This is a genomic window from Agrobacterium sp. LR_9, assembly GCF_041954855.1.
Classification (GTDB): Bacteria; Pseudomonadota; Alphaproteobacteria; order Rhizobiales; family Rhizobiaceae; genus Agrobacterium; species Agrobacterium leguminum.
Genome location: NZ_JAVAYA010000004.1, coordinates 166727 through 220989 on the forward strand (window position 1 = coordinate 166727; position 54263 = coordinate 220989).

61 protein-coding genes (1 of these 61 cut by a window edge) are annotated in these 54263 nt (G+C 60.9%); 30 read left to right on the forward strand and 31 right to left on the reverse strand.

From position 1 onward, the window contains the following. Positions 1-223: 223 nt before the first annotated feature. From RAC79_RS07165 to coxB, 12 genes are all read right to left on the reverse strand, one after another. Positions 224-532, reverse strand: a complete 309-nt coding sequence (locus tag RAC79_RS07165) for a Dabb family protein (RefSeq protein WP_065654307.1) — start codon at positions 530-532, stop codon at positions 224-226. Positions 533-667: 135 nt separating this feature from the next. Further along, positions 668-1108, reverse strand: coding sequence for a ribonuclease HI (gene rnhA / locus RAC79_RS07170; RefSeq protein ID WP_065654308.1), 441 nt, complete (start codon positions 1106-1108; stop codon positions 668-670). Further along, positions 1105-2073, reverse strand: a complete 969-nt coding sequence (locus RAC79_RS07175; protein WP_125144717.1) for a homoserine kinase — start codon at positions 2071-2073, stop codon at positions 1105-1107. Before RAC79_RS07175 ends, rnhA begins: the two co-directional genes overlap by 4 nt. 92 nt (positions 2074-2165) lie before the next feature. Beyond that, on the reverse strand, positions 2166-3212 hold the full coding sequence (gene ispH / locus RAC79_RS07180; protein ID WP_003521111.1) for a 4-hydroxy-3-methylbut-2-enyl diphosphate reductase: 1047 nt from the start codon (positions 3210-3212) through the stop codon (positions 2166-2168). A 77-nt stretch (positions 3213-3289) separates the two neighbouring features. Further along, positions 3290-4024, reverse strand: a complete 735-nt coding sequence (locus RAC79_RS07185) for an SURF1 family protein (RefSeq protein WP_065654834.1) — start codon at positions 4022-4024, stop codon at positions 3290-3292. 10 nt (positions 4025-4034) lie between these two features. Further along, the gene (locus tag RAC79_RS07190; RefSeq protein WP_003521108.1) at positions 4035-4421 is read right to left on the reverse strand and encodes a DUF983 domain-containing protein; all 387 of its coding nucleotides are present in this window, start codon (positions 4419-4421) and stop codon (positions 4035-4037) included. A gap of 291 nt (positions 4422-4712) precedes the next feature. Then, positions 4713-5588, reverse strand: coding sequence for a cytochrome c oxidase subunit 3 (locus tag RAC79_RS07195; protein ID WP_003521107.1), 876 nt, complete (start codon positions 5586-5588; stop codon positions 4713-4715). A 61-nt stretch (positions 5589-5649) separates the two neighbouring features. Continuing rightward, positions 5650-6267, reverse strand: coding sequence for a cytochrome c oxidase assembly protein (locus RAC79_RS07200; protein WP_065654310.1), 618 nt, complete (start codon positions 6265-6267; stop codon positions 5650-5652). A gap of 29 nt (positions 6268-6296) precedes the next feature. Further along, the gene (locus RAC79_RS07205; protein ID WP_003521105.1) at positions 6297-6428 is read right to left on the reverse strand and encodes a hypothetical protein; all 132 of its coding nucleotides are present in this window, start codon (positions 6426-6428) and stop codon (positions 6297-6299) included. Continuing rightward, positions 6428-7381 carry a heme o synthase gene (gene cyoE / locus RAC79_RS07210; protein ID WP_174038879.1) on the reverse strand — a complete coding sequence of 318 codons (954 nt, stop codon included), beginning with the start codon at positions 7379-7381 and terminating at the stop codon, positions 6428-6430. Before cyoE ends, RAC79_RS07205 begins: the two co-directional genes overlap by 1 nt. Before the next feature lie 386 nt (positions 7382-7767). After that, the gene (gene ctaD, locus RAC79_RS07215; RefSeq protein WP_174038878.1) at positions 7768-9468 is read right to left on the reverse strand and encodes a cytochrome c oxidase subunit I; all 1701 of its coding nucleotides are present in this window, start codon (positions 9466-9468) and stop codon (positions 7768-7770) included. A 16-nt stretch (positions 9469-9484) separates the two neighbouring features. Next, entirely contained in the window at positions 9485-10348 is an 864-nt protein-coding gene (gene coxB, locus RAC79_RS07220; protein ID WP_003521102.1) for a cytochrome c oxidase subunit II, read from the reverse strand. Positions 10349-10791: 443 nt separating this feature from the next. On the opposite strand from coxB, the gene RAC79_RS07225 reads away from it, so the two are divergent. The 4 genes from RAC79_RS07225 to RAC79_RS07240 all read left to right on the forward strand — a co-directional run bounded on the left by RAC79_RS07225 (position 10792) and on the right by RAC79_RS07240 (position 14507). Continuing rightward, the gene (locus tag RAC79_RS07225) at positions 10792-11316 is read left to right on the forward strand and encodes an invasion associated locus B family protein (protein ID WP_003521101.1); all 525 of its coding nucleotides are present in this window, start codon (positions 10792-10794) and stop codon (positions 11314-11316) included. A gap of 457 nt (positions 11317-11773) precedes the next feature. After that, positions 11774-13189 carry a metalloprotease TldD gene (tldD, locus tag RAC79_RS07230; RefSeq protein ID WP_142843956.1) on the forward strand — a complete coding sequence of 472 codons (1416 nt, stop codon included), beginning with the start codon at positions 11774-11776 and terminating at the stop codon, positions 13187-13189. Between the two features lie 202 nt (positions 13190-13391). Next, positions 13392-13829 (forward strand): VOC family protein, encoded by a 438-nt coding sequence (locus tag RAC79_RS07235; protein ID WP_003521098.1) that lies wholly within the window; start codon positions 13392-13394, stop codon positions 13827-13829. Positions 13830-13832: 3 nt separating this feature from the next. Further along, a complete protein-coding gene (locus tag RAC79_RS07240) occupies positions 13833-14507 on the forward strand; it encodes an HAD family phosphatase (protein WP_065654312.1) in 675 nt (224 codons plus the stop codon). On the opposite strand, the gene RAC79_RS07245 is transcribed toward RAC79_RS07240, so the two are convergent. After that, on the reverse strand, positions 14496-14804 hold the full coding sequence (locus RAC79_RS07245; protein ID WP_065654313.1) for a MazG nucleotide pyrophosphohydrolase domain-containing protein: 309 nt from the start codon (positions 14802-14804) through the stop codon (positions 14496-14498). The genes RAC79_RS07240 and RAC79_RS07245 overlap by 12 nt on opposite strands. Positions 14805-14958: 154 nt before the next feature. Here RAC79_RS07245 and RAC79_RS07250 point away from each other — a divergent pair, with 154 nt between their 5' ends. Further along, a complete protein-coding gene (locus tag RAC79_RS07250) occupies positions 14959-15738 on the forward strand; it encodes a sulfite exporter TauE/SafE family protein (RefSeq protein WP_035263541.1) in 780 nt (259 codons plus the stop codon). Between the two features lie 31 nt (positions 15739-15769). Here the strand turns inward: RAC79_RS07250 and pdxH are convergent, their stop codons facing one another. Beyond that, entirely contained in the window at positions 15770-16390 is a 621-nt protein-coding gene (pdxH, locus tag RAC79_RS07255) for a pyridoxamine 5'-phosphate oxidase (protein WP_003521093.1), read from the reverse strand. A 56-nt stretch (positions 16391-16446) separates the two neighbouring features. Between pdxH and RAC79_RS07260 the strand changes: the two genes are divergently transcribed. From RAC79_RS07260 to RAC79_RS07275, 4 genes are all read left to right on the forward strand, one after another. After that, positions 16447-16896 (forward strand): RT0821/Lpp0805 family surface protein, encoded by a 450-nt coding sequence (locus RAC79_RS07260; protein ID WP_174038877.1) that lies wholly within the window; start codon positions 16447-16449, stop codon positions 16894-16896. A 210-nt stretch (positions 16897-17106) separates the two neighbouring features. Continuing rightward, positions 17107-18222 (forward strand): DnaJ C-terminal domain-containing protein, encoded by a 1116-nt coding sequence (locus tag RAC79_RS07265; protein WP_174038876.1) that lies wholly within the window; start codon positions 17107-17109, stop codon positions 18220-18222. A gap of 131 nt (positions 18223-18353) precedes the next feature. After that, complete coding sequence (fabI, locus tag RAC79_RS07270) at positions 18354-19172, forward strand: enoyl-ACP reductase FabI (protein WP_003521090.1); 819 nt, start codon at positions 18354-18356, stop codon at positions 19170-19172. Positions 19173-19203: 31 nt separating this feature from the next. Then, entirely contained in the window at positions 19204-19797 is a 594-nt protein-coding gene (locus RAC79_RS07275) for a histidine phosphatase family protein (protein WP_065654316.1), read from the forward strand. Positions 19798-20046: 249 nt separating this feature from the next. Here the strand turns inward: RAC79_RS07275 and RAC79_RS07280 are convergent, their stop codons facing one another. Continuing rightward, positions 20047-20307, reverse strand: a complete 261-nt coding sequence (locus tag RAC79_RS07280) for a DUF1344 domain-containing protein (protein WP_003521088.1) — start codon at positions 20305-20307, stop codon at positions 20047-20049. An 83-nt stretch (positions 20308-20390) separates the two neighbouring features. Between RAC79_RS07280 and RAC79_RS07285 the strand changes: the two genes are divergently transcribed. From RAC79_RS07285 to ribB, 3 genes are read left to right on the forward strand one after another with little or no spacing between them, the layout of a single operon-like run. Then, a complete protein-coding gene (locus RAC79_RS07285; protein ID WP_174038875.1) occupies positions 20391-20714 on the forward strand; it encodes a hypothetical protein in 324 nt (107 codons plus the stop codon). Positions 20715-20756: 42 nt separating this feature from the next. Then, entirely contained in the window at positions 20757-21854 is a 1098-nt protein-coding gene (aroC, locus tag RAC79_RS07290; RefSeq protein ID WP_174038874.1) for a chorismate synthase, read from the forward strand. 12 nt (positions 21855-21866) lie between these two features. Further along, the gene (ribB, locus tag RAC79_RS07295; protein WP_174038873.1) at positions 21867-22967 is read left to right on the forward strand and encodes a 3,4-dihydroxy-2-butanone-4-phosphate synthase; all 1101 of its coding nucleotides are present in this window, start codon (positions 21867-21869) and stop codon (positions 22965-22967) included. Between the two features lie 263 nt (positions 22968-23230). Here ribB and RAC79_RS07300 read toward each other — a convergent pair whose 3' ends face one another. Continuing rightward, positions 23231-24427: a winged helix-turn-helix domain-containing protein gene (locus RAC79_RS07300; RefSeq protein ID WP_174039003.1), complete on the reverse strand. Its 1197-nt coding sequence runs from the start codon at positions 24425-24427 to the stop codon at positions 23231-23233. 113 nt (positions 24428-24540) lie between these two features. On the opposite strand from RAC79_RS07300, the gene RAC79_RS07305 reads away from it, so the two are divergent. From RAC79_RS07305 to dxs, 7 genes are all read left to right on the forward strand, one after another. Beyond that, positions 24541-25221 carry an energy-coupling factor ABC transporter ATP-binding protein gene (locus RAC79_RS07305; protein ID WP_174038872.1) on the forward strand — a complete coding sequence of 227 codons (681 nt, stop codon included), beginning with the start codon at positions 24541-24543 and terminating at the stop codon, positions 25219-25221. Beyond that, the gene (locus RAC79_RS07310) at positions 25218-25823 is read left to right on the forward strand and encodes an energy-coupling factor transporter transmembrane protein EcfT (protein ID WP_174038871.1); all 606 of its coding nucleotides are present in this window, start codon (positions 25218-25220) and stop codon (positions 25821-25823) included. The genes RAC79_RS07305 and RAC79_RS07310 overlap by 4 nt, the downstream gene beginning before the upstream one ends. A 31-nt stretch (positions 25824-25854) precedes the next feature. Beyond that, the gene (locus RAC79_RS07315; RefSeq protein ID WP_078051168.1) at positions 25855-26418 is read left to right on the forward strand and encodes a biotin transporter BioY; all 564 of its coding nucleotides are present in this window, start codon (positions 25855-25857) and stop codon (positions 26416-26418) included. A 25-nt stretch (positions 26419-26443) separates the two neighbouring features. Continuing rightward, the gene (locus RAC79_RS07320) at positions 26444-27379 is read left to right on the forward strand and encodes a histone deacetylase family protein (protein ID WP_142778809.1); all 936 of its coding nucleotides are present in this window, start codon (positions 26444-26446) and stop codon (positions 27377-27379) included. A 2-nt stretch (positions 27380-27381) separates the two neighbouring features. Then, complete coding sequence (locus RAC79_RS07325; protein ID WP_003503059.1) at positions 27382-27636, forward strand: exodeoxyribonuclease VII small subunit; 255 nt, start codon at positions 27382-27384, stop codon at positions 27634-27636. A gap of 302 nt (positions 27637-27938) precedes the next feature. Continuing rightward, entirely contained in the window at positions 27939-28862 is a 924-nt protein-coding gene (locus RAC79_RS07330) for a pirin family protein (protein ID WP_065654322.1), read from the forward strand. Positions 28863-28961: 99 nt separating this feature from the next. After that, positions 28962-30881, forward strand: coding sequence for a 1-deoxy-D-xylulose-5-phosphate synthase (gene dxs / locus RAC79_RS07335; RefSeq protein ID WP_174038869.1), 1920 nt, complete (start codon positions 28962-28964; stop codon positions 30879-30881). Positions 30882-30922: 41 nt separating this feature from the next. On the opposite strand, the gene RAC79_RS07340 is transcribed toward dxs, so the two are convergent. Further along, positions 30923-31285 carry a nuclear transport factor 2 family protein gene (locus RAC79_RS07340; RefSeq protein WP_174044019.1) on the reverse strand — a complete coding sequence of 121 codons (363 nt, stop codon included), beginning with the start codon at positions 31283-31285 and terminating at the stop codon, positions 30923-30925. A gap of 107 nt (positions 31286-31392) precedes the next feature. Here RAC79_RS07340 and RAC79_RS07345 point away from each other — a divergent pair, with 107 nt between their 5' ends. Next, a complete protein-coding gene (locus RAC79_RS07345; RefSeq protein WP_174044016.1) occupies positions 31393-32187 on the forward strand; it encodes a helix-turn-helix transcriptional regulator in 795 nt (264 codons plus the stop codon). A gap of 5 nt (positions 32188-32192) precedes the next feature. Then, entirely contained in the window at positions 32193-32501 is a 309-nt protein-coding gene (locus RAC79_RS07350) for a putative quinol monooxygenase (RefSeq protein ID WP_080856023.1), read from the forward strand. 43 nt (positions 32502-32544) lie between these two features. Here RAC79_RS07350 and RAC79_RS07355 read toward each other — a convergent pair whose 3' ends face one another. From RAC79_RS07355 to RAC79_RS07365, 3 genes are read right to left on the reverse strand one after another with little or no spacing between them, the layout of a single operon-like run. After that, a complete protein-coding gene (locus RAC79_RS07355) occupies positions 32545-32916 on the reverse strand; it encodes a nuclear transport factor 2 family protein (protein ID WP_174044014.1) in 372 nt (123 codons plus the stop codon). A gap of 39 nt (positions 32917-32955) precedes the next feature. After that, on the reverse strand, positions 32956-33339 hold the full coding sequence (locus RAC79_RS07360; protein WP_174044012.1) for an ACT domain-containing protein: 384 nt from the start codon (positions 33337-33339) through the stop codon (positions 32956-32958). A gap of 39 nt (positions 33340-33378) precedes the next feature. Continuing rightward, positions 33379-33831, reverse strand: a complete 453-nt coding sequence (locus RAC79_RS07365; RefSeq protein ID WP_065654329.1) for an Lrp/AsnC family transcriptional regulator — start codon at positions 33829-33831, stop codon at positions 33379-33381. Between the two features lie 119 nt (positions 33832-33950). On the opposite strand from RAC79_RS07365, the gene RAC79_RS07370 reads away from it, so the two are divergent. After that, positions 33951-34913: a nucleoside recognition domain-containing protein gene (locus tag RAC79_RS07370; protein WP_174044010.1), complete on the forward strand. Its 963-nt coding sequence runs from the start codon at positions 33951-33953 to the stop codon at positions 34911-34913. A 182-nt stretch (positions 34914-35095) separates the two neighbouring features. Here RAC79_RS07370 and RAC79_RS07375 read toward each other — a convergent pair whose 3' ends face one another. Further along, positions 35096-37117 (reverse strand): methyl-accepting chemotaxis protein, encoded by a 2022-nt coding sequence (locus RAC79_RS07375; protein ID WP_174044008.1) that lies wholly within the window; start codon positions 37115-37117, stop codon positions 35096-35098. A gap of 268 nt (positions 37118-37385) precedes the next feature. Between RAC79_RS07375 and RAC79_RS07380 the strand changes: the two genes are divergently transcribed. Next, complete coding sequence (locus RAC79_RS07380; protein WP_174035689.1) at positions 37386-38138, forward strand: TlyA family RNA methyltransferase; 753 nt, start codon at positions 37386-37388, stop codon at positions 38136-38138. Further along, complete coding sequence (locus tag RAC79_RS07385) at positions 38135-39385, forward strand: class I SAM-dependent RNA methyltransferase (RefSeq protein WP_174035688.1); 1251 nt, start codon at positions 38135-38137, stop codon at positions 39383-39385. Before RAC79_RS07380 ends, RAC79_RS07385 begins: the two co-directional genes overlap by 4 nt. Here RAC79_RS07385 and RAC79_RS07390 read toward each other — a convergent pair whose 3' ends face one another. From RAC79_RS07390 to RAC79_RS07400, 3 genes are all read right to left on the reverse strand, one after another. After that, positions 39386-39709, reverse strand: coding sequence for a hypothetical protein (locus tag RAC79_RS07390; RefSeq protein WP_059760797.1), 324 nt, complete (start codon positions 39707-39709; stop codon positions 39386-39388). Positions 39710-39798: 89 nt separating this feature from the next. After that, the gene (locus RAC79_RS07395; RefSeq protein ID WP_003521065.1) at positions 39799-40557 is read right to left on the reverse strand and encodes a crotonase/enoyl-CoA hydratase family protein; all 759 of its coding nucleotides are present in this window, start codon (positions 40555-40557) and stop codon (positions 39799-39801) included. Between the two features lie 10 nt (positions 40558-40567). After that, positions 40568-42352, reverse strand: a complete 1785-nt coding sequence (locus RAC79_RS07400) for an acyl-CoA dehydrogenase (RefSeq protein WP_174038862.1) — start codon at positions 42350-42352, stop codon at positions 40568-40570. A gap of 220 nt (positions 42353-42572) precedes the next feature. On the opposite strand from RAC79_RS07400, the gene RAC79_RS07405 reads away from it, so the two are divergent. Beyond that, positions 42573-43568, forward strand: coding sequence for a transporter (locus tag RAC79_RS07405; RefSeq protein ID WP_174038860.1), 996 nt, complete (start codon positions 42573-42575; stop codon positions 43566-43568). Between the two features lie 57 nt (positions 43569-43625). Here RAC79_RS07405 and RAC79_RS07410 read toward each other — a convergent pair whose 3' ends face one another. The 4 genes from RAC79_RS07410 to RAC79_RS07425 form a co-directional block, all read right to left on the reverse strand. Then, positions 43626-44141 (reverse strand): BA14K family protein, encoded by a 516-nt coding sequence (locus RAC79_RS07410; protein ID WP_142843970.1) that lies wholly within the window; start codon positions 44139-44141, stop codon positions 43626-43628. Positions 44142-44358: 217 nt separating this feature from the next. Further along, a complete protein-coding gene (locus RAC79_RS07415) occupies positions 44359-44820 on the reverse strand; it encodes a BA14K family protein (protein ID WP_065654339.1) in 462 nt (153 codons plus the stop codon). A gap of 176 nt (positions 44821-44996) precedes the next feature. Further along, on the reverse strand, positions 44997-46079 hold the full coding sequence (locus RAC79_RS07420; RefSeq protein ID WP_174038859.1) for a hybrid-cluster NAD(P)-dependent oxidoreductase: 1083 nt from the start codon (positions 46077-46079) through the stop codon (positions 44997-44999). Positions 46080-46086: 7 nt separating this feature from the next. Beyond that, positions 46087-47331: an aromatic ring-hydroxylating dioxygenase subunit alpha gene (locus tag RAC79_RS07425; protein WP_065654836.1), complete on the reverse strand. Its 1245-nt coding sequence runs from the start codon at positions 47329-47331 to the stop codon at positions 46087-46089. 332 nt (positions 47332-47663) lie between these two features. On the opposite strand from RAC79_RS07425, the gene RAC79_RS07430 reads away from it, so the two are divergent. From RAC79_RS07430 to RAC79_RS07440, 3 genes are read left to right on the forward strand one after another with little or no spacing between them, the layout of a single operon-like run. After that, positions 47664-48272, forward strand: a complete 609-nt coding sequence (locus RAC79_RS07430) for a DUF6656 family protein (RefSeq protein WP_065654341.1) — start codon at positions 47664-47666, stop codon at positions 48270-48272. Between the two features lie 53 nt (positions 48273-48325). Further along, on the forward strand, positions 48326-49303 hold the full coding sequence (locus RAC79_RS07435) for an L-threonylcarbamoyladenylate synthase (RefSeq protein ID WP_174044123.1): 978 nt from the start codon (positions 48326-48328) through the stop codon (positions 49301-49303). Positions 49304-49353: 50 nt separating this feature from the next. Then, a complete protein-coding gene (locus tag RAC79_RS07440; RefSeq protein ID WP_020810754.1) occupies positions 49354-50787 on the forward strand; it encodes an FAD-binding oxidoreductase in 1434 nt (477 codons plus the stop codon). A 13-nt stretch (positions 50788-50800) separates the two neighbouring features. Here RAC79_RS07440 and RAC79_RS07445 read toward each other — a convergent pair whose 3' ends face one another. Next, complete coding sequence (locus tag RAC79_RS07445) at positions 50801-51319, reverse strand: hypothetical protein (protein ID WP_003521054.1); 519 nt, start codon at positions 51317-51319, stop codon at positions 50801-50803. A gap of 289 nt (positions 51320-51608) precedes the next feature. Between RAC79_RS07445 and RAC79_RS07450 the strand changes: the two genes are divergently transcribed. Both RAC79_RS07450 and RAC79_RS07455 read left to right on the forward strand, forming a co-directional pair. After that, a complete protein-coding gene (locus RAC79_RS07450) occupies positions 51609-52766 on the forward strand; it encodes a PA0069 family radical SAM protein (protein ID WP_174044006.1) in 1158 nt (385 codons plus the stop codon). Between the two features lie 336 nt (positions 52767-53102). Continuing rightward, on the forward strand, positions 53103-53756 hold the full coding sequence (locus tag RAC79_RS07455) for a ribonuclease HII (RefSeq protein ID WP_174039002.1): 654 nt from the start codon (positions 53103-53105) through the stop codon (positions 53754-53756). Between the two features lie 32 nt (positions 53757-53788). On the opposite strand, the gene RAC79_RS07460 is transcribed toward RAC79_RS07455, so the two are convergent. Together RAC79_RS07460 and RAC79_RS07465 are read right to left on the reverse strand one after the other, a co-directional pair. Beyond that, positions 53789-54256 carry a pyridoxamine 5'-phosphate oxidase family protein gene (locus tag RAC79_RS07460; protein ID WP_174038858.1) on the reverse strand — a complete coding sequence of 156 codons (468 nt, stop codon included), beginning with the start codon at positions 54254-54256 and terminating at the stop codon, positions 53789-53791. Next, positions 54256-54263, reverse strand: partial view of a hypothetical protein gene (locus RAC79_RS07465; protein WP_174038857.1) — the final stretch only. Its footprint extends 445 nt past the window's final position; the window shows 8 of its 453 coding nt (coding positions 446-453); the start codon falls outside the window, past its right edge — the gene reads right to left on this strand; the stop codon is at positions 54256-54258. Before RAC79_RS07465 ends, RAC79_RS07460 begins: the two co-directional genes overlap by 1 nt.

Genomic DNA, 54263 nt, shown 5'->3' on the forward strand with positions numbered 1-54263 from the left:
AGCCTGGTCCCTCGTTGCATGTAAAGGCTCCTGCTTCCCGTCATGCCGGACTTGATCCGGCATCCAGCCACGGCGCGTCTGCGCCGTAGGAAGAGTCTTTCGCGATCAAAGACTTGATCGCACTGGACCCCGGATCAAGTCCGGGGTGACGGCGCCTTTCGTGATACGATTCTGCTATAGGCATTCACATTGCAGAATAAAGGGCGGCCCCGCCGCCCTCCACTCAAACATTCATATCGAACACCAGAAGCCCGGCCAGACCGCCATCGGTGAGCGACACGAGACGTTCCCCCACTTCCATGTGCTTGGGATGGGCGAGATAGTCGTCGCGGGCCTCGGGGCTCTCCAGCGTCACAATGAAACCGTCGACAAAACCGCCATTCAGCCCCTCGGGTGAGACATTCTGGCCGTATTTCACATCGATGATGCCGGGTATCACATCCTTCAGGGCGGCAATCGCCTCGAATATTGCGTGTTTTTCAGAAGCGGCCGTTGCAGCCTTGAAGCGTAGAAATACACAATGCAGGATCATCCGGATTTCTCTCCTCCGTTGAGCGCTACCGGAGCGCCCCTTGACGACAAGATAGGTCGGGTTTCGGTTTTCACAACCCCCGATAACGGGGTCGCCGGCTCGGATTTGCCCGGCCCGAAATAGAGCAGGCTTCCATTACCGCCGTTTGAAGGGCTCCATGCCCTTTCGCGCCAATTCGTCGGCGCGTTCGTTTTCCGGGTGGCCGGCATGGCCCTTGACCCAGTGCAAGGTAACCTTATGGCGTTGTTGCGCCGCTTCCAGCGCCTGCCATAGTTCAACATTCTTGACCGGCTTGTTATCGGCGGTTTTCCAGCCCTTCTTTTTCCAGCCGAAAATCCACTTGGTGATGCCGTCCTTCACATAGGCGCTGTCGGTATAAAGATCGACCTCGCAGGGGCTTTTCAGCGCATTGAGCGCCGAAATCGCCGCCATCAATTCCATGCGGTTATTGGTGGTCTCGGCCTCGCCGCCCAAGAGTTCCTTCTCCACCTCACCGTAACGCAGCACGGCGCCCCAGCCGCCGGGACCGGGATTGCCGGAGCAGGCGCCATCGGTGAAAATATCGACATGTTTCATTCGCCCGCCAGCCCATATTCGGCAACAGTGGCGATGGAACGGTGGAACCGCAGCTTGCGCAGATATTCCAGCGGGTCCTTCTTGACCACCAGCGCGCCTTCCGGCGTCGTCAGCCAGTCATAAAGGCGGGTGAGGAAGAAACGCAGCGCCGAACCGCGCGCCAGAAGCGGCAGGGCCTCGAGCTCCGCTGCGCTCAGCGGGCGCACCGACTGGTAACCTTCCAGCAGCGCCTTGCCCTTGGTGACGTTGTAAGCGCCATCCTTTTCGAAGCACCAGGCATTGAGGCAGATCGACACGTCATAAGCGAGCAGGTCATTGCAGGCGAAATAAAAATCGATCAGGCCGGACAGTTCATCGCCAAGGAAGAACACATTGTCCTGGAACAGATCCGCATGGATGACGCCGGCCGGCAGATCTTTCGGCCAATGGGCGGCGAGATAATCGATTTCCGGGCGAATCTCGTCTTTCAGGCCCTTCTCCACCTCGTCGGCTCGCGCTTCGGACTTGTCCCAAAGTACCTTCCAGCCTTCGACGGAAAGCGCGTTCGGCCGCTTGATCTCGAACCCCTCGCCGGCCAGATGCATGGCGGCCAGCGCCTTGCCGACTTCGCGGCAATGTTTCGCTTCCGGCTTTCTCAGCCACATGCCCTCGAGAAAGGAGATGAGCGCCGCCGGCCGGCCCGATAGCTCTCCAAGCAACTCGCCATCCTTGCGCGGCAGCGGCAGGGGGCAGGACAGGCCCTTGGCGGCCAGATGCTGCATGAGGCCGAGGAAGAAGGGCAGATCGGATTTCTCCACGCGCTTTTCATAAAGCGTGAGAATCAGCGGGTCCTTGGTGGTATGCAGCAGGAAATTGGAGTTTTCGACGCCTTCGGCAATGCCCTTGTAGGAGGTGAGGCTGCCGACGTCATATTGCGTGAGGAAATTCCTCAGATCATCTTCGGTGATGTCCGTATAAACTGCCAATTTCAAATCTCTTGATGAAGGATGGAGTGGAAATCTCGGGTGGAGATGACGCAGGTGGGACGGAAACCGCCCGCATTCAGCGCCATCCCGCTTCAGATGCCGGCGGCGGTTTTCGGCGGCAGCGCATCATTGGCGTTGCCGTTCACGAAAGCCATGTCGTCCGTCGTCAGCTCGATGCTGCGCAGCTCGCGATTGACGAGGAAATGTTCCGTTTCCTCCACCGTCACGGCGAGATCGAGCGTCGTATCGAAACGCGCCTTGAAGGCTTCGATGATCTCATCGACGATGACCTCCGGTGCGGATGCGCCCGCCGAAAGGCCGACGGTGCGGATATCGCCGATTTCATTCCAGTCGATTTCCGAGGCCCGCTGCACCAGCACGGAGCGCTGTGCACCGGCCCGCAGCGCCACTTCCACAAGCCGCTTGGAATTGGAGGAATTGGGGGCGCCAACGACGATGAAGAGGTCGCAGCCGGGGGCCGCCTGCTTCACCGCATCCTGACGGTTGGTGGTTGCGTAACAGATGCTGTCGGCGGCGGGCGCCTGAATAGCCGGGAAACGTTCCTGCAGCCTTGCGATGACGCCGGCCGTGTCATCGACCGAAAGTGTCGTCTGGGTGACGAAGCCAAGATTTTCCCGGTCCGCCGGTTCGTAACGGCCGGCGTCTTCCACCGTTTCGATCAGCGAGACCGTTCCTTCCGGAAGCTGGCCCATGGTGCCGATGACCTCGGGGTGGCCGGCATGGCCGATCAGCACCACATGGCGGCCAAGGCGCTGGTGGCGCATGGCCTGCTTGTGGACCTTGGAGACCAGCGGGCAAGTGGCATCGAGATAGAACAGATTACGCGCCTGCGCATCTTCCGGCACGGATTTCGGCACGCCGTGGGCCGAGAAAACCACCGGCTGCTCGCGGTGCTCGGCCGGAATTTCATGCAGTTCCTCGACGAAAACCGCGCCCTTGGCTTCCAGCCCTTCCACCACATAGCGGTTATGCACGATTTCGTGGCGGACATAGACGGGTGCGCCATAGGCCTTCAGCGCCAGCACGACGATCTGGATCGCCCGGTCCACGCCCGCGCAAAAGCCGCGCGGTCCGCACAGCCTTATCGTCAAAGGGGGTTTGGAAACGGCGATGTTCATTCCAGCTCCTTGGCCTGCTCCTTGGGCCGTGCTTCATGGCCTTGCCCGACAAGCTGCCTTACCGGACGGGCTGCGCTTTATTCACCCTGCGCCTTACCGTTCCGGAAATAGGCAAAACCGGCGACGATGACAAGGGCCGCCGCCAACCCATACCACGTTATCGCATATTGCAGGTGATTGTTGGGCAAATCTATCAGCGTCACACCCCCCTGCGGCCAGCCGCCCGGGTTAGGCGCGGTGTCAGCATCCACGAAGAGGTGGACCAGCCGGTCGGGCGGGATATCGGCGCTGGAGGCCATGGCCGCCAGATCCTTCCAGTAGAAGATGTTCTTGGCGATATCGTTATCAGGCAGCAGCGACGACGGTTTGGCAACCAGCGGCGCGCGCGAAAGCCCGGTGATCGTCACCTCACCGGCAACCTGCCCGTTGGGCCGTTTGGCCGGTTCTTTCATCTCGAAGGGCACGAATCCGCGATTGACGAAGAGAATGCGGCCATCGGCGAGTGTCAGCGGCGTATAGATGTAATAGCCCGTTTGCCCCTGATGGGTGGCGAAGAAATGCCGCTCGCGGGCATGATCGAAGGTGCCGGAAAGACTGACCGTGCGGTATTCGATATCGCCGCCGCTTTTCGCGATCGCCTCTATATCGGAGAGGGGCACCGGGCTCGCGCTCCGCCGCTCCTCGATATCGGCAATCAGCGCTTCTTTCCAGTAGAGACGCTTCACCTGCCAGGTGCCGAGCCCGAGAAGAATGGCAAGCGCCAGCAGCACCAGCGGCGCGGCGAACCAGACCCGCCTTTCCGCCGCCTTCATGTGGGAAACGTCATTCACGATCAAGCCTGCCTTCGCTTGCATTGTTGCGGTATTGCAGCGCAATCATGATCCCTTTCAGCTTGCGCAGCAGCACAAGGGAGACAATCACCGTAAACGGCAACCACAGCATGACATGCACCCAGACCGGCGGCGCAAAACGCTGATCGAACCACAGCGCCAGCCCGACGACCAGAAAACCGACGATCAGCATGACGAAAACCGCCGGGCCATCGCCCGCATCGGCAAAACCGTAATCCAGTCCGCAGGCGCTGCAGGCGGGTTTTATGGTCAGAAAGCCGTCGAACAGCCGTCCGTTGCCGCAACGCGGGCAGCAGCCTTTCAAGCCCACCTTGATGGGATCGACCGGCGCGAAATTGCCGTTTGATGGTTCAGACATGACGACCTCCCGCGAAGTTGCCCAAAGCCCGAGGACGACAGCGAGCCTGTTGGAAGCGTGCTTCTAAACCAAGGCAGTCATCTGTCGCTCGGCTTTGCTGCTTGTTTCTTCTCCCCGCCGGGGAGAAGGTGGCCCGAAGGGTCGGATGAGGGGGCTAGCTCTCCGAATATCTCTACCGTAGCCCCCTCATCCCGCTGCCGCGGACTTCTCCCCGGCGGGGAGAAGAAACACGTGGCACCTGCTCGCTCCACAGGATGCCTTGCTGCGGACCCAGTCCTCTATCCGACGCAATCAGCCGTGCAGCGGCGCGCCCCAGCCACCCCAGATATAGATGGCGAAGAACAGGAACAGCCAGACGACGTCCACGAAGTGCCAGTACCAGGCAGCCGCCTCGAAACCGAAATGCTGCTTGGGCGTGAAACCGCCGCCAACGGCGCGGAACAGGCAGACCAGCAGGAAGACCGTGCCGACGAATACGTGGAAACCGTGGAAACCGGTGGCCATGAAGAAAGTCGCGCCGTAGATCGAATTCTTGAAGTCGAACGGCGCGTGCATGTATTCGTAAACCTGCACGGTGGAGAACAGGACGCCGAGCGCGACGGTGAGCAACAGACCGGTGATCAGGCCCTTGCGGTCATTATGCAGAAGGGCATGGTGCGCCCAGGTGACGCAGGTGCCCGACAGAAGCAGGATGACGGTGTTGTAGAGCGGCAGGTGCCAGGGATCGATCACCTCGATGCCCTTGGGCGGCCATTGCCCGCCGGTATATTCGAGGCGCGACGCCTGAATGGCTTCGTGCGGGAAGAGGCTGGCATCGAAATAGGCCCAGAACCACGCCACGAAGAACATCACCTCCGAGGCGATGAACATGATCATGCCGTAACGCAGGTGAAGCGAGACGACGCGGGTGTGGTTGCCCTCATGGGCTTCCTTGATCGTGTCGGACCACCATGCGTACATGGTGTAAAGCACGATGACGAGGCCGATATAGAACAGCCAGGGATTGGCCAGTTCCGCGCCGAACAGCTTGAAGGAGCCGCCCGACAGGTAACGCATGTAACAGACGCCACCGAAGGTCAGGATGAAGGCGCCGATCGAGGCCAGAAGCGGCCAGGGGCTTGGATCGATAATGTGGTAGTCGTGGTTCTTCTGATGCGTATCTGCCATTGCGACAATCCCCGAATGTCTCTTCCCTGATCCGGCCTTCGATAAAAGGCCAGATCTCCTCTCACAATTTGCTTTCGCCAGATGAAGTCTTTACCGGCAAGGACGCAACCGGTTTTTCGGTTTTGGCCGGATAAAACGTATAGGACAGCGTTAAAGTATGAATGCTCTTGGTCTCGCGCGCCGTGGCGATGTCAGGATCGACGAAGAACACCACCGGCATCTCCAGCGTTTCACCCGGCTGCAGCGTCGTTTCGGTGAAGCAGAAGCACTCCACCTTGTTGAAATAGGCGCCGGCTTCCATCGGCGTGACGTTGAAGACCGCCGTGCCCGTGGTCGCCACGGGTGAACGGTTCGTCGCCTTGAACGTCACCTGCACCGTTTCGCCGATCTTCGGCATGACCTTTTTGTCGACCGGCTGGAAATCCCAGTTGAGGCCGTTCGACGTATTGGCGTCGAAGGTGACGTTGATGGTCTTGTCGAGGATGACGTCGGAATATTGCTCGACGCGCTGGGTGGTGCCGTTATAGCCCGTGACACGGCAGAACAGCGTATAAAGCGGTACGGCGGCATAGGCCATGCCGATCATGGCGCAGAAAAACACCAGACAAAGCACGAGGATGGAGCGATTGCTCACCCGCTGCCTGCCGGTCCCTGCCGTCTGCGCTTCCATATTCGCCATCTCCTCCTCCTCTCCCCTCAATCAGCGCGTCAGTGCGAGCCGATCTTGATGATGGTGATGATGTAGAACAGCACCACCAGGCCGGCGAGCAGGACGCCGAGCGCGATGTTTCGCCCACGTCTCGATTTTTTCTGCGCCGCGCTCAGTTCCACCGTTTCCATCACAGGACTCCTGACATGACGGCCTTCAGGGCCGGCGCGAAATGATCGGCCAGAAGGCCGGAGAAAATCGCAAAAAGGTAAAGCACCGAATAGGCGAACATCTTCTTGGCCGGCAGCATCTTCTCGTCGCCCTCAGGCATGCGCCGGACATCGAGTGAACAGTAGACGAAGATCGCGCTCAGAACGGCGGCGAAAATGCCGTAACCGGCGCTCGCAAGGCCGGTGAAATAAGGCGCGACGGCCGCGGCCGCGGTCAGCACCGCATAAACGATCATCTGGTTCTTGGTGGAGCGTTCGCCGACCACGTTCGGCATCATCGGAATGCCGACGGCGCCGTAATCGCGCATCTTGAACAGCGCCAGCGCCCAGAAATGAGCCGGTGTCCACAGGAAGATGATGAGGAACAGGATGATGCTGTCCAGCGAAACGCCGCCGGTGACGCAGGCCCAGCCGAGCATGGGCGGGAAAGCGCCGGCCGCACCGCCGATGACGATGTTCTGCGGTGTCGAGCGTTTCAGCCACATCGTATAGATGACGGCGTAAAAGAAGATGGTGAAGGCGAGCAGGCCGGCCGAGAACCAGTTGACGGCAAGGCCGAGAATGACCACCGAAAAGGCCGACAGCGTCAGCCCGAAGGCCAGCGCCTCGCGCGGCGCGATGCGGCCGGACGGGATCGGCCGCCGGGCGGTGCGGCTCATCACGGCGTCGATATCGGCATCGTACCACATGTTGAGCGCGCCAGATGCGCCGGCGCCGACGGCGATGCAGAGAACGGCGATGATGCCGAGCACCGGGTTGATTTCACCCGGCGCCAGCACGAGACCCGCAAAGGCCGTGAAGACGACGAGCGACATGACGCGCGGCTTCAGCAATTCGAAATAATCGCGCGCGCCGGCTTCCGAAAGTTCGGAGCCCTTCACGCCCAGCATGTCGCGATTGTCGATAATGCTCATTTCCTGTCCTGTTTCCTTCGAACGCCGCGTGAAGCGACGTCCCTTGCACCGGCCCGAAAACAAATGTGATTTCCGGCATGCGCGATGCGTCAATTCATGGGTCCCGAACGTCCTGGCATGAGCGGCGCCGGGCAAACCCGATGCCATTTTCCGGCTTTTCGCCGCACCCTGCCGCCATTCGTCTGCGCTTGCATTTCATAAAGGCCAGATTTGGCATTTATCACGTCCGGGGCATGTATCACGTCGGACGGCAGGCATCGCTTGGACAAAATGTCACGCGGCAGGAGAGCCTGCCCGTTCGGGAAACGGCACGGACCGAACCGCGCCGTCCCTCATTTTCAGCGCCGGGAATTCGCAGGCCCTGCCCGCGCCTTCCGGCCCGCGCATCAGCGAATGCGCGGCAGCTGTTCCCACTGGTGGTAGGGCGGCGGCGAAGACAGCTGCCATTCAAGCGTCGTCGCACCTTCACCCCAGGGGTTGTCGCCGGCGATCCGCTTCTTTGCGAAGGCTTCCCAGACGCAGAAGAGGAAGATCAGCACGCCGACGGCCGAGATGTAGGAACCGTAGGAGGATACCATGTTCCAGCCGGCATAGGCATCGGGATAATCGATGTAGCGGCGTGGCATGCCCGCAAGACCGAGGAAGTGCTGCGGGAAGAACACGAGGTTCACGCCCACGAACATGACCCAGAAATGCAGCTTGCCGAGGAACTCGCTGTACATGTAGCCGGTGATCTTCGGGAACCAGTAATACCAGCCGGCAAAGATCGCGAAGACCGCGCCGAGCGACAGAACGTAGTGGAAGTGCGCCACCACGTAATAGGTATCGTGCAGCGAACGGTCGAGACCGGCATTGGCGAGCTGGACGCCGGTGACGCCGCCGACCGTGAACAGGAAGATGAAGCCGATCGCCCAGACCATCGGGGTCGAGAAGGTCAGCGAACCGCCCCACATGGTCGCGATCCACGAGAAGATCTTGATACCCGTCGGCACCGCGATGACCATGGTGGCGAAGACGAAGTAACGCTGCGCTTCGAGCGACAGGCCGACCGTGTACATGTGGTGGGCCCAGACGATGAAGCCGACGGCGCCGATGGCGACCATGGCGTAGGCCATGCCGAGGTAACCGAAGACCGGCTTCTTGGAGAAGGTGGAGACGATGTGGCTGATGATGCCGAAGCCCGGCAGGATCAGGATGTAGACTTCCGGATGGCCGAAGAACCAGAACAGGTGCTGGTAAAGGATCGGGTCACCGCCGCCTTCCGGCGAGAAGAATGCCGTGCCGAAGTTGCGGTCGGTCAGAAGCATGGTGATGCCGCCTGCCAGAACCGGCAGCGAAAGCAGCAGCAGGAACGCGGTGACGAGGACCGACCAGGCGAAGAGCGGCATCTTGTGCAGCGTCATGCCCGGAGCGCGCATGTTGAGGATGGTGGTGATGAAGTTGATCGCACCGAGGATCGACGACGCGCCCGAAACGTGCAGCGCGAAGATCGCCAGATCCACCGCCGGTCCCGGCATGCCGCTGGTCGATAGAGGCGGATACATGGTCCAGCCGCCACCGACACCGTAGGCGCCCGCAGGGCCCTCGACGAAGAGCGAGAGAATGAGAAGGATGAAAGCCGGAACGATCAGCCAGAAGGAAATGTTGTTCAGGCGCGGGAAAGCCATGTCCGGAGCGCCGATCATGATCGGGATCATCCAGTTGGCGAAACCGCCGATCAGCGCCGGCATGACCATGAAGAAGATCATGATCAGCGCGTGCGCGGTGGTGAACACGTTGAACATGTGCTTGCCGCCATCGATGGCGGCGTCACCCTCGAAGCCGTAAACCATGGACGCCAGACCGTGGAAAATCTGGATGCCCGGCTCCTGCAGCTCCATGCGCATGACGACGGAAAGCCCGCCGCCGACGATGCCGGCGATGATCGCGAAGATCAGATAGAGAGTGCCGATGTCCTTGTGGTTGGTCGACAGGAACCAGCGGGCGAAGAAGCCCGGCGTATGGGAATGATGCGCATCATGCGAATGATCGTCATGTGCGGAATGACCATGCGAGTGATGATCGTCGTGTGCGGAAGGTCCAGCCATTGTCCTCACTCCAGAGTCAGTTGGTTTCGTTGGCGGCAACGTCGACGGTGCGCGGAGCGCCATCGACAGAGGCCATCAGCGCCCGGTTCGCGCCGCTCAGGTCAGAAGCGGCGGCGGTGAGCCAGGTGTTGTACTGCTGTTCGGAAACCACCCGAATGGCGATTGGCATGAAGGCATGGTCCTTGCCGCAAAGCTCGGAACACTGACCGTAATAAAGGCCCTCTTTTTCCGCCTTGAACCAGGTTTCGTTCAGGCGGCCGGGAACGGCGTCGATCTTGACGCCGAAAGCCGGCATGGCGAAGGAATGGATCACATCCGTCGGTGCGGCGGTGACGAGCAGGCGAACGGTCTTGCCGACCGGAACGACCATTTCATTGTCTACCGCCAGAAGACGCGGATAGCGGGCCCTGTCTTCCTTGCCCGCGGCGGCGCGATCCTGGTCCTTCAGCATGTAGCTGTCGAATGAAACCGGCTCGGCGCCTTCGGCGGCCGTATATTCATAGCTCCACAGCCATTGCGTGGCGGTCGCCTTCAGCGTCACGTCGGGGTTTTCCGGCTGCGTGAGCTGCGCGTTCAAGAGATTGAACGACGGGAAAGCAAGGAACAGAAGAATGAGAACCGGCGCCAGCGTCCAGACCACCTCGATCGCCGTGTTATGGCTGGTCTTGGAAGCCACCGGATTTTTCGCGGCGCGGAATTTCAGGGCGACGACGATGAGCAGCGCAAGAACGAAAAGCGTAACCGGAACAATGAACCAGAGCGTATATTGTTCAAACCAGCGTATTTCGTGCATGATCGGCGTGGCGGCCTCCTGCATGCCCATTTGCCAATGCACCGGCTGATCGGCGTGGGCGCCGACAGCCGTGAGCAGACAGGTCATCCCCGCCAGTGCTGCGTAAATCCTATTCGTCACGGTACCCTCTCCCTCACGCGTCTGATCTAGATCAATCACAGACGCAGAATCCATGCTTATGGTACTAACTTCAAACCACAGTTTGTCCTCTGCCGCAATATGCGTCGGGACACGGATGCGCCCCAATTTTGCCATTGGTCAATCCACGGCGACTTTCTCTCACCCCACGCCTCACCGGACCGGCCGAACGCGGTTTCAAACAGCCCAAATGCGACAAAGCCCCTTCTCACAGCCGGTTTTGCCGCCAGTTTCATCGCCGGATAATGAATGTCGCGCCGGGCAAATCACACGCCCATCCCGCAAGACAGGTCCTATTTCCGCCCAACTCCGCTGGAATTGAAGGCCTGAGGCTTTTTTTTCCGGATTATGGCGTCAAAATAGCCGCACTGATTCGAATCCCAGAGGTATCCATGCGTCTTTCCCCGCTCGCGCGCACTTTTCTTGCCGCCGCCGGTCTTGCCATCATCGCTCCTGCCGCTGCGGCGCTGGCGCAACAGCAGCCGCCCGGCACGCCGAAGTCGACGCACGGAGCATGGTCTGTCATCTGCGACAAGCCGGCGGGCGCGTCCGAAGAACAATGCGCGCTGATGCAGAACGTGATCGCCGATGACCGCCCGGAAGTTGGGCTTTCGGTGGTGGTGCTGAAGACGGCCGACCGCAAGTCGCGCATCCTGCGCATCCTCGCACCGCTTGGCGTGCTTTTGAAGGATGGCATGGAGCTTTATATCGACAATAATAATATCGGCCGCGCCTATTTCACCCGCTGCTTCTCCGAAGGCTGCTATGTGGAAGTGGATATCGACGACGAGTTGCTGAAGGTTCTGCGCGCTGGCAAGAATGCCGTTTTCGCACTGCGCGAAGCCGTGGATCAGGATCGCGTGGGTATTCCGATCGAGCTTTCCGGCTTTGCCGAGGGATATGACGCGCTTCCCTGAGTAGAACGCCTTGCTTTTTCAGCTGATAACTATATCTTGAGAGTATAGTTTTAGTCATTACTGAAAAGCATGAGAGACAAAAGATCGCCAAGCTTGCAATTCATCTGCGGCGTTGCCATATGTTATGCCGCAATTGCATTTATGGCGGCTTATGCTCGCAAGAACGGGATATTTTTCCGATCTCCACATGATTGGCAAAGCATCGAGCTTGCCCTAACGGTCGTGTCCGGCAACCAGCTTGCCTATTTTCACTGGCAGCGCCTAGCGCCTGACTCCAGCAATCATTGGTCACGGCTGGCATTCCCGATGCTCCTCCATCAACTGTGGATCTGCATTGCTGCTTTCGTTGTGGTGCATCTTATCTTCAAGCTAACCTAAACCCCGGTACGCTTTGGCTTGCCAGCGGCGCCACGCGATCCTACATGCTTGCCGGACACTATTCAGTTTGGAGCCTCCCATGACCGACGATCTTGTAAAACTCTTCGATTGCGACGAAACGCAATTGCGCAAGCTCGTCGGCGAGGCGCTTGCCGGCGCTGACGATGGCGAGCTTTTCATCGAACATGCCCAGGCCGAATCGCTTACTTTCGATAATGGCCGGCTGAAGGGCGGTTCTTTCAACACCGATCAGGGTTTCGGCCTGCGCGCCGTCGTAGGCGAGACGGTTGGCTATGCCCATGCGGGTGAGCTTTCGCAAAGTGCGCTGAAACGTGCTTCCGATGCAGTGGGCGCGGTGACCAAGGGTTATTCCGGCTCTTATGCCGCCGCACCGCAGCGCACCAACAAGAAGCTTTATGGCGACGAGAACCCCATCGGCAGCCCGAGCTTCGAGGAAAAGGTGAAGCTCCTCACCGATATCGATGCCTATCTGCGTGACAAGGACGACAAGGTCCGGCAGGTGACGGCGACCATTTCGGCAAGCTGGCAGGTGGTGGACATCCTGCGGGCCGACGGCCATCGCGTCAGCGATATCCGGCCGATGACCCGCATCAATGTTTCCGTCGTGGCCGGCGAAGGCGACCGGCAGGAAAGCGGCTCCTACGGCATTGGCGGCCGCGTCGGCTTCAGCGATTTCATCACCACGGAAAACTGGCAGCGCGGTGCGGATGAAGCGCTGCGCCAGGCGCTCGTCAACCTCACCGCCATCGATGCGCCGGCCGGCACCATGGATGTGGTGCTCGGTTCCGGCTGGCCGGGCGTCATGCTGCACGAGGCGGTGGGCCACGGTCTGGAAGGCGATTTCAACCGCAAGAAAACCTCGGCCTTCGCCGGCCTGATGGGCGAAATGGTTGCCGCCCCCGGCGTGACCGTCGTGGATGACGGCACCATCGACAGCCGCCGCGGCTCGCTGACGATAGACGATGAAGGGACGCCTTCCGGCTATAATGTGCTGATCGAGAACGGCAGGCTGGTCGGTTACATGCAGGACCGGCAGAACGCCCGGCTGATGGGCGCCAGGCCCACCGGCAACGGCCGCCGGCAGGGCTACGCCTATGTGCCGATGCCGCGCATGACCAATACCTATATGCTGTCGGGCGACAAGACGCCGGAAGAGATCATCGCCTCCGTGAAGAAGGGCATCTATGCCGTTTCCTTCGGCGGGGGCCAGGTGGATATCACCTCCGGCAAATTCGTGTTCGGCTGCACCGAGGCCTACCTCATCGAAAACGGCAGGATCGGCGCGCCGGTAAAGGGCGCGATGCTGATCGGCAACGGGCCGGATGCGATGAAGCGCGTCTCGATGATCGGCAACGATTCCAAGCTCGATACCGGCATCGGCAATTGCGGCAAGGCCGGACAATGGGTGCCGGTCGGCGTCGGCCAGCCGCATCTGCGCATGGACCAGATCACCGTCGGCGGTACGAAGGCTTAGTTCCGCGGCGCATGCGCGGCCGCGGGAAATGTCGAACCTGCCGTGACAGCCCTCACCCGCAGCGTCGCCATCCCGTCAGCCCATAACCCCGCACATGGCTGCCATGATGAGGTTTCCTCTGGCATGCGGCCGGTAAGACGGTAAGATCATCCCTCATGGCAGGCCCCTCCTCCCACCCCGGGCCTGCGCGGCAAAGGAGACCATGACCATCATACGAAATGCCCTCGTTCCTGAACTCGCCGTCAGCGACTGGCAGAAAAGCCGCGCCTTTTATTGCGACCTGATCGGTTTTCATGTGGTCTATGAGCGCCCCGAGGAGGGTTTCACCTATCTGGCGCTGGGGGATGCCCAGCTGATGATCGACCAGATCGGCGCGACCCGGACATTCGTGACGGACAATGCCGCGCTCGAATTTCCGCTCGGCCGCGGCATGAACCTGCAACTTGCCGTCCCCTCCCTGCAACCCATTCTCTCCCGGCTGGAGCGATCCTCCATCGACCTCGTCATGCCGCTGGAGGAAAAATGGTACAGACGCGGCACGGTCGAAGTGGGCAACCGGCAATTCATCGTCGCCGATCCGGACGGTTATCTGATCCGCCCGTTCGAGAGCCTCGGCGAACGCCCCTTCCGGTTCGGTTAAGCCATGCTGCCTTTTCTTCCGCAGGCCGTGGTTTTCGACATGGACGGATTGCTGATCGAGAGCGAGAGGCTCTATCGCGATTCATTTCTGGCTGCCTCGGATGAAGGCGGCCATGGCATGAAGGTCGAGACCTATCAGAAGGTCTGCGGCAGCCCGTGGGACGTCATCACCGGCACCATCTTTGCCGACTATGGTGCGGATTTTCCCATCGACAGCTTCCGCGACGCCTGGCTCCGGCATCTTGGCATGATGATGGCGGAGGGCGTGGCGCTGAAGCCGGGCGTCATCGACATTCTCGATCTGCTCGACCGGCTCGATATCCGCCGCGCCATCGCCACCTCGTCGCGGCACGATTCGGTGACGCGCCATCTCGGGCCGCACGATCTTCTCAAACGTTTCGACACCATCGTCGCACGCGGCGACTATACCGAACCGAAACCCGCACCCATGCCCTATCTCACCGCAGCCCGACGGCTTTCGCTCGATCCGGGCCGCTGCCTTGCGCTGGAAGACTCGTACTCAGGCGTGCGCTCGGCGACATCGGCGGGCATGATGACGATCATGGTGCCGGACGTGGCGCCGCCGACCGAGGAAATGCGGGAGAAGTGCATTGCCGTTGCAAACGACCTGCATGCGGTGGCGGCCATGTTGGAAAAGCTGGAGTCTTCAGGGTTTTGACGGCGTAAAGCGCCACTTACGCTCGATCGCACCTTCAATATCGAGACCGTTATAATGGGCCAGCAACAGCACATGGCCGAGCAGATCGGCGGCTTCATCGGCCAGATCCCGCTTCATCTCCTCTTTGCTCCTGCCCTTAATGCGCCCCCGTCCTGTCAGCCGATTCCAGGCCTGTGTGACCTCGCCAACCTCTTCCTGAAGCTTCAGCATGTACCAGTCCGGGTCGCGGAATATTCCGTTTTCAGCGGCATATTTTTGCGAGGCCTCTTCAAACCGAGGCATCATGTCAGCAAACATTTGTTCATCCTTTGTTCATGCGCTACAACTCTAATCATGATTCTCTGACGGCGTCGACCCGTCAGGGCGTCACGCCGCCATGAACTGAAAATTCCGCGACATGTACATGCAGGCGGGATAGAGAAAACATATTCGAACAACCGTGCCATCGCCCATGTCCCACCTCGATTTTTTCTCGTCCCTCATCACCGCGCATAGTCCGACTCTGCTCGCCATGTTCGCGGGCGCCGCCTTTCTCGCCGGCCTTGCCCGCGGCTTTTCCGGTTTCGGTGCGGCGCTCATCTTCATCCCGCTCGCAAGCGCCATCGTCGGGCCGCGTGTCGCCTCGGCAGTGCTGCTGGTGGTGGACGCCGTGCTGACGCTCGGCATGATACCGCCCGCATGGCGCATGGCGGACCGGCGCGAAGTCTTCATCATGGCGGCCGGCGCCTTTGTCGGCGTGCCGCTTGGAACCATGCTGCTTTCCAACGGCGATCCGCTGACGCTGCGCTGGATCATCTCCGCCGTCGTCGTGATGCTGCTGTTGTTTCTGCTTTCCGGCTGGCGTTACAGCGGCCGGCCGAAGACGCCGCTGACCCTCTTCACCGGGTTTCTGGCCGGGCTGTTTTCGGGTGCTGCGCAACTGGGCGGTCCGCCGGTCGTCGCCTATTGGCTCGGCGGCGCGCTCAAAGGCGCCTTCGTGCGCGCCAATGTCATTTTATATTTCGCGATTTCGACCGTGATCTCCACCGGCAGCTATTTCGTCAGCGGCCTGTTCACCGCCGATGTCTTCGTCTTTTTCCTGCTCGCCCTGCCCTTTTACGGGGCCGGGCTTTATGCCGGCGCGCGACTGCACGGGCTTGCCGACGAGGCGGCGTTCCGGCGCATCTGCTATGGGCTGATCGCCATCTCCGCCGTCATCGGCCTGCCGCTGTTCGATTCGCTGCTGAAATAGGCAGGCCGTAAATGGCCTGCCCTGACCGCCCTTAGGGATACATGCGGACCTTGGACCATGCACCGTCAGGCGTCTCGCGGCGGAATTCTATGCGATCATGCAGGCGGAATTTGCGGTCGTGCCAGAATTCGATGCTGAGCGGCCGGATGCGGAAGCCGGACCAGTAGGACGGGCGCGGAATATCGCCGATGGCATATCTGGCGGTATATTCCGCCACAGCCTTTTCCAGCGCGAAACGGCCTTCCAGCGGCCGAGACTGCTTGGAAGCCCAGGCGCCGATGCGGCTGCCGCGCGGGCGCGAGGCGTAATAGATATCCGCCTCCTCGTCGCTCACAATCTCCACCTCACCGCGCAGGCGCACCTGTCGCCGCAGGCTTTTCCAGTGGAAACACATGGCCGCTTTTTTCTGGCCGAGGATCTCCTGGCCCTTCTGGCTTTCGAAATTCGTGTAGAAAACAAAGCCGCGGTCGTCGACGCCTTTCAGCAGAACCATGCGCACATTCGGCAGGCCATTTTCGTCCACGGTGGCAAGCGCTACCGCGTTCGGATCGTTGATTTCGGAAGCCGTTGCATCCTTCAGCCATTCGGCAAAAAGCGTGAACGGTTCATTTTCTTCCGTGAAGTCACTGGATGTTAACCCCGTTTCCGACATATTGACTAAAATGCTCCCGAGCTGATTTGGACCCCAGAGATGATCTCTGGTGAAAGATGGTGACCGTCATAGCAAAGTCGAACAGTCGAACAAAGAGCCTCCTTTCGTCGGTAGCGGAAGTTTCCGCCGTCGTGTCAATGCTTGTGGTGCTGAGCGGCTGCGTCAGCCTCGACCTGTTCGGCGGCGACAAGGTCGACCGCTCGCTTTCCACGGCCTCCATTCCCAACCAGCCGAGCAATGCGCCGCAGACGGACGATGCGACGATCCGCAATGCGGTGACGTCGGCCGATCTCGCGAAGCTCGCCGACCAGCCGCTGCCCTGGGCCAATGCCGCCACCGGCAGCGCCGGCGTCGTCACCGCCATTCACGAAGACAAATCCAGCGGCTTCGTCTGCCGCGATTTCAGGACGACGCGACACTCCTTCGAGGGCATTGCAAGCTATGCGGGACAGGCCTGCCTGTCGGAAACCGGCGAATGGCTGCTGACCCGCTTCGAGCAGAAATAATCTGTTTACCCTTAAATATGGAATAGAGCCGGCCCGGGTGCGGCGCGCTTCCTCCGTAAAGGAGTGATTAGCAACTTATTGCAACAGTCGACGTTGATTAAACCGAGGGCGTGCAGGCGAATGATCGCGGCATCCCTTTTCGGAGGGGTTAGTTTCAGGATTGCGCCATGAAGGGCGGCAGCGCCTGAGCCAACGTAACTGGTGTTTCGCATGCGCGATCCATATTCTATCCTCGGCGTAAAACGTGACGCCCGCCACGAGGAAATCAAGGCCGCCTGGCGCACGAAGGCGAAGACCGTCCATCCGGACGCCAATCGCGACGATCCCGACGCCTCGGCGCGATTCGCCGAGATCGGGCAGGCCTATGATCTTCTCAAAGACCCGAAAAAGCGCGATCTCTACGATCAGGCCCGCAGGGCGGCCGAAAAGAAACAGCGCGGCGAAACCATCATGCAGCAGCGGGAAGCCGCGCGCGAGGCTGCCGAGCGCGCCAAGGCCGCCGAAAAGCTGATGGAGGAACTGGCCCGTGCGGACGCCCGCAACCGGGCGCAGACCGGCCAGAAAACCGACGCCAAGGCGGAAACCGCCGAAGATATCGTCGAACGGATTTTTGGCGCGGAAGCACAGAACGATCCCAAGGTGCAGCAGGCGGCCGAAGCGGCAAAGGCTGCCGCGGGCACCGCAAAAAGCGATATGCCGGGTGCCGGCGAGACCGCGCAGCCCGGCGCCGCCGATGACAGGACAGCGCCCGCATCGCTCGCCGCCAATCTTTTCAGCGCTCTGGTGCGCCGTTTCCGCACGCCGCAGCCGGCTCCTGAAAAAGCGCCGGACATCACCGCGGAGGCCACCGTCACGGTCGCCGATCTGCTGGAACACAAGTGGATTACCGTGTCGCTTGCCGACGAACGCGAGGTTCGTTTCCAGCTCGAAGCCGGCATGAGCGACGGACACGTGGTCCGGCTGAAGGGACAGGGGCTGAAGCTACCCAACATGGCGCGCGGCGATCTTGCCGTGACATTGCTGACCGCCCGTGACGACGCGTTTTCCCTTCGTGGCTTCGATATTCACACGACGCTGCCGATATCGCTCAGCGACGCGGTTCTGGGGTGTGAAACGAAAGTCAGGACTCCGCTCGGTGAGGAAAACATCACCATTCCGGCCTGGTCCGGCTCCGACCGTGTGCTGAGGCTTACCGGCAAGGGGCTCGCCGACGGCAAGGGCGGACAGGGCGATCTCGTCATCGAATTGCGCATCGTTCTCTTGGAAAAGCCGGACGAAAAGGTGACCGACCTGATGCGGCACATGCGCGAAGGCCTTTATTTGTGAAAGTTTTGCGAATAGCCGGGACAACGCACCCTTTGTTACGCTCCCTAACAGTTGATGATCTTTGGCAATCTTGAACAGGATTGCAGCCTATGCCATAGGCAGGACCGATCAAAAGTACTAGGGAGCATAAAATGGCTCAGGCATCCGGCCTCATGGCTGGCAAACGCGGCCTCATCATGGGTGTCGCCAATAATCGTTCCATCGCTTGGGGCATCGCCAAGGCCTGTGCCGACGCGGGCGCGGAAGTTGCGCTGACCTGGCAGGGCGATGCGCTGAAGAAGCGTGTCGAGCCGCTGGCGCAGGAACTGGGCGCCTTCATGGCCGGTCACTGCGATGTGACCGATCTCGAGACGATCGATGCGGTTTTTGCCGGGCTGGAAAAGCACTGGGGCAAGATCGACTTCGTCGTGCACGCCATCGCCTTTTCCGACAAGGATGAGCTGACCGGCCGTTACCTCGATACCAGCCGCGACAATTTCAACCGCACCATGGACATTTCCGTCTTCTCGCTGGCCGCCGTTGCCAAGCGCGCCGAGCCGGTCATGAACGACGGCGGCTCGATCATCACGCTGACCTATTACGGTGCGGAAAAGGTCATGCCGAACTACAACGTGATGGGCGTGGCCAAGGCTGCTCTCGAGGCCAGCGTGCGTTATCTCGCCGTCGACCTCGGCAATCGCGGCATCCGCGTCAACGCCGTTTCTGCCGGCCCGATCAAGACGCTCGCAGCTTCCGGCATCGGCGACTTCCGCTACATTCTGAAATGGAACGAATATAATGCGCCGCTGAAGCGCACCGTTTCCATCGAGGAAGTCGGCAAGTCGGCGCTTTACCTGCTGTCCGACCTTTCGACCGGCGTGACCGGCGAAATCCACCATGTCGATTCCGGTTACCACACCATCGGCATGAAGGCGGTGGATGCGCCTGACATTTCGGTGGTGAAGGACTAAGCCTGAAAAGTGTGAAGAACGGGGTATCGCCTTGCTCGTCTATGTGATCCGGCACGGACAAACGGACTGGAATGCGATACGCCGGCTTCAGGGCCAGAAAGACATTCCGCTCAACGATTTCGGCCGCCAGCAGGCGGTCGGTAACGGTAAACTGCTTGCGCAGCTGCTGGGGGAACAGGCCACGGATTTCGACTACGTGGCAAGCCCGCTCGGGCGCACGCGCGAGACCATGGAACTGATGCGCGGCGCGATGGGCCTCGATCCCAAGGCCTATCGTACCGACGATCGCCTGATCGAAGTTTCCTTCGGCGACTGGGAAGGGCAAACCCTGCCGGAGCTGAAAAAAGAGTTCCCGGACCGGGTGAAGGCGCGCAAGGCCAACAAGTGGGATTTCATTCCCCCCGGCCAGGATGCCGAAAGCTATGAAATCCTCTCCTGGCGCATCGGCGCATGGCTTTCCTCCGTCGAGGTTCCGACGATATGCGTCTGCCATGGCGGCGTCATCCGCTCGATCTTCCGGCTGGTCTCCGGCATGGACAAGGACGAGGCGTCAAGGACGCAAATTCCGCAGGATCGGATCTTGAAGGTCGAGATCGACAGGAACAGCGCGGAGTGGATTTGGTGAGGCGCAGGGCATAACCCTCTGCATCGTCCTACTCGAGCAGCCCGTATATTTGGCGCAAAGGCCGCCGCGTATTTCTTCTCCCCGCCGGGGAGAAGGTGGCCCGAAGGGTCGGATGAGGGGGCAACGATAGCTATAGACCGCACCCTTGCCCCCTCATCCCGCTGCCGCGGACTTCTCCCCGAAAGGGGAGAAGAAACAAGAGGCATCCGCTCGTTTCAGAACGGAGGTTTTGGCCTGAGGGGCTGGTGCTTACTGCACGACCTGAAGATCGTCGACCACGCGTTTCCCATCCACTTCCGTGTAGAAAACCACGACCTTCACGCCCGCTTTCAGACCTTCGAAATTAAACTCTTCCGGCACGCGATAGGTCTTGCCGTCGTTGAGCGTAATGCTCAGCCCATTTGCATCGATCTTGCTGATCGTGCCTTCCACGTCGACGCTCTGGGCGTAGCCGTTGATCGGCATCAGGAGGTTGGCGGTGGCCAGAAGGGCGGCAATCATCATACGCATCGATCTAGCTTTCGTGGATTTGCGTGAAAACCTTACATGCATGAAGAATTGCCTTTCGAATGTGGCGGAAATTGCCCGCAACCATGACATTTTCGGCCCAATTGATGAACGGATTTGGGATCGTGTTCAAGCCGTTAGTGATTTTTACACCGCATTTCCCGGCAATATTGGAAAACTCCGGATTAACGTGGAAAACGACGGCGCTTTTACATTTTCGTCATTTCGAAAAACGTCTCCGGCCGGCGCGAATCGCCTCGTTGCCCTCTTCCCTGCGCCACGCCAGAAATGAGGGCACGGACATGCGGGTCTCCAGTCAGGGCGCCGTGCCCTGCACTTATCCCGCCGCAGCGAAAGAAAGGCTTTTGCCTTGCCCGGATTTTCCACTAAGACAAATCCGCTTGTTTTAAACGGCGCTCCCCGCAGGCGCCCTGTTTTCCGGTTTTGAAAATATGTCGCATAACAGTTTCGGTCATCTTTTCCGCGTTACCACCTGGGGAGAAAGCCACGGGCCTGCACTTGGCTGCGTGGTGGATGGCTGCCCGCCCGGCATTCGCTTCACCCTTGCCGAGGTGCAGTACTGGATGGACAAACGCAAACCGGGCCAAAGCCGTTTCGTGACGCAGCGCCGCGAGGATGACATCGTCAAGGTTCTCTCCGGCGTGATGCTGGATGAGGACGGCGAGACGATGATAACCACCGGCACGCCGATTTCGATGCTGATCGAAAATACCGACCAGCGCTCCAAGGATTACGGCGAGATCGCCAAGCGCTTCCGCCCCGGCCATGCGGATTTCACCTATGACCTGAAATACGGCATTCGCGACTATCGCGGCGGCGGACGTTCTTCCGCGCGCGAGACGGCGGCGCGTGTCGCCGCCGGTGCGATCGCCCGCAAGGTGGTGCCGAGCCTCAATGTGCGCGGCGCGCTGGTGCAGATCGGCAAGCACAAAATCAACCGCGACAACTGGGATTGGGATCAGGTCGACCAGAACCCGTTCTTCTGCCCGGATGCCGCCATGGTGCCGGTCTGGGAAGAGTATCTCGACGGCATCCGCAAGGCCGGCTCCTCCATCGGGGCCGTCGTCGAAGTTGTGGCGGAAGGGGTTCCGGCCGGCATCGGCGCGCCGATCTATGCCAAGCTCGATCAGGATATCGCCTCCAGCCTGATGTCGATCAACGCCGTCAAGGGCGTGGAGATCGGCGAAGGTTTCGCATCGGCCGAGCTTTCCGGCGAGGAAAATGCCGATGAGATGCGCATGGGCAATGACGGCAAGCCGATCTTCCTGTCCAACCATGCCGGCGGCATTCTGGGCGGCATCGCGACCGGCGAGCCTGTCATCGCCCGCTTCGCCATCAAGCCCACCTCCTCCATTCTGACGGAGCGTCTTTCCATCGATACCGACGGCAACAATGTGGATGTGCGCACCAAGGGCCGCCACGACCCCTGCGTCGGCATCCGCGCCGTGCCTATCGGCGAAGCGATGATCGCCTGCACCGTTGCCGACCATTATCTGAGGGATCGCGGCCAGACCGGCCGTTTGAAGTGAGGGGATATCGCCATGGCCTATGACCAGAAACGCGTCGTGGACGCCATCCGCGCTTTCGAAGCCGGTGAAATCGTTGTCGTGACCGATGATGACGACCGTGAGAACGAAGGCGATCTGATCATTTCGGCGGTTCACTGCACGCCGGAGAAGATGGCGCTGATCGTGCGCCACACCTCCGGTATCGTCTGTGCGCCCATGCCGCGCGAGGAAGCCAAGCGGCTGAACCTCAACGCCATGGTGGCGGAAAATGACAGCGCGCATACCACGGCCTTCACCGTCAGCGTCGATTTCAAGCACGGCACCACGACAGGCATTTCCGCCGATGACCGCACGCTCACGGTGCGCAACCTTGCCAATCCCAATGTTGGTGCCTCCGATTTCACCCGGCCGGGCCACATCTTCCCGCTGATTTCCCGCGAGGGCGGCGTATTGATGCGCTCCGGCCATACCGAAGCGGCGGTCGATCTCTGCCGGCTCGCCGGCCTGCCGCCCATCGGCGTCATCAGCGAGCTGGTGAATGACGACGGCACGGTGATGCGCGGACCGCAGGTGCTGGATTTCGCCGAAAAACACGGCATGAAGCACGTTTCGGTCGCCGATCTCATCGCCTATCGCCAGCGCAAGGAAACGCTGGTGGAGATGGAGTCCTCCTTCACCATCGAGACGCCCTTCGGACCCGCCAAGGCGCAGGCCTATTCCCTGCCCTGGGATCCGATGCAGCATATGGCGGTGATTTTCGGCGATATCCGCGACGGCATCGACATTCCCGTGCGCCTGCACCCCGAAAACGTGGCCGACGATGTGTTCGGCGACCGCCAGCCGGTGCGGCATTATATGCAGAAGATCGCCGAAGAAGGCCGCGGCGTCATCGTCTATCTGCGCGAAGGCTCGGTCGGCGTCGGCCAGGTGGCCGGACGACGCAAGGCCCGTGATCCGGATGAGGCGCATGCGCAGGCCCGTTCGCGCGAAAACGAATGGCTGGAAATCGGCCTCGGCGCGCAGATTTTGAAGGACCTCGGCATCAGCTCCATCAAGCTGATGACCACGCGGGAGCGGCATTATGTCGGCCTTGAAGGGTTCGGCATCAAGATTTCGGCGACGGATATCGGGTGATTTTGAGCGCTGTCTAGCTTCACCGCGCAATTGTGAGGCGAGCGGGTTCCGCTCGTTTCTTCTCCCCGACGGGGAGAAGTCCGCGGCAGCGGGATGAGGGGGCAAGCTCTCCGCATATCTCTGCCGTTGCCCCCTCATCCGACCCTTCGGGCCACCTTCTCCCCGGCGGGGAGAAGAAACAAGCGGCAATGCCGTGCTTCCTCAAGGACGATAACAACGGGGTGTGGGATGCGCCTTTCTCATGACACCCAGAGCCACGGACCTCATTTTTCCTCCCGCCAGCCCTCCAGATAATTCACGCTCTCCACCCCGGTAAACTTCGCCAGCCTCACCAGTTCCGCGTCGAGCTTCTCCAGCCGACCGGCCGAAGCACGCACGCTCGGCTCCAGCCACAGGCGGCGTACATCCAGCGTGCCGCGCTTGCGATCCGCCTTCATGTCGATGCGGCCGATCAGCCTGTCACCCTCCAGAAGGGGGAAGACGTAATAGCCATATTGCCGTTTCGGCTCCGGCACGAAGACCTCGATGCGGTAATAGAAGCCGAACAGCCGCTCCGTGCGGTTTCGGTCGCGCAGCAGCGGGTCGAAGGGGCTGAGGACGCGGACGCGGGCGGAAGGTTCCGGCACGTCTGTCAGGTCAGCGGTGAAATCGGCAAAGGCAAAAGACGCGCGGGCATTGTCCCCGTCGCTGGAAAGAAGCGAGACCTCGCAGAGTTCATCGCGATGGTTCTTGACCCAGTCCCTCGCCTCCTGCGGGGTGACGAGATCGAAAAACGCGGCGATTTCGCCATGGGTGGCGAAACCCAGCCGCTTCAGCGCCTCGCGGCAGGCCCAGTCAACGAATTCGGCGTGCTCCACCTCGGTTTCGTGATGCTCGCCGGGAATGACCCGTTCGGCGAGATCATAGACCTTCTGGAAATTGACGCGGCCGGCAATCGCGAGCTTGCCGGTGTGCCAGAGATATTCAAGGGCGGTCTTGGAGGGATGCCAGTTCCACCAGCCGCCGGACTGGTGCCCGTCCTCCTTCAGCTCCCGTGCCAGAACCGGGCCGGTGGCGGCGATGCGCTCCAGCGTTTCGCCGAAAGCCGCATCGAAACCCTCGCCGTGCCATTTGCGCCAGCGCTCCTGAATGATCGGCTCGCGGCGACGGAAACGGTGTTTCCAATAGGGATAAAATTCCGTCGGCAGGATGGAGGCGTCATGCGTCCAGTGCTCGAAAAGCGCCCGGTCCTTTTCCAAAAGCGTGGTCAGATGGCCGCGCCTGTAGGTCTGGTTGCGGGAGAAAATAATCTGGTGGTGGGCGCGCTCCACCGTGCCGATGCTGTCCACCTGCACAAAACCGATATCGGTGATGAGCTGCAACAGGCCATCCTTGGAAAGCGCCTTGCCGGGCGGAGAGGAAAGCCCCTGCCGCGCCAGAAAAATCCGCCTTGCCGCTTCGTTTGAAACCTTGATCACCATGGAGCAGAAGGTATGACGGCTTTTTCGCGATTGCAATGTTCTTTTTTTGTTCCTTGTTTCACTTCTGTTGATGACGGGGTATAGAACCGGAAAAAGTACGCGAGGATGTAAGCTTGGAAATCCGTTTTACCGCCGCCGGCGTCGCTTTCGAGGGCCGGCAGGCCCTGCAGCCGCTGTCTGTGACATTGACGGAACGGCGCATCGGCGTGATCGGCCTCAATGGTTCCGGCAAGACCACCTTTGCGCGGCTGATCAACGGGCTGAACAAACCGAGCGAGGGCAAGGTTTCGGTGAACGGCCTCGACACCGTGAGCGACGCCAAGGCGGTCTTGCAGGCGGTCGGCTTCATCTTCCAGAATCCGCAGAACCAGATCATCCTGCCAATCGTGCGTGACGATGTCGCCTTCGGGCTGAAGCGGCTCGGCCTCGGCAAGGCCGAAACCGAAGCCCGGGTGAAAGCCGTTCTCGCCCGGCTCGACATACCTCACCTCGAAGAACGGCGCGCGCATGAGCTTTCCGGCGGCGAATTGCAGCTTGCAGCGCTGGCGGCGCTTCTGGTCACCGAACCGCAAATCCTCATTCTCGATGAGCCGACCAACCAGCTCGATCTCAAAAACCGAGCCACCGTGGAAAAGACCATGGCGGCGCTGTCGCAGGCGCTGATCGTCATCACCCACGATCTGCCGCTGGTTGCAGGTTTCGACCGGGTGCTGGTGTTCCATGAAGGCGCACTGGTGGCCGACGCCGCCCCCGAAGAAGCGGTGGCGCACTATCTGGAGGTGGCATCGCGATGAAATCGCTGCATGTGGAAGGCACCGGCTGGCTCTACCGCGTCTCGCCGCGCCTCAAACTCCTGACGCTCATGGGTTTCAGCATCGTATTGTTCCTCACCCGCGATCTGCTGGTTCTTGTATGCGCGACGGTTCTGGCCGCCCTTATTCTGGGCGCTACGTGGCTGCCCTTCAAGGATATCGGCCTGCGGCTGCGGCCGGTGATGCTGACCATCTTCCTCGTCGCCGCCTTCAGCTATCTCCTGCTTCCTGCCCATGATGCCAGTGTCAATCTTTTGCGGCTGACGGCGCTGGCGCTGCTTGCCACCGCCGTCACCATCACCGTCAGCATCTCGCAATTCATGGACGAGATCGCGCTTGCCGCCGCCCCGCTGGAAAGGCTGGGGCTGGTGAAGGCCGCCGATATCGGGCTTTCGGTCGGGCTCGTCGTGCGGTTCGTGCCTGAAATCGTCAACCGTTACCATGCGGTGCGCGATGCGCATCGGGCGCGCGGCCTGCCTGTGCGGATGGCCACCATCATCGTGCCGCTGGTGATTATGACGTTGAAGGATGCCGATGCCATTGCCGACGCCATTGACGCGCGCGGTTTCAGAGGCCAAAGCTGAAGGCCAGACAACCATCCGGAGTTTCCGAGCCATGACGACCCGCGACCTTGTGCTGATTTCGCTGTTTTCCGCCATCATCATCGCACTCGGGCTTCTCCCGCCGATCACGCTCGGTTTCATCCCCGTGCCGATCACCGCGCAGTCGCTCGGCGTCATGCTGGCCGGTGTCGTGCTGGGCGCAAAGCGCGGTACGCTGGCAGTTCTCCTGACGATCCTGATTGCCGCCATCGGCCTGCCGGTGCTTTCGGGCGGACGCGGCGGTCTTTCGATTTTCACCACGCCGACCACCGGCTTCCTGATCGGCTGGATCGCAGCTGCCTTCGTCACCGGCACGCTCTCGGAAAAGCTCGTCAATCGCGGCCAGTCCGCTCTCACACAGGGCATCGGTTTCTTCGTCGCCAGCCTGATTGGCGGCGTGGTCGTGCTTTATGCTTTCGGCATCACCTATCTGGCTGTGGTCGTCGGGCTTGGTTTCGAGAAGGCGTTCATGGGTTCGCTCGCCTTCATTCCGGGCGATGCGCTGAAGGCCGTGCTTGCCGCACTTGCCGGCCGCGCCGTGATGGCCGGTTATCCGCTTCTGCCGCAGCGCGCCTGAACGGACTTTCTTCGGGAGGAAAAGAATGGCGACGCGTTTATACGAACATCCGATCTTCCTGGAGCATATCACGCCATCCGGCCACCCCGAGCGGCCGGACCGCCTGCGGTCGCTGAACATCGCACTCGAACACCCGAATTTCGAGCGGCTGGAACGCAAAGAAGCGCCGCAGGCGAATGAGGATGCGGTGCTGCTGGCGCATCCGGAGGAGCATCTGCTTGCCATCATGCGGCAGATCCCCGAAGAGGATGGCGAGATCAACCGCGTCGAGGCCGACACTTACGTTTCGCAAAAAAGTCTGCAGGCGGCGCTGACCGGCATCGGTGCGGCCATGGCGGCGGTGGATGACGTGTTTACCGGTGCTGCCGACAATGTCTTCGTCGCCGCCCGCCCGCCCGGCCACCATGCGGAAACCGCAAAGGCCATGGGCTTCTGTCTTTTCAACAATGTGGCGATTGCCGCCCGCCATGCGCAGAAGGCGCACGGCGCGGAGCGCGTCGCCATCATCGACTGGGACGTGCATCACGGCAATGGCACGCAGGATATCTTCTGGAACGACACGTCGGTGCTGTTCTGTTCCACCCACCAGATGCCGCTTTACCCGTGGAGCGGCGACAAAAACGAAACCGGCGTGAAGAACAATATCGTCAACGCGCCACTTTCGCCCAATACCGGCAGCGAATATTTCCGCGAGGCCTTCAAATCCCGCGTGTTGCCGGCGATAGCCGATTTTTCGCCCGATCTTATCCTCATCTCCGCCGGTTTCGACGCGCATTACCGCGATCCGCTGGCGCAGATCAACCTGGTGGGCGAGGATTTCGACTGGGCAACGGGCCGGCTTCTGGAAATGGCCGATAAATACACATCGAACCGGGTCGTCAGCCTGCTGGAAGGCGGTTATGATCTGGAAGGACTGGCGGAATCGGCAGCCATGCATATTTTGAGAATGATGAAGGGTTGAACATGACGGAAAATGCCAACACAGCCGATGTCAGCGGTTATTCCTTTGAAAAAGCCGTCGCCGAGCTGGAAAGCATTGTCGCACGTCTGGAACGCGGAGACGTGGCGCTGGACGAATCCATCGCCATCTATGAGCGCGGCGAAGCCCTGAAGAAGCATTGCGAAACACTGTTGAACGCTGCCGAAAAGCGAATCGAGAAGATTCGCCTCGACCGGGCCGGCAAGCCGCAGGGTGTAGAGCCGCTGGACGGGGAGTGATTGTCCAGCAGGCGGAACGTTTCGTTGCTTCGACAAACGACCCCACCCTCCCTCATTCCTGTGCTTGTCACAGCAATCCAGTCGACGCGCGTCTGCGCGGCGGGGAAAGTCTTTTCAGCCCAAGGACTTGGGCTGGCTAGATTCCTGTGACAAGCACAGGAATGAGGGAGTTTGTAGGTTAAGCAGAGTTAAATTCGCTCCCCCCATCTGCTAACGACGCACAAACACAGCGTTCGATATCCCGATGCTCCCCGCACCATCAGTTGTGATAAACTCCCGTTCGAAGATACGAGGAGCAAAATATGTCCTTTTTTCCCGGTAACGATCCCGTCGCGGGTGACGCCTTTGCCTGCGACGCCATCGAAAACCTCATCATTCCGCGCACCAGCGACATTGGCGGCTTTGCCGTGCGTCGTGCGCTGCCGACCCGGCAGCGGCGTCTCGTCGGCCCCTTCATCTTTTTCGACCGCATGGGACCGGCGATCCTGAAAGCGGGCGAGGCGCTCGACGTCAAACCGCATCCACATATCGGGCTTTCCACCGTCACCTATCTGTTCGACGGCGAAATCAAGCATCGCGACAGTCTCGGCACCGAACTCGTCATCCGCCCCGGCGACATCAACCTGATGACGGCCGGGCGCGGCATCGTGCATTCGGAACGCACGCCGGAAAACCTGCGCGGCCATCCGCTTTCCATGTCCGGCCTGCAGACATGGCTTGCCCTGCCGGACCATATGGAAGAAATCGACCCGGCCTTTGCCCATACGGCCAGGGAAGACATGCCGCTGATCGATATCAAGGGCGCTACCGGCCGGGTGGTGATCGGCGAATTCGAAGGCCTCACCTCCCCGGTTTCGGCCTTTACCGATACGCTCTATGTCGACCTGACGCTGGAACCGGGCGTAAAGTTTCCCTTCTCCGCCGATCATGAGGAACGGGCGATCTATATTCTGTCCGGTTCGCTCGATGTAGCGGGCGATATCTTCGCCGCCGATCAGTTGCTCGTCTTCCGGCCGGGTGACGACATCACGCTTCAGGCCGGCAGCAATGGCTGTCACATCATGATCTTCGGCGGGGCGGCGCTCAATCAGCGCCGCTACATCTGGTGGAACTTCGTTTCGTCATCAAAAGAACGCATAGAGCAGGCCAAACAGGAGTGGAGAACCGGACGCTTCGATATCGTTCCCGGCGACGAAGAAGAGTTTGTCCCTTTGCCGGAAGGTTGAAATTCTATAGAAGTGTACGACATGCAGGAATGGACCTTCGGCTTTCACCATGAAAGACGCTCCGGTGCCCCCTGCTGACCACGAGAAAAGGCCGAACGATTGACCGGAATGCCCCAGACCCCACTGCTCGACCGGGTGAATTTTCCCTCCGATCTCAAGGAGATCGACGATCGCGACCTGCCGGAACTGGCACGGGAACTGCGCGACGAGATGATTGACGCGGTGTCGAAGACCGGTGGCCATCTGGGAGCCGGGCTTGGCGTGGTGGAATTGACGATTGCCATTCACAAGGTCTTCAACACGCCCGAAGACCGGCTGATCTTCGATGTCGGCCACCAATGTTATCCGCATAAAATCCTCACCGGCCGTCGCGACCGCATTCGCACGCTGCGGCAGGAAGGCGGGCTTTCCGGCTTCACCCGGCGGGCCGAAAGCGACTATGACGATTTCGGCGCCGGCCATTCCTCCACCTCCATTTCCGCCGGTCTCGGCATGGCGGTGGCGGCGGGTCTGGATCAGAGCGACCGCAAGGTGATCGCCGTCATCGGCGACGGCTCGATGTCGGCGGGCATGGCGTTCGAAGCGCTGAACAATGCCGGTGCGCTCGATGCACGACTGATCGTCATCCTCAATGACAACGACATGTCGATTGCGCCGCCGACGGGCGCGATGAGCGCTTATCTGGCGCGCCTCGCCTCCGGCCGCACCTATATGGGCTTCCGCGATTTCGGCAAGAAACTCACCGCCTATCTCGGCAAGACCATCGACCGCGCCATTACCCGCGCCGTGACCCATGCGCGCGGTTACGTGACCGGCGGCACGCTGTTCGAGGAGCTTGGTTTCTATCACATCGGCCCGATCGACGGTCACTCCTTCGATCATCTGCTGCCGGTGCTGCGCAATGTGCGCGACAATCAGAAAGGCCCTGTTCTCATCCATGTGGTGACGCAGAAGGGCAAGGGTTATGCGCCGGCGGAAGCGGCGGCTGACAAATATCACGGCGTCAACAAGTTCGATGTCATCACCGGCGCGCAGGCGAAAGCCAAGCCGAATGCGCCGAGCTATACCAGCGTCTTCGCCGAAGCGCTGATTCAGGAAGCCACCCTCGACGACAAGATCATCGGCGTCACCGCCGCCATGCCGAACGGCACCGGCCTCGACAAGATGGCCGAGCTTTTCCCGGCCCGCACGTTCGATGTCGGCATTGCCGAGCAGCACGCCGTCACCTTTGCGGCCGGACTTGCGGCGGACGGTTACAAGCCGTTCTGCGCGCTTTATTCCACCTTCCTGCAACGCGGTTACGACCAGCTGGTGCATGATGTGGCGATCCAGAGCCTGCCGGTGCGTTTCCCCATCGACCGCGCCGGTTTCGTCGGTGCTGACGGGCCGACCCATGCCGGCTCCTTCGACACGACGTTCCTCGCCACCCTGCCCGGCATGGTGGTGATGGCGGCGGCCGACGAGGCGGAGCTGAAACATATGGTGCGCACGGCGGCGGCCTATAACGAAGGCCCGATTTCCTTCCGTTACCCGCGCGGTGAAGGCGTGGGCGTCGAGATGCCCGCACGCGGTGAGATTCTGCAGATCGGCAAGGGCCGCATCATCAAGGAAGGCACCAAGGTCGCGCTGCTCTCCTTCGGCACCCGTTTGGCGGAGTGCCTGGCGGCGGCCGAAGACCTTGAAGCGGCCGGCCTTTCCACCACGGTTGCCGATGCGCGCTTCGCCAAGCCGCTCGATCTCGACCTTATCCGCCAGCTTGTGGCCCATCACGAAGTGCTGGTGACAATCGAGGAAGGCTCCGTCGGCGGTTTCGGCGCGCATGTGCTGCATTTCATGGCGAGCGCCGGCCTGCTAGACCATGGTCCGAAGGTGCGGACGCTGACCCTGCCCGACCAGTGGGTGGAGCAGGCAAAGCCGGAGACCATGTATGCCAATGCCGGCCTCGACCGGGCCGGCATCGTTTCCACCGTGTTCAATGCACTTGGCCAGCGTCAGGCCGGCGTGGGATTTGCGGGCTGAAAGATTGCGGGGACAGGAGGCGGGACGATCCCGCCTCTGCTTCAGGATGCAGCGCCATCAAGAAAACCGACAACGTTTTCGATCCGCCCCTCCGCATTCAGGCTGACGACATCGGTTCCACCAGCGACATTATCCCCATCAGGCGAAATGAGCCGCCATGAGAAACGGGTGAAATTGCCGTGGCCATCCGGGGTGCCGGCAAGAACGAAACGATATCCCGGAAATTTCTCCCGCGCCGCTTCGATCATCGCGGCGATCCCCTGCTGGCCTTCGCCCTGCATCAGCGGATCGACATAGCGCGTATTTTCTGCCCATGCCTGACCGACGAGATGCCTGCGGCGTTCATTGTCCTCTTCGTTCCACGCTGCGAGATAGGTCTGGGCGATTGTGAGATGTTGCGTCATGATTGCGCTCCTTCTGGTTGACGGCCCAAACATGCCGGGGGTCGGGAAGCGGAACAATTACCTCAGAGGTAATCGCATTGCCGCTCTCTTCTGCTAGGTTGTGGGGCATGACACATCATCGAGAACATGTCGGCCAGGTGCTGAAGGAATGGCGTGCGCGCCGCAGGTTGAGCCAGCTCGATCTGGCGATGGAGGCGGATATCTCCGCGCGCCATCTGAGTTTCGTGGAAAGCGGGCGATCATCCCCCAGCCGCGAGATGCTCGTGAAACTGGCGGAGCAGCTTTCCATGCCCGCCCGCGCCGCCAACCGGCTGATGCTGGCGGCGGGTTATGCGCCTGTTCATTCCGAACGGCCGATGGATGCGCCCGATATGGCGGCGGCCCGGCAGGCGGTCGAAACCGTGGTGCACGGGCATATGCCCTTCCCCGCCCTTGCCGTTGACCGGCACTGGAACGTCGTTCTCGCCAATGGCGCGATCACGTCGCTTCTGGCCGGCGTTTCAGAAGAGCTGCTTCGCCCGCCGCTCAACGCCTTGAGGCTGAGCCTGCATCCGCAGGGCCTGAGTTCGCGCATCGTCAATCTTGCCGAATGGCGTCATCACCTGCTGGAACGCCTGCGCCGTCAGGTCGAAGAGACGGGAGACGAGGTGCTTTCCCGGCTGCATGCGGAGCTTGCGGCCTATCCCGCACCAAAGGTCTCGCCGCATGCAGCCGGGGCCGACCCTCTGGCCATACCGCTCCAGCTTCGCGATCCGTCTTCGGTCGGCATATTGAGCTTCATTTCAACCACCACGGTTTTCGGAACGGCCACAGACGTTACGCTGTCCGAACTGGTGCTGGAGTGTTTTTATCCCGCCGACGCGGCAACCCGCGAAGCACTGATGCAAGGCACCAAGGAGTAAGACCCGTGCACACCACCTATCTCATCGGCTTTCAGGTCCGCCCCGGCCAGCGCGAGCGCTTTCTCGAATTGCTGAATGCACTGCTCGACGCCATGCGGCACGAAGAGACCTTCGTGAACGCAACCCTGCACCGGGACGGTGAAAACGAGAACCGCTTCCTGCTGCATGAGACCTGGAGCGACCATCAGGACGTCATCGACGTTCAGATTCACCGCCCCTATCGGCAGGCATGGCACGACGCCCTGCCCGGGCTTCTGGACGCCCCACGCGATATTTCCGTCTGGCACCCCATGCGGGCGGATTACGCCGCATAGCGACGTGGATCATAAGGAATCCCACGCGCGCACCCTTTGCGCGCTAGGATTTTCGCGACAATATCCGCGGTTCGCCGATTTTGAACCAGGCCTTGGCGATCCTGCCGTTCTCAACTTCATAGATGCAGGCAACGTCGACCTCTCCCTTTCCTTCCGGAAAGTTGCGGGTAACCGTTTCATGGTCGATGACGACATTGTCAACGACAATGCGCGTCAGCAGTTTCCCACAGAGATCCGGTTCCTTGAAGCGCTCGATGTGACGTTCCCGAATCTCTGCCGCGCTTCCTGCCAGAAGCGTCGCCGGGAAAGCGTAATACTGACAATCATCCGCCCACCAGAGCATGAAGGCATCGATGTCACGGGCATTGTAGGCCTCAAGCTGCTTTTGCACCGGCATTTCGATTTCACTATTCAAAACGCACCTCTTCAAAAAACATCGTGGCGAAATGGATTCCTAGACGAGGGAATGCCCTGCATTTGCCAGCAGGTCGAGCGCTTTCTCCAGATCGTTCGACTTCACCAGCAGGTGGTCGCCATCGAAAGTCGAAACCACGAATATTCCTATCCCATTGGTGGACAACGGCGCGATGACCGACAAAACGATACCGGTCTCATCAAAGGCAAACGGGCCTTGAAACTTGAAACACGACCAACCCGCATCGACCCGCACATCAAGCGGTATGCGCTCTGCCCGGCAGACGATGGAAAGCTCGTCATCGGTCCGGGTGATACTGACAAATCCACCGCCATCGGCCCATGCCGGAATGGCTTCGGACGCATGAAGCCGGGCTATCCCATATGAACCGTCCAGAATGTGTAGCTTAACGCGAGGCGCCATCTGGAAATTACCTTTCTGGAGAACCGCGAAGGGCTCCGGTTAAAGCCTGATGGCCGTTTCTTCTTTCGCCGTCTTGATGACGACCATGGTGACAAAGCGCGCGACATTGTGCTGGTCGCGGAAGAGCCGGTCGCACAGGGCGTCGAATTCTTCCATATCCCGCAGGCGCAGCATCAGTACGACATCGGTTGCGCCGGTAACGGCATAGGCCTGCGACACGGCCTCTTCGTCGCTCACAATATCCAGAAAGCGGCGCATATGCTGCTCGCCGTGCAATTTCAGCTCCACCGTCACCAGAGCCTTGATCACCCTTCCCGCCTTTGCGGGGTTGAGGATCGCCACGATGCGGTCGATCACGCCAGACTTGCGCAGCCGCTGCAGGCGGCGCAGGCAACTGGATGGAGACAGCCCGACTTCATCGGCCATATCCACATTGGTGCGCGACGCATCGTTCTGCAAAAGGTTCAGAAGTTTCCGGTCGATCCGATCCATGCCGGCAGCATATCGCTCGCCACTCGATTTGCAATAAAATTGCATGAAACTGCAATCTTTGACCGCAAATGCGAACGCGCCGGGATTAGTGAATGGGAACAACCTTCAGGGAGCCTCACATGTCACTTTTCCTGCCCGTCTGGCAAAAAACGCGGGAAACGCTTGCAATCTACTGGGTGCTTGTGCGGATCACGGTTCCCATCGCCATTCTGACCGAGCTGTTGTCGAGGATGGGCGCAATCGAGGCGGTGGCGCCTGCCTTTACGCCGGTCATGAACCTCATCGGGCTGCCGCCGGAGCTTGGTCTTGCCTGGCTGACAGCAATGCTGGTCGGCATATGGGGTGCGGTGCCGCTCATCTTCACGCTTGTGCCCGCATCGTCACTCACCGTTGCGGATATCACCGTTTTTTCGGCACTGATCCTGTTCGCCCATGGCCTGCCCATCGAACAGAAGATCATTGAAAAGGCGGGACCGGGCATGATCGTCACCACGGCGCTGCGCGTCGGCGGCGGATTGCTCTATGCCTTCATGCTGCATTACGTTCTGGAGGCGATGGGATGGCTGTCAGGCCCGGTAAACCCCGCCTGGATTGCGATGAGCGCCACGCCTGAATGGACCGCCTATTTCCTCGGTCTCGGGGAAACCATGGTCTGGATGCTCGTCATCCTGCTTGCACTTTCCCTTTGCCTTGAAATCCTCAGGCTGACCGGCCTTCTGGCGCTGATGATGAAAGCGCTCTCGCCCCTGCTGCGTCTTGCGGGCATTCGCGGCGAGGCTGAACATCTCACCGCGATCGGATTGTTTCTCGGCATTTCCTACGGCGCCGGCTTCCTGATCCGCGAGGCGCAATCGGGGACGATCTCGCCGCGGCAGGTATTTCTGTCCTGCGTGTTCATGGGTTTTGCCCATAGCGTGATCGAGGACACGCTCGTGGTGATGTCGCTTGGCGCGGATGTTTATGGCGTTCTCGCCGGGCGGCTTGTTTTCGCCATTGCCGCGACCGCCGGTATTGCCGCCCTGCTTCACCGCCTGTCGGACGAGCTGTTCTTTGCGCGGATGTTCCGGCTACAGGGCACATAGAACATTTCCAGGAAAAGTGGATCCCGGTTTTCCGTCCGGAGATGCGCCAAAACAAAGAGTTAGAGTGTTTTCGTGCTTCGAAGAAAAGCGAAAAACTCTAAGTGGCGTTTCCGTTTGAAATGACCGATGCAAAAAGGGGGCCTTTCGGCCCCCAATCCATAGGTTCAATCTGAAAGCCCGACTCAGAACTCCGTCCAGTCCTGATCCTTGGCAGCCGGTGCTTCGGCCGCACCGCCGAAGGCGCGGGCGAGGCTCTGGCCAAGCGCACGGGCCGGCGAGGCGACAGGCCTTGCGGTTGCGGAGGCCGATTTTACCGGAGCCTTGCGGGCCGGTGCGGCCGGCGCGGGCTGGAAGGCAGGCCTGGCGGAAGACTGGCGCGGCGCGGAATAGCCGCCGGCGCTGGCAACGGCAGCGCGTGCGCCATCCATTCTGAACTGGCCGAGCAGGCTGTTCAGCGCTTCCGCTTCGCGGGCCAGCGAATGGCTGGCGGCGGTCTGCTGTTCCACCATGGCGGCATTCTGCTGCGTGCCCTGGTCCATGGTGTTTACGGCTGTATTGATCTCCTGCAGGCCGGTCGCCTGTTCGCGGGCAGCGACAACGATGGCGCTGACATGGGCATTGATCTCCTCGACTTCCGCCACGATGAGTTCCAGAGCCTTGCCGGTCTCGTCGACCAGATTGACGCCGTTTTCCACCTGCTGGCTGGAAGCGCCGATCAGCGTCTTGATTTCCTTGGCGGCATTGGCGGAACGCTGGGCGAGTTCGCGGACTTCCTGCGCAACCACCGCAAAGCCCTTGCCTGCATCACCGGCGCGGGCGGCTTCGACGCCAGCGTTCAAGGCCAGCAGGTTGGTCTGGAAGGCAATATCGTCGATGACACCGATGATGTTGCCGATTTCGCCCGAAGACTTCTCGATTTCACGCATGGCGGCAACAGCCTTGCGGACCACGACGCCGGACTTTTCCGCACCGGCGCGAGCGCGCTGGACCAGATTGCCGGCATCTTCCGCGCCGCGGGCGCTATCGCGCACCGTGGTGGTGACTTCTTCCAGCGCTGCGGCGGTTTCCTCGATGGAGGCCGCCTGCTGTTCGGTGCGGCGCGACAGGTCGTCGGCGGCGGAGAGCATTTCCGAAGCACCGGCATTGATCGCGGCTGCGTTCTCACCGACGGTGCGCAGCGCCTGCTGGAGTTTTTCGACGGCGCTGTTGAAATTCACGCGAACCGGATCGATGGCAGGCGCAAAAGGCGTCTCGATGCGATAGGAAAGATCGCCATCCGCGAGAGCGGCAAGGCCCTTGCCAAGCTCGGCGCTGGCAAAAGCGCTGGCGGCCTCGTCCTTGGCCTTTTCTTCCTCGTTGCGGCGGCGTTCAGCCTCCGTTGCGGAGCGCATGCGATCGGTCTCGCCGGCAAGGCGGGATTTTTCCAGCCCTGCTTCCTTGAAGACCAGAACGGCCTTCGCCATCTTGCCGACTTCGTCGCCACGATCCGTGGCCGGAACTTCCGTCGTCAGATCACCATCGGCAAGCCTGCTCATCGCCGCCGTCATGCCAACGATGGGCGTGACGATGGAGCGCGACAGCGCCCAGATGAGGGCAACGGCCAGAAGACCGGCAACGGCACCGCCACCCAGAAGCGCATATTTCAGGTTCATTGCGGCGGCCTGCTGTTCTGCCGCGTAAGCGGTGGACAGGCCGTTCAACTGTTCCTTGATCTTGGCGGCGGAGGCGCGGAAGCCATCGAGCTGGCCCTTGGCCTGATTGCGGCCGATCTCGATAATTTCGGAAATCGGCGCTTCGGTCGTCTTGCGTGCGGCGATCTGCGGTTCCGCCAGTTCCTTGAAGAACACGGTGGCGGATTTCTGCATGTCGTCGATGGATGACAGGATGTCCGGCCGGCCGACGGCCAGCGCGCGGGCCTCATCGAGCTTCTTCAGCATCAGATCGCGCTGGGCGAATACATCGTTGTAGGTGCTGTCGCTGCGAAACAGCAGGAAGCCGCGCTGGTTGACGGCCTGCTCCAGCATGGCGGCCGTCGCGCCATCCACGGCCTGAATGATATCCTTGGTGCGGTTGTTTTCGATGGTGACACGCTCGCTCCCCAGCGTCTGCCAGAATACGACCGCGGACGCGAGCAGGCACACACTCATCAAGGCACAGAAGGTGGCTATGAGCTTCAGATTGATGGGGAGGTTTTTAAGCGACATCGCAAACTCTCTCGGCGACCCGATGCCTCGAAGCAAGCGTCTGCGCTGCAACGGCCGCAATTTTGTGGATGGGAGGAGATGCCGTCATGGCAGGTTCCGGTGGCCGCACGGGCCTTGTGCACAAAGTGCAATACAAGCCTTTATATTGGATTAATCGAACATTCTGACTTTGCGGTGCAACATCAATGGGCGACAGCGGGCATCGCGGGCCTCTTTCAGCGATAAATCGCTTGCATCGGCGGGGTTTGGCGGTCATTGACACGGGACCATGTCCAAAACATCTGAAAATGAACGGCTTGACCAGCTTCTCGTGTCGCTCGGCCACTTTGCCAGCCGCTCGCGTGCGCGCGACGCGGTTGCGCGCGGCACCGTGAGTGTCAACGGCAAAATCGTCACCAAACCGAGCCAGACCGTCGCCGGCGACGCCGAAATCGCCATCAGCGATCCGGCGCAGGCCTATGTTTCGCGCGCAGCGCTGAAGCTCGTGGCCGCGCTGGATCATTTCCGGCTCGACCCCTCGGGCCATGACTGTCTCGATGTCGGCGCTTCGACCGGCGGTTTCACCGAGGTACTGCTGGAGCGCGGCGCCAAACACGTCACCGCCATCGATGTCGGCCACGGGCAGATGCATGCCAGAATCGAGAACGATCCGCGGGTGACCAATCTGGAAGGGCTGAATGCGCGCTTCCTGACGGCGGATGATATCGATGACCGGCCCATCGGCTTCATCGTCTCCGACGTGTCCTTCATTTCGCTGAAGCTTGCGCTTGCGCCGGCACTCGAGCTTGCGGAAACCGGCGCTCTCGCGGTTCTGCTGGTGAAGCCGCAATTCGAGGCGGGGCGTGACGCCATCAGCAAGGCCGGACTGTTGAAAGAACCGGAAACGGCGCCTGCCGTGGCCGCCGAACTGGAACGCTGGCTGACCGAGGACATGGGCTGGAAAAGCCTCGGCCTCATTCCCTCGCCGATTTCCGGCGGCGACGGCAACATCGAATTTCTTCTCGGAGGCGAAAAGCCATGAGCACACAGACCGTCACCATCAAGAGCCTCGGCGCGCAGGGCGACGGCATCGCGCACTGTCCCGACGGCCCGGTCTATGTGCCCTTCGCGCTGCCCGGCGAAACGGTCGCGATTGCGAAGGTGAAAGATCACGGCACCGTCATGTCGATAACGGAAGCCTCGGCGGAGCGCCGTGAACCGGCCTGCCGCCATTTCGGACCCGATGGCAAGAACGGCACCTGCGGCGGCTGTTCGCTGCAGCACCTCGCCGACCAGCCTTACCATGCCTACAAGCGGGAGCTGGTGGTTTCGGCACTGAAATCAAAGGGCCTGACGCCGCCGGTGGACGATCTCGTCATCTGTCGCCCCGGCGAGCGCCGCCGCGCGGTGTTTGCCGCCCGCAAGACGGAAAAGGGTCTGCTGCTCGGTTTCAGCCAGGCGAACAGCCATCACATCGTCGCTATCGAGGAATGTCCCGTCACCTCGCCCGGCATCGTCTCGCGGCTGGATGCCATTCGCGCCATCGGGCTTTCCATGGTGGCGAATGCCGAACCATTCCGCATGACCGTTCTCGAAACGCTCTCGGGTCTCGATATTTCGGTCGAAGGCATCAAGTCGGTCAGCGACAAGCAGCGGCGCACCCTCACGGAAACGGTGCTCGCCATGCGCGGCATTGCCCGTGTTTCGCTCTCAGGTGAAATCCTGATCGAACCGCAAAAGCCGATCATCGAATTCGGCGGCGTTGCGGTTTCACCCCCGGCCGGCAGTTTCACGCAGGCGACGAAGCAGGCGGAAGACGCCATGGCCGAGCTGGTGCTTGCCCATATCGGCAAATCGAAGCGCATTGCCGATCTCTTCTGCGGTTCCGGCACCTTCGCGCTGAGGCTCGCACGCATCGGCAAGGTGCATGCGGTGGAAGCAGAAGACAAGCCGCTGAAGGCGCTGGATTTTGCCGCCCGCAACACACAGGGCCTGAAGCCGGTGAGCGTCGAGAAACGCGATCTCTTCCGCCGGCCGCTGATGACAAGCGAACTGAAGAACTACGATGCTGTCGTGTTCGATCCGCCGCGCGCCGGTGCGGAATTCCAGTGCAAGGAACTGGCCCGCAGCACGGTGAAGAAGATCGTTGCGGTGAGCTGCAATCCGCTGACGCTTGCGCGCGATCTCACCATCCTTACGGAAGGCGGCTATCGCATCACCCGCGTCACGCCGGTCGATCAGTTCCTGTGGTCGCCGCATGTGGAAGCGGTGGCGACGCTGGAGAAATAATCACCAGGCCGTATCGACAGTGCCGTTACCGACCACGCCCGAGCAGCGGCAGGCGCCGCCCACGCGGCCCCGCTCAATGGGGCAGACATAGGGCCGGCGGCGATTGGCGCTCTCCGGCGGGGTGATGACGCAGACGAAACGGGCGCGGCGCTGGCGGTCGCGGTTGCGGCCGGAATAATAATCCGAGCCATCGTCTTCGGTAATGACGGATTGCGCCAGAATGACATTGCCGGCGGCAGCCGCCGGAGGGCGCGTTATCGCCGCCGCTTCAGTGACAGTGGCGGCGCAGAGGAAGACGGACAGGGCGAAAACGACGTGACGCATGCGGGTGGCTTTCGGGCGATGACGTTGCATTATTTAACCCAACCCATATTGCCCGGTTGCTTAACCGCAAGGAATTCCTGCCGGAACGCTTAACGGCGCATGAATGCCTCGAAGGCGGCGCGCGCTTCGGCGCTTTGCAGCTGCGCGATGAAATGACGGCCTTCCTCTTCGATGCGGGCGAGAAGATCGTCCGGGTTGCCGCGAACCAGATCGCGGGCGATCTTCAGCGCCTGCTGCGGTTTGGCCGCAAGCCGGGTGGCAAGCGCCAGCGTTTCGCTCTCCACATGTTCAGGGGCGACGACTTTCCAGATCATCCCGGCCTGCAACGCCTGTTCAGCAGTAAAACCTTCGCCCATGGCAAGCAGCGCAAAGGCGCGCTGGTGTCCCATGAGCTTCGGCACGAGCAGGCTGGAGGCCGCTTCCGGCACCAGCGCCAAATCCACGAATGGGGTCTTGAACAGGCTGCGGCTGGAAGCGACCGTCAGGTCGCAATGCAGGTTCAGCGTCGTGCCGATGCCGATGGCGAGCCCGTCGACGCCGGATACCATGGGCTTTTCGAAAGCGACGAGCGCTTTCAGAAGCTCAAGCGCGGCAAGCTTGCCCTTGCCGCCCGACATGGCGAAGGCCAGAAAATCGGCCATGTCATTGCCGGCGGAGAAGCAGCCTTCCGTGCCGAGAAAGGCGACGACGCGGATTTCCGGGTCCGCATTGGCGGCATGCAGGGCGTCTGCCATGCGCAGATACATGGCATCGGTGATGGCGTTTTTCTTGTCCGGCCGATTGAAGCGGATGGTCAAAACTTCCGGCGCATGGCCGACGCGCTCGACGAGAATGTGTTCGTCCGACATCTGAAGCTCCTCAAGCCAATACGGTGCGGGCGGCGGCAAGGCTTGCCGCACCTGATATAACGCGGTCCTTCAGCGCTGCCGTTTCCGCCAGCAGATTTTCCGCTGCGAAACGGCAAAGGGCCGCGCGATGCCCGCTCCTGCCATCATCGACGGCGGCCAATGCGCCCTTGGCGAGATAGGCGCCGGTGAGCGCCAGGCCGAAGAGGCGCTGATAGGGCGTCGCGCCGGCGAGCGCGGTTTCGGTTTCGCCTGCCTTGATGCGGTCCAGCAGCCAGTCGGTCGCCGTTTCCAGATCGGCGAGGCTGGCTTCGAGATAACGGCCGGTCTCGCCAAGATCGTCGCGGTTCGAAGCGGCTGTGCGAGCGGCGATCTCACGCAGTTCGGCGATGAAACCGCGCACCTGCGCGCCTTCGGAAAGGGGCAGCTTGCGCAGCACCAGATCGATGGCCTGAATGCCATTGGTGCCTTCATAGATCGGCGCGATGCGGGCATCACGCAGATAACGCGCAGCACCGGTCTCCTCGATAAAGCCCATGCCGCCATGCACCTGAATGCCCATGGAGGCGACATCGACGCCGGCATCGGTGGAGAAGGATTTGGCGATGGGTGTCAAAAGGGCAGCGCGCTCCTGCCAGTGAGCGCGCTGCGGGGCGTCTTCGCTCGCGTGCGCCATGTCAATGGCGTGCGCGCAGCTGAAGGAAATTGCCCGCGATCCTTGCGTCAGCGCCTTCATCGTAAGAAGCGTTCTGGCGATATCCGGGTGTTCGATGATCGGGCTCATGCCGGAACCCTGCCAGCCGGGCGCCTTGCCCTGCGTGCGCTCCCTGGCATATTCGATGGCCTTCTGAGTCGCCGCTTCGCAGATCGCCACGCCCTGCATGGCGACGGCAAGGCGGGCGTTGTTCATCATGGTGAACATGCAGGCGAGACCCTTGTTTTCTTCACCGACCAGCCAGCCGAGAGCGCCCTTCTCTTCGCCGAATTTGCCGTCGCCGAAGATCATCGTGCAGGTGGGCGAGCCGTGAATGCCGAGCTTGTGTTCGAGCGAATGGCAGAACAGATCGTTGCGGCTGCCCGGCGCACCGTTTTCATCGGGCAGGAATTTCGGCACGAGGAAAAGCGAGATGCCGCGCGTGCCGGCCGGCGCATCCGGCAGGCGGGCGAGAACGAGGTGGATGATATTGTCCGCCGCGTCGTGTTCGCCCCAGGTGATGAAAATCTTCTGGCCGAAGATGCGGTAGGTGCCGTCGCCATTGCGCTCCGCCCGGGTCTTCAGGACGCCGAGATCCGAACCCGCATGCGGCTCGGTGAGGTTCATGGTGCCGGTCCATTCGCCGGAGACGAGTTTCGGCAGATAGGTGCGCTTGAGGTCATCGCTGCCGTGGGCGACAAGGGCTTCCACCGCGCCCATGGTCAGCGTCGGGGCCAGCGCAAAGGCCATGGAGCCGGAATTCCACATTTCGAGTGCGGCGACATTCAGCATATGCGGCAGGTTCTGGCCGCCGAATTCTTCCGGCGCCGTCAGGCTGTTCCAGCCCGCTTCCGCCCAGCGGCGGTAAAGATCGGCCCAGCCATCCGGTGTCGTCACCTTGCCGTCGGCAAGCTTTGCGCCCTGGCGGTCGCCGATCTCGGCGAGCGGCGCGACCTCTGCGGTGGCGAAACGGCCGGCTTCGTGCAGAATGGCATCGACCAGATCTTCCCCAAGGTCTCCCAGCGCACCCGCAGACAGCGCGTCTTCAAGACCCGCTACATGTTTGAGTGTAAAGGCGATATCGTCCACCGGCGCGCTATACATGCTGCCTCCTCCCGAAGCTCTGGCATCTTGCTACTGCCTTCGGGCTAAATGATTTTTACGTAAACGTCAATTTGAAAATTCCCGTCATTTCGGCGGGATTGTTATAAAACTGTCATATGAATTTGCTCAGCATGCGCTGAAAGGCGCCTCGCCGCCGCCGCTCCCACACCGGAACGACGGACGCCTCCCTCCTCCCATCCAGCCGGTCAGGACTGCCACGATGGATCTCGTAACACCCGTTATTCCCGGCCTTGTCTGGGCCTATCAGTTTCATCCCGGCACAGCCCCCTGCCGGCGGCTCGCGCCCGATGCCGGCTTTCACGAAATGGCCGAGTGCGAAGGGTTCTTCTGGCTGCATCTCAACCTCGCCGATCAGCGTGTGGCAGGTTTTCTCGAGACCATACAAGGTCTCGATCCGGCGGCGCGGGCAATCCTCACCACCCATGAGACGCATCCGTCCATCGTGGTCGATGAAAAATCGCTTTACGGCACGCTTGTCGATTTCCAGCGGGAATTCGACAAGGAAACGCGCGATTTCGGCTGGCTGCATTTCGCGGTGAGCGACCGTTTCATCATCACCACCCGCCTGCAGCCGCTGCATTCGGTGGACCGGCTGAAAGCGGCGGTCGACAAGAATTCCAACCGTTACCTCACGCCATCACATGTGTTCGAGGGGCTGGTGGCGGAATTTCAGCGCTCGCTCATCAATCTGGTGATGGAGACGACGGAAGAACTGAACGCCATCGAGGATATGGTCTATGACAGCGAGAACCGTGACGAACGGCGGCGCCTTGCCCCGTTGCGCCGCACGGTGGTTCGCCTGCACCGGCATCTGCGCACCGTGCTGACCCTGATGCGGCGGGCTTCGGCCGCCGATGATGACGAGATGCCGAATGGTTTCGAGGATGTCGCCTCACGCCTGATGGGCCGTCTGGAGGCTATCGACCACGACGTCTACGCCCTGCAGGAGCGGGCAAGGCTGCTGCATGAAGAAATCGATTCCAAACTCTCGTCCGAAACCAACCGGCATCTTTATATCCTGTCGCTGATGACGGCATTCCTGCTGCCGCCCTCGCTGGTCACCGGTTTCTTCGGCATGAATACGGATGAGTTGCCGTTTACCGTCGGCACGGGCGGCACATTGTCGGCCAGCATCTTCATCGTGATTTCGGTTGTTCTCGCCTGGTTCGTGCTGAAGCGCGCGCGAATCCTGTAACGCAAAGAGCCGCCCGGCAATGACCGGACGGCTCTTTCAATTTCAGCCTGTATTCTATCAGCTGTAAGGCGAATAGCAGGGCTGGCGCGGACCATGGTAAGGCTGGAACGTGTTGCTATAGGCATCGTAGGAACGATAGCGGCCATAGCACCAGTTCACATGCGCCTGGCTCAGCCCGCCGCGGCGGACCGGGCGATATTCGCGATAGACCGGGCGCGGACGATATTCCGGTACCGGGCGGTAGACTTCACGCGGCTGCGAGAGTGCGCCGCCAATGATCGCGCCCGTCGCAAAGGCTGCGAGCGGGAACCAGTAACCGTCATGGTGACGATAGCCCGGACGGTAATCGCGATAACCACGGTGGCCGCGATACCAGCCGCGGCGATCGCCCCAGCCATCGCGATCACGCCAGTATTGGACGTTGACGATGTTCTTGCTGGCGTCGTTGCCGGTGGATTCAACGCTCTTCGGCGCGACGGGCAGCGGCATTGCGGCTTCGGCCGGAACGATCGCGCCTGCAACCACGATTGCAGAAAGACCGACAGCCAGGATATTCTTCACATAGCTTTTCATCTGACTTCCTCCATTCACGACGGTCGACAGGCCGTATAACGTGAATTTCTGTTGTTCTGATTTCCGCCTTTGTGTGGGCGGTGTCGTATACTTCTACAGCCTAGGGACGTGTGGCTGAACCCACGATTAACGGAGCGATCACGCTTCGTTTATCAAAACCCCGACAATTCCGGGCTCAGACAAAAGCCCGGTAAAGACCGGGCTTTTGCTTTTGCAATTAACGGCTGTATGGCGAGACGCAGATGCGACGCGGGCCGCTGTTGGGCTGATAGGTGTTGTCGTAGGCGCGATACGAACGCCAGCGGTTCTGACACCAGGAGACATGGCTGCCGCCATACGCCGGACGGGGCTGCTGCATTGCGCCGCCGATGATAGCGCCGGTGGCGAAAGCAGCGAGCGGGAACCAGTAACCGTTGTGATAACGGTAGCCCGGACGACGGTCACGGTAGCCGCGGTGACCATTGTAAAACCCGTCGCGATGCGGGGGCGGACGACGCATATGACGACCGTCCCAATGGCGGCGGCGATCCCACTCACGGTACTGTACGGGCACAACGTTTTCGGTCGCTACCGCCGGCTTGGAGATTGGCACCGGCACCTGAAACGCCTGCGATGGCGTGAAGCTGGTGAAGAACACGACAATCGCTGTAGCGACGCTCGTTGTCCGGAAATTCAGCATGATCTTCCTCCATTTGCTTTGACGCCTTTGTCAGCGTCTTTCACCGCTCTCTTGCCGGAGATCAGGGTCAGCCCCTTGCCCGAGAAGAATTCGATGACGTGCAAACGAGTTTCGGAAAATTTGGTTCCAAGACACCCATCCGGTGAAAGACGTATGAAATGAAACGCCTGCTCGTATCAGGCTTCCACCTTTACGTCGGTCAACGGGCGTGAGCAGCAGGCGAGAATATAGCCCTCCTCGATTTCCTCATCGAGAATGCCGCCATTGTGGTTCATCTCCACCTCACCGGAAAGCTTCAGCACCCGGCAGGTGCCGCAAATCCCCGATTCGCAGGCCGCCCCGATACGGACCCCGGCGGCGCGCGCCGTCATCAGAACCGTCTGGCCGGGCTGGCAGGCCAGCTCCTTTCCAGAAAGCGTGAAACCCACCATCGACAGCGCTTCGCCATCCGCACCGGTGAGAACTGTTTCACCGACCGAGACCGGGGCCGCCGGCGCGAAGCTCTCCTGATGATAGCGGCTCATGTCGAAGCCGGAGGCATCGAGCATCGAGCGGACGGCGGCCATGAACGGCTCCGGCCCGCAGCAGAAGACGGTGCGCTCCATGAAATCATGCGCGAGCAACGCGATCTTCGCCTTGTCCACCATGCCCTTGAGGCCGGACCACAGATCGGTGCGGCCGCATTTCTCGACAATGAAGCCGAGAGACAGGTTCGGCATGAAGCGGGCGAGATATTCCAGCTCGTGACGGAAGACGATATCGCCGGGTGTGCGCGAACAATTGATGAAGGCAATATCGCTCTGCGGGGCGCGGTCGCTCATGTCGCGCACCATCGACATCATCGGCGTAACGCCGGAGCCTGCCGAGATGAACAGATATTTGTCGCCGGGATGCTTGACGTAGGAAAAGTCGCCGAGCGGCCCGAGCGCCCGGATTTTCATGCCGGGCTTCAGATTGTCGAACATCCAGCGTGTGCCGATGCTGTTGGCCTGCGCCTTGACCGTCACCGACAGCGCATAGGGTCGCGACGGGCTGGAGGACAATGTGTAGGTGCGGTAAAGCGGCTCCTTGCCCACCGGCAATTCCAAAGTGACGAACTGCCCCGGCAGATAACGGAACCAGTTCTGATCCTCCGAGCGGAACAGGAACGTCATCACATCAGGCGTCTCGGGCGTCACCGAGATGCACTCCAGAAGCTGGAGCTTGTCGCTCCATGGCTTCATCTCGTCAATATGCTTATAGGTCACAACCATATTCATCTTCGCATCACGCTACAGCCGAAAGCCGGGCCTTATCGCCGGAGAGCCGGTCGACCATGAAATCGGAGTACCAGTTGACGAACTGCATCACGCCGCCCTCGTCCTCCATGGAATAGGGGCCCGGCTCATAGGCAGGGGAACGAATGCCGAAGGCATTTTCCTCGACGATGCGGCGGTCCTGATCGTTGGTCTCGTTCCAGACATGGGTGAGGTCCTCGAGATCGTAGTCCACGCCTTCGACGGCATCCTTGTGCACCAGCCATTTGGTGGTGACCATGGTTTCCGTGGCGCTGAGCGGCAGCACCCGGAAGGAAATGGTGTGGTCGCCGAGGAAGTGGTTCCAGGTCGTCGGATAATGGAACAGGAGCAGCGCGCCGATATGGCTGATGCTGACATCGTCAGACAGCGGCCGGCGCACGGCGCGCTTGCCGGACATGGTGTAGCTTTCCGCCTCGCCGATCAGCGGCATGCGGGCGACGCGGAACTGGCCCTTGGGGTCGATCTTGAAACGGCTCGGCAGGCCGGCGGCCTCGCAGCGTGCCCAGTGGCCGCCGATCTCTGGATCGCTCGCCCCGCCGTCCGTTCCCGTCACGCTCGGGTTTTCGGGATAGGTGCGGCAGAGTTCCGGATGGTTGGCGGCGCAATGGTAGCACTCGCGGTTATTTTCCCAGACGAGCTTCCAGTTGCCCTTTTCGATGATCGTGCTCTCATGCGCGACCTTCGCATCCCAGATGCGGTGCGGCGCCATGTAGCTCTCGACTTCCTTGCGCATGGGCTCGAAATCGGCCGGCTGATCGGCAAGGCAGATGAAGACGTAACCGGCGACGGTTTCGCAGGCGACCGGCTTCAGGCCGAAATCGCCCTTGTCGAACTCTTCGCCCATATGGCGCGCAAACAGCAGCTTGCCGTCGAGATCGTAGGTCCACTGGTGATAGGGACAGACGAGGCGGGCCGACTGGCCCTTCTGCGTGGTGCAGACGCGCGAGCCGCGATGGCGGCAGGAATTGTGGAAGGCGCGGATCTGCCCGTCACGGCCGCGAACGATGACCACGGAATAGGCCCCGACCTGCACGGTGAAATAGCTGCCGGATTTCTGCACTTCGCAATCATGGCCGACAAACAGCCAGTCGCGATACCAGATCGTTTCCATATCCAGCTTGAAATAATCCGGGTCCGTGTAGAAGGGCTGTTCCAGGCTGAAGCCTTCGCGGCGGTTTTTCAGCTGGCGCAATACGGTATCACGCAATTCCATGGCCAAATCCTCGATCAAACCGCCCTGCCCGACACCATTTGCGGGGTTGCGGAAGCATGTGCTCATCTAAACACCGGCGCTCATTTGCGGCAGCACAAACAGCGACATTACCTTCCGCATTGGCGACAAATTGCGACATGCTCAATTCGCCCTCTCAGCCCATTCCGCTGGGAAATCCAACAGCTATTCAATGACGGAAATGACGTCGCAATATGACGCATGATGGCGCGCGTCCTGCTCCCCACCCGTTAGAAAACGGGGGATGCGGCGCAACGGAGTATTAACGCACCCTAAATTATCTTGCCGGATCGACAGCAACGAGGGTGTTCCCGGTGGAGAAGGCGACACGCATACGCTATTTCGATGCGAGCAGGCATTCGGTCACACCGATACGCTCGAAGACCGCGCATTCCGATTTTCTGCGCACAGGGCGTATCAGCCGTTATGAAGAGCGATGGCTGCCGAAAGAACGCGTCTATTACAGCCATGACGAAGTGGCTGCGCTGACCGGGCGAAAGCTGGAAGCTGCCGCCGATGCCACCCACAGCCGTCTGAACGGCTTTCACCAGTCCATCCGTTTTCCGAAGATGGTTTTTCACCATCTGCTCAATGACCGGCCGCATCTCGGCTATTGTCACGTCACGGCGGCGAAAACCAGCTTCGATGCCGAGCGCCATGTGCTCTGGTCCTTCTATTTCGCGAATTTCTTCGCCGAGCTGAGCGGGGCCGAAAACTTCTTCGAAAATATCGATGCGCGCTATTCGCGGATGTATTTCGCCGTCGCCATCAACGCGCTTCCCGATCAGGAACTCGCCGTCGATACCTCCGTGCATCGCGGCGGCCTGCTGTTCCAGACCCACGATCCGCGGGTGGCGCTGAAAAACGTGCTCATGCTCGGCGCGCGATCCGAGGAGATGCGCAGGATCATCAAGGCGATATAAAACTTTCCATAAGCCTCTGAAATACGCTATTGACCGCCCTGAAAGGCAGCATCATGGCGCGTCATATCGATATAGAGAAAGAGCGGGAAACGGCCCTGCAGGCATCCGTGGCGGAGCTTGCCGCCGGCCAGCCCATCGCCCTGCCGACCGAAACGGTCTACGGCCTTGCCGCCGACGCCACCAATCCGGCGGCGATTACCCGCATTTACGAGACAAAAGGCCGGCCGCAGTTCAACCCCCTGATCTGCCACATGGCCGATATCGCCATGGCCGAACGTTACGCCGTCTTCGACCCCATATCGCAGAAGCTCGCCGATGCCTTCTGGCCCGGCCCGCTGACGCTGGTGCTGCCGCTGAAACCGGCAAGCGACATTCATTCGCTGGCGACAGCCGGCCTCGATACGGTCGGCATTCGTGTGCCGCAGGGTTTTGCCGGCGATCTGATCCGCCGTTTCGACAGGCCTCTCGCCGCCCCCAGCGCCAATAGTTCCGGCAAGATCAGCCCGACAAGTGCCTCCCATGTGGAGGCGGATCTCGGCCAGAAGATCAATCTCATTCTCGATGGGGGCGCGGCCGCTGTCGGCGTCGAATCCACCATCGTCAAGGTGGAAGAGGATGGCCGGGTGCGGCTGCTTCGTCCCGGCGGCATCGTTACCGCGGACATAGAGCGCATTGCCGGTAAACGGCTCGAACGGCCGAAAAAAGCCGCCGCCGCCATTGAAGCGCCGGGAATGCTGGCCTCGCATTACGCGCCGGGTGCGGCCGTGCGCCTTCACGCCACATCGGTTCTGCCGGGCGAAGCGCTGATCCGCTTCGGCGGCATCACCATTTCCGGCGAAGAGACGGCGCGCACCGTGCTCGATCTCAGCCCCTCCGGCGATCTTTCCGAGGCCGCCGCCAATCTGTTCGATTATCTGAAAGCCGCCGATGCAAGCGGCGCAGACATGATCGCCATCACCGCCATTCCCACCCATGGTCTTGGAGAGGCGATCAACGACCGCCTTTCCCGCGCCGCCGCGCCGCGAGGCTGACGGCACTCACCCATTTCGCCCATGTTTCAAAAGACAGCGAGACGCCGCCCATGACGACCACCGCCATACCCTCCTCCGACATCCTCGACCGCTTCACCGCCATTGTCGGCGAAAAAAACGCGGTCCGCGACCCGGCGGAAATGGCGCCGCGTCTGGTGGAAAATCGCGGGCTTTATCGCGGCGCCTCGCCGCTGCTCATCAAGCCCGGTTCGGTCGAAGAGGTTGCTGCCATCCTGAAGCTGGCCAGCGAGACCGGCACCGCCATCGTGCCGCAGACCGGCAATACCGGCCTCGTGGGCGGCCAGACGCCACGCGCCGAAGGAACGGACATCATCCTGTCGCTGGAGCGCATGAACCGCGTTCGCGATATCGATCCCGTTGCCAATATCATCGTCGCCGATGCCGGCTGCATTCTCGATGACATCCACAAGGCTGCTGATTCCGTGGAGCGGATGTTCCCGCTGTCGCTCGGCTCTCAAGGGTCCTGCCGCATCGGCGGCAATCTCGCCACCAATGCCGGCGGCACGGCGGTGCTCGCCTATGGCAATATGCGCCAGCTTTGCCTTGGGCTGGAAGTGGTGCTGCCGACCGGCGAAATCTGGAACGGGCTGCGCCGGCTGAAAAAGGACAATACGGGTTACGATCTGCGCGATCTCTTCATCGGTTCCGAAGGAACGCTTGGCATCATCACCGGCGCGGTGCTGAAGCTCTTCCCGAAACCGCTCGGCCATCAGGTGGCCTTCGCTGGTCTCAGCTCCACCGAGGACGCGCTGAAGCTGTTCGAGATGGCCTCTAACCTCTGCGGCACGGCGCTGACCGGTTTCGAACTCATGCCGCGAATCGGCGTCGAATTCACCGCGCGGCATATTCCCGGCGTGCGCGATCCCCTGGAACAGCCGCATGACTGGTACGCGCTCATCGATATTTCCACCTCCGACTCGGCCGAAACGGCAGATAGCATGATGCAATCGCTGCTGGAGCGCGGTTTTGAGGCCGGGCTGGTCCAGGATGCGGTGATCGCCGCGTCCGAAGCGCAGCGGCAGGCGCTCTGGCACATGCGCGAAAGCATGTCGGAGGCCCAGAAACCCGAAGGCGGCTCCATCAAGCACGATGTTTCCGTTCCGGTGTCAAAAATACCGGAATTCATGGCGACGGCGGAAAAGGCGGTTCTTGCCGCCATACCCGGCGCCCGCGTCTGCGCCTTCGGACATCTGGGCGACGGCAATATTCACTACAATATTTCCCAGCCGGTGGGTGCCGACAAGGCCGAATTCATCGGCCGCTGGCGGGACATGAACGAGATCGTGCATGGCATCGTGCTGTCGCTGGGCGGTTCCATTTCGGCCGAGCACGGCATCGGGCAGTTGAAGCGCGACGAATTGGCCGCCATCCGCCCCGGCATCGAAATGGAACTGATGCGGCGCATCAAGCACGCTTTCGATCCCGCCGGCATCATGAACCCCGGCAAGGTTCTGGCCGGGTAAAGCGGCCCCGAGGTTAGGCCGAGGCCCGCAGCGCCCAGGCGGGCACCATTTCCGCATTCAGCCGGCGCGGTTTCTGCGCGCCGACAAATTGCGTCAGGCTCATGCCCGATTTCGCAATCGACACCGCATGCTTCTTCGGCAGAAGATATCCATGTTCCAATGGCGGAATACGCCGCAGCATACGGCTGAAGACATTGCGCCGGTGATAGCGCGAGGGCGAGAAACGCGCAGGCTGCGCGCAGATCGCCACATATTCGAGAATCTCGTCGATCCAGCCCGCCTGCGGGCGCGCGCCCGGCTCGATCAGAAGCAGCCAGCCGCCGCGTGCGGACTTCACGACGTCTTCGATGTCCCACTGCCCATAAAAACGGCAACCGGCGGCATCGGCGACGCGCGACGATCCATCGCGCGAACCGTGATCGAGAATCACAACATCGCTTACAAGCCCTTCCACGGCCCCGGTTACAAGCGCCGACAAGGTGTGCGCCAGTTCCGGCTCGTGATCCCGGCATTCCATTATGACTGTCAACATCTGCATAGCTCTAACGCATCGCACAATAAATTGCCACTATGCTCATCGCGGTAAAATCCAAGGCTGTCCATGCCACCAACCGCAAAGTCTGCGGACGTGGCCGTGCCTGTCGCGCCCACGCATCCATCTCTGGAGAACGAGCCGAATTTGCAATTTTGTTCTTGTATTGTTCTCATTCCTGATGTAGGAATTTAATCATTCGGAAGGCGGTTGAAAGCCTGTCCGGACGGAAACGGTTTAGGGCGTTGAGCGTGCCTTGAGAGGCGTGCGGCGTCCTGGGAGCATCCAGATGAGAAACCATACGCTTTCGGGGCAGGCTGCCTTCCAGCCGAGCCATATGCCGGATATTGCCAATGCGCTGGCCGATGCATCCGGCCTGCGCATTGAGGTCGACCGCCGTCGCGGTCGTGGCGCCGGGCTGAACCCGGATGGACGCTTCGAGACCCTGCAGCACGAGGTTTTCGACGATGGCTGGCAGACTCTCGAGGACATGCCGGAATTCCGCACCGAGGTGCAGGTGGAAAAGCCGCGCAGCATCATCACCCGCAATGAATCGCCCGACATCCCCTTCGACCGCTCCATCAATCCCTATCGCGGCTGCGAACATGGCTGCATCTATTGCTTTGCGCGCCCTACGCACAGCTATATGGGGCTTTCGGCCGGACTGGATTTCGAAGCCAAGCTCTTCGCCAAGCCGGATGCGGCAAAGCTGCTGGAACGGGAACTGGCAAAGCCGGGCTACAAGCCGCGGGTGATCGCCATCGGCACCAATACCGATCCCTATCAGCCGATCGAGCGCGAATGGCGCATCATGCGGCAGATACTGGAAGTGCTGGCCAAGGCCGATCATCCCGTCGCCATCGTCACCAAATCGGCGCTTATCAAGCGGGATATCGATATTCTCGCGCCCATGGCCAAAAAGGGACTCGCCAAGGTCGGTATTTCCGTCACCACGCTGGACCGGAAGCTCGCGCGCAACATGGAACCGCGCGCCGCCACGCCGGAGAAGCGGCTGGAGGCCGTCAAGGCGCTGACCGAGGCCGGCATTCCCGTGGCCGTGATGATGGCGCCTGTCATTCCGGCGCTCAACGATCATGAGATCGAGCGTATCCTCGAGGCCGGCAAGGCCGCCGGCGCAACCGAAGCGTCCTACGTGCTGCTGCGCCTGCCGCTGGAGGTGAGCCCGCTGTTCCGCGACTGGCTGCTGCGCAACTATCCGGACCGCTACCGTCATGTCATGTCACTGGTGCGCTCCATGCGCGACGGCAAGGATTACGACGCGGAATTCGGAAAACGCATGAAGGGCGCCGGCCCCTATGCCTGGCAGATCGGCAGGCGTTTCGAGATGGCGACAAAAAGGCTCGGCCTCATCCGTCGCGGCATCCATCTGCGCGACGATCTCTTCGTGCCGCCGGGCGGTGCAGGCGTGCAATTGTCGCTGCTTTGAAAGACCGATGCTGAAAACAACTCCGCCTGATCGAAGCACCATACGGAACGTGCGGCGATATCAGGCAGAATATGACAGGGAGCGGCGGCCTCTTTTTTAGACCGGCCACCCTCCCACGACATGCCCGGCAGGTTTTCCCTGGCCCGCCGGACATCGCTCCCGGAACCGCCGCCTCGCGTGCGATCGTTTTTCCTCCGCCGCCCCGTTGGAGGATCAAAGGTCATGATGACCTTCGGGGCACGGTGAGCCACGCCCCTTGACCCCGGCTCACCGCGCCTGTCATCGCCCGCTTCCGGGGGCTTGCAGGAGATCGGGTGTGTGTGCCAGTTTCGCCGCATGAAACGCACGGCCACACCCGATTCTCCTGCTCTTTTTGATCTTGCCGATACCGGTCCGGATTTTTCCTTCGAACTGGAAGCGAAAAAGAAGGGCCTCTGGCCCGTGGCGGGCACGGATGAGGCAGGCCGGGGACCTCTGGCGGGACCGGTGGTTGCGGCCGCCGTCATTCTCGATCCGGACAATATCCCTGAGGGGATGGACGATTCCAAGAAGCTGACGAAGCAGAAGCGGGAAAGCCTGTTCGTACAGATCATGGAAACCTCGATCGTATCCGTCGCCTCTTCCGGCCCCGGCCTGATCGACAATATGAATATCCTGCGCGCCAGCCTCGACGCCATGCGCCGCGCCGTGCTCGGTCTCGAAGTCGCCCCTGCCCTCGTTTTGGCCGACGGCCGCGACCGCCCGCCCGGCATCGCCTGCGAGGCCAAGGCCGTCATCAAGGGCGATTCCCGCTCCCTCTCCATCGCCGCCGCCTCGATCATCGCCAAGGTGACCCGCGACCGGATGATGGAACGCGCGGGTGTGGTGCACACATCCTACGGCTTTGAAGGCCATGCTGGTTACGGCACTCCAGCCCACCTGCGCGCCATCGAAAGCCACGGGCCCTGCCCGCTGCACCGGATGAGCTTCAGGCCGCTGAAGCGGGATTGACTGAGATAAAGCGTTTACTGGAAGATCTGCGCCTATCCCTTCTGAATTGGCCACACGCCATAAGTCTCATAAGCGCTCTGCATTCTTTCCGTCTCACTGCGTTCGGGGAATAGCCTGTAGCTCGGTGCCCATATGCGGGAAACGCTTTCGATCTTGACCGCGATCACATTTCGGATCGGAAAATCATCGCCAGCCATGCGACGCAGATCGGCACTGAAAGCATCAAAATCAGTGTCGCCGGGCGCCAAGATCGCGGCGTGGCCGGCGAGCTTGAACCCCCTCTGACGGAACACATCCACGAAGCTGACGCAGACCTTCGGCCGCGCATTCGCGTTGCTTACGCTATGGGATGAAGCAATGTCCGCGATAACAAGATGGTCTTCGCCGTAGCCGGTGAATATTTCCTTCGGCGTCACACTGGGCGTGCCATCGTCATCGACGGTCGCCAGCCAGCAGAGCACCGAGTTCTCTATATCAATTCTGATCGCATCATTGATCATTAAATTC

Excerpts from the sequence above, each read along its gene's own strand:
- RAC79_RS07450 (WP_174044006.1), top strand. The coding sequence starts at position 51,609 with ATGAGAAACCATACGCTTTCGGGGCAGGCTGCCTTCCAGCCGAGCCAT.
- RAC79_RS07240 (WP_065654312.1), top strand. The coding sequence starts at position 13,833 with ATGCTGCCTTTTCTTCCGCAGGCCGTGGTTTTCGACATGGACGGATTG.
- ispH (WP_003521111.1), bottom strand. The coding sequence starts at position 3,212 with ATGAACATCGCCGTTTCCAAACCCCCTTTGACGATAAGGCTGTGCGGA.
- RAC79_RS07445 (WP_003521054.1), bottom strand. The coding sequence starts at position 51,319 with ATGTTGACAGTCATAATGGAATGCCGGGATCACGAGCCGGAACTGGCG.
- ribB (WP_174038873.1), top strand. The coding sequence starts at position 21,867 with ATGGCCTATGACCAGAAACGCGTCGTGGACGCCATCCGCGCTTTCGAA.
- rnhA (WP_065654308.1), bottom strand. The coding sequence starts at position 1,108 with ATGAAACATGTCGATATTTTCACCGATGGCGCCTGCTCCGGCAATCCC.
- RAC79_RS07285 (WP_174038875.1), top strand. The coding sequence starts at position 20,391 with ATGACATTTTCGGCCCAATTGATGAACGGATTTGGGATCGTGTTCAAG.
- ctaD (WP_174038878.1), bottom strand. The coding sequence starts at position 9,468 with ATGGCTGGACCTTCCGCACACGACGATCATCACTCGCATGGTCATTCC.
- RAC79_RS07440 (WP_020810754.1), top strand. The coding sequence starts at position 49,354 with ATGACGACCACCGCCATACCCTCCTCCGACATCCTCGACCGCTTCACC.
- RAC79_RS07300 (WP_174039003.1), bottom strand. The coding sequence starts at position 24,427 with ATGGTGATCAAGGTTTCAAACGAAGCGGCAAGGCGGATTTTTCTGGCG.
- RAC79_RS07415 (WP_065654339.1), bottom strand. The coding sequence starts at position 44,820 with ATGCTGAATTTCCGGACAACGAGCGTCGCTACAGCGATTGTCGTGTTC.
- RAC79_RS07315 (WP_078051168.1), top strand. The coding sequence starts at position 25,855 with ATGACGACCCGCGACCTTGTGCTGATTTCGCTGTTTTCCGCCATCATC.
- tldD (WP_142843956.1), top strand. The coding sequence starts at position 11,774 with ATGACCGACGATCTTGTAAAACTCTTCGATTGCGACGAAACGCAATTG.
- RAC79_RS07360 (WP_174044012.1), bottom strand. The coding sequence starts at position 33,339 with ATGGCGCCTCGCGTTAAGCTACACATTCTGGACGGTTCATATGGGATA.
- RAC79_RS07200 (WP_065654310.1), bottom strand. The coding sequence starts at position 6,267 with ATGGCGAATATGGAAGCGCAGACGGCAGGGACCGGCAGGCAGCGGGTG.
- RAC79_RS07405 (WP_174038860.1), top strand. The coding sequence starts at position 42,573 with ATGGATCTCGTAACACCCGTTATTCCCGGCCTTGTCTGGGCCTATCAG.
- RAC79_RS07420 (WP_174038859.1), bottom strand. The coding sequence starts at position 46,079 with ATGAATATGGTTGTGACCTATAAGCATATTGACGAGATGAAGCCATGG.
- RAC79_RS07195 (WP_003521107.1), bottom strand. The coding sequence starts at position 5,588 with ATGGCAGATACGCATCAGAAGAACCACGACTACCACATTATCGATCCA.
- RAC79_RS07365 (WP_065654329.1), bottom strand. The coding sequence starts at position 33,831 with ATGGATCGGATCGACCGGAAACTTCTGAACCTTTTGCAGAACGATGCG.
- RAC79_RS07250 (WP_035263541.1), top strand. The coding sequence starts at position 14,959 with ATGTCCCACCTCGATTTTTTCTCGTCCCTCATCACCGCGCATAGTCCG.
- RAC79_RS07370 (WP_174044010.1), top strand. The coding sequence starts at position 33,951 with ATGTCACTTTTCCTGCCCGTCTGGCAAAAAACGCGGGAAACGCTTGCA.
- RAC79_RS07320 (WP_142778809.1), top strand. The coding sequence starts at position 26,444 with ATGGCGACGCGTTTATACGAACATCCGATCTTCCTGGAGCATATCACG.
- RAC79_RS07385 (WP_174035688.1), top strand. The coding sequence starts at position 38,135 with ATGAGCACACAGACCGTCACCATCAAGAGCCTCGGCGCGCAGGGCGAC.
- aroC (WP_174038874.1), top strand. The coding sequence starts at position 20,757 with ATGTCGCATAACAGTTTCGGTCATCTTTTCCGCGTTACCACCTGGGGA.
- RAC79_RS07245 (WP_065654313.1), bottom strand. The coding sequence starts at position 14,804 with ATGTTTGCTGACATGATGCCTCGGTTTGAAGAGGCCTCGCAAAAATAT.
- RAC79_RS07235 (WP_003521098.1), top strand. The coding sequence starts at position 13,392 with ATGACCATCATACGAAATGCCCTCGTTCCTGAACTCGCCGTCAGCGAC.
- RAC79_RS07265 (WP_174038876.1), top strand. The coding sequence starts at position 17,107 with ATGCGCGATCCATATTCTATCCTCGGCGTAAAACGTGACGCCCGCCAC.
- RAC79_RS07310 (WP_174038871.1), top strand. The coding sequence starts at position 25,218 with ATGAAATCGCTGCATGTGGAAGGCACCGGCTGGCTCTACCGCGTCTCG.
- RAC79_RS07260 (WP_174038877.1), top strand. The coding sequence starts at position 16,447 with ATGGTGACCGTCATAGCAAAGTCGAACAGTCGAACAAAGAGCCTCCTT.
- coxB (WP_003521102.1), bottom strand. The coding sequence starts at position 10,348 with ATGACCTGTCTGCTCACGGCTGTCGGCGCCCACGCCGATCAGCCGGTG.
- RAC79_RS07330 (WP_065654322.1), top strand. The coding sequence starts at position 27,939 with ATGTCCTTTTTTCCCGGTAACGATCCCGTCGCGGGTGACGCCTTTGCC.
- RAC79_RS07165 (WP_065654307.1), bottom strand. The coding sequence starts at position 532 with ATGATCCTGCATTGTGTATTTCTACGCTTCAAGGCTGCAACGGCCGCT.
- RAC79_RS07340 (WP_174044019.1), bottom strand. The coding sequence starts at position 31,285 with ATGACGCAACATCTCACAATCGCCCAGACCTATCTCGCAGCGTGGAAC.
- RAC79_RS07400 (WP_174038862.1), bottom strand. The coding sequence starts at position 42,352 with ATGTATAGCGCGCCGGTGGACGATATCGCCTTTACACTCAAACATGTA.
- RAC79_RS07225 (WP_003521101.1), top strand. The coding sequence starts at position 10,792 with ATGCGTCTTTCCCCGCTCGCGCGCACTTTTCTTGCCGCCGCCGGTCTT.
- fabI (WP_003521090.1), top strand. The coding sequence starts at position 18,354 with ATGGCTCAGGCATCCGGCCTCATGGCTGGCAAACGCGGCCTCATCATG.
- RAC79_RS07425 (WP_065654836.1), bottom strand. The coding sequence starts at position 47,331 with ATGGAATTGCGTGATACCGTATTGCGCCAGCTGAAAAACCGCCGCGAA.
- cyoE (WP_174038879.1), bottom strand. The coding sequence starts at position 7,381 with ATGAGCATTATCGACAATCGCGACATGCTGGGCGTGAAGGGCTCCGAA.
- pdxH (WP_003521093.1), bottom strand. The coding sequence starts at position 16,390 with ATGTCGGAAACGGGGTTAACATCCAGTGACTTCACGGAAGAAAATGAA.
- RAC79_RS07455 (WP_174039002.1), top strand. The coding sequence starts at position 53,103 with ATGAAACGCACGGCCACACCCGATTCTCCTGCTCTTTTTGATCTTGCC.
- RAC79_RS07460 (WP_174038858.1), bottom strand. The coding sequence starts at position 54,256 with ATGATCAATGATGCGATCAGAATTGATATAGAGAACTCGGTGCTCTGC.
- RAC79_RS07380 (WP_174035689.1), top strand. The coding sequence starts at position 37,386 with ATGTCCAAAACATCTGAAAATGAACGGCTTGACCAGCTTCTCGTGTCG.
- RAC79_RS07280 (WP_003521088.1), bottom strand. The coding sequence starts at position 20,307 with ATGCGTATGATGATTGCCGCCCTTCTGGCCACCGCCAACCTCCTGATG.
- RAC79_RS07435 (WP_174044123.1), top strand. The coding sequence starts at position 48,326 with ATGGCGCGTCATATCGATATAGAGAAAGAGCGGGAAACGGCCCTGCAG.
- RAC79_RS07205 (WP_003521105.1), bottom strand. The coding sequence starts at position 6,428 with ATGGAAACGGTGGAACTGAGCGCGGCGCAGAAAAAATCGAGACGTGGG.
- RAC79_RS07410 (WP_142843970.1), bottom strand. The coding sequence starts at position 44,141 with ATGAAAAGCTATGTGAAGAATATCCTGGCTGTCGGTCTTTCTGCAATC.
- RAC79_RS07345 (WP_174044016.1), top strand. The coding sequence starts at position 31,393 with ATGACACATCATCGAGAACATGTCGGCCAGGTGCTGAAGGAATGGCGT.
- RAC79_RS07185 (WP_065654834.1), bottom strand. The coding sequence starts at position 4,024 with ATGAAGGCGGCGGAAAGGCGGGTCTGGTTCGCCGCGCCGCTGGTGCTG.
- RAC79_RS07325 (WP_003503059.1), top strand. The coding sequence starts at position 27,382 with ATGACGGAAAATGCCAACACAGCCGATGTCAGCGGTTATTCCTTTGAA.
- RAC79_RS07375 (WP_174044008.1), bottom strand. The coding sequence starts at position 37,117 with ATGTCGCTTAAAAACCTCCCCATCAATCTGAAGCTCATAGCCACCTTC.
- RAC79_RS07390 (WP_059760797.1), bottom strand. The coding sequence starts at position 39,709 with ATGCGTCACGTCGTTTTCGCCCTGTCCGTCTTCCTCTGCGCCGCCACT.
- RAC79_RS07395 (WP_003521065.1), bottom strand. The coding sequence starts at position 40,557 with ATGTCGGACGAACACATTCTCGTCGAGCGCGTCGGCCATGCGCCGGAA.
- RAC79_RS07190 (WP_003521108.1), bottom strand. The coding sequence starts at position 4,421 with ATGTCTGAACCATCAAACGGCAATTTCGCGCCGGTCGATCCCATCAAG.